57 protein-coding genes (2 of these 57 only partly in view) are annotated in these 55,122 nt (G+C 74.5%); 20 read left to right on the forward strand and 37 right to left on the reverse strand.

The features are described from left to right. The 3 genes in view from ABD160_RS02205 to ABD160_RS02215 are tightly spaced (each overlapping or abutting the next) and all read right to left on the reverse strand, a layout consistent with a single transcriptional unit that may run on beyond the window. Positions 1-1,928: the 5' portion of a hydantoinase/oxoprolinase family protein gene (locus tag ABD160_RS02205; RefSeq protein ID WP_344017860.1), read on the reverse strand. The gene continues 247 nt to the left of window position 1, outside the view; only the first 1,928 of its 2,175 coding nucleotides appear in the window; it begins with the start codon at positions 1,926-1,928; the stop codon falls past the left edge of the window. Then, positions 1,925-2,248: an acetone carboxylase subunit gamma gene (locus ABD160_RS02210; RefSeq protein ID WP_344017861.1), complete on the reverse strand. Its 324-nt coding sequence runs from the start codon at positions 2,246-2,248 to the stop codon at positions 1,925-1,927. The genes ABD160_RS02205 and ABD160_RS02210 overlap by 4 nt, the downstream gene beginning before the upstream one ends. Further along, the gene (locus ABD160_RS02215) at positions 2,245-4,065 is read right to left on the reverse strand and encodes a hydantoinase/oxoprolinase family protein (protein WP_344017862.1); all 1,821 of its coding nucleotides are present in this window, start codon (positions 4,063-4,065) and stop codon (positions 2,245-2,247) included. Before ABD160_RS02215 ends, ABD160_RS02210 begins: the two co-directional genes overlap by 4 nt. 229 nt (positions 4,066-4,294) lie before the next feature. Between ABD160_RS02215 and ABD160_RS02220 the strand changes: the two genes are divergently transcribed. After that, on the forward strand, positions 4,295-5,590 hold the full coding sequence (locus ABD160_RS02220; RefSeq protein ID WP_344017863.1) for a PucR family transcriptional regulator: 1,296 nt from the start codon (positions 4,295-4,297) through the stop codon (positions 5,588-5,590). Here the strand turns inward: ABD160_RS02220 and ABD160_RS02225 are convergent. Genes ABD160_RS02225 through ABD160_RS02245 form a run of 5 tightly spaced genes read right to left on the reverse strand, consistent with a single transcriptional unit; the run spans position 5,536 to position 10,724 of the window. After that, entirely contained in the window at positions 5,536-6,324 is a 789-nt protein-coding gene (locus tag ABD160_RS02225) for an SDR family oxidoreductase (RefSeq protein ID WP_344017864.1), read from the reverse strand. The genes ABD160_RS02220 and ABD160_RS02225 overlap by 55 nt on opposite strands. Next, on the reverse strand, positions 6,321-7,217 hold the full coding sequence (locus tag ABD160_RS02230) for an SDR family NAD(P)-dependent oxidoreductase (protein WP_344017866.1): 897 nt from the start codon (positions 7,215-7,217) through the stop codon (positions 6,321-6,323). The genes ABD160_RS02225 and ABD160_RS02230 overlap by 4 nt, the downstream gene beginning before the upstream one ends. Next, positions 7,214-7,978, reverse strand: coding sequence for a crotonase/enoyl-CoA hydratase family protein (locus ABD160_RS02235; protein WP_344017868.1), 765 nt, complete (start codon positions 7,976-7,978; stop codon positions 7,214-7,216). The genes ABD160_RS02230 and ABD160_RS02235 overlap by 4 nt, the downstream gene beginning before the upstream one ends. Beyond that, complete coding sequence (locus tag ABD160_RS02240; protein ID WP_344017869.1) at positions 7,975-9,162, reverse strand: thiolase C-terminal domain-containing protein; 1,188 nt, start codon at positions 9,160-9,162, stop codon at positions 7,975-7,977. The genes ABD160_RS02235 and ABD160_RS02240 overlap by 4 nt, the downstream gene beginning before the upstream one ends. After that, positions 9,159-10,724, reverse strand: coding sequence for a class I adenylate-forming enzyme family protein (locus tag ABD160_RS02245; RefSeq protein WP_344017870.1), 1,566 nt, complete (start codon positions 10,722-10,724; stop codon positions 9,159-9,161). The genes ABD160_RS02240 and ABD160_RS02245 overlap by 4 nt, the downstream gene beginning before the upstream one ends. 216 nt (positions 10,725-10,940) lie before the next feature. On the opposite strand from ABD160_RS02245, the gene ABD160_RS02250 reads away from it, so the two are divergent. The 8 genes from ABD160_RS02250 (at position 10,941) to ABD160_RS02285 (ending at position 18,950) form a co-directional block, all read left to right on the forward strand. Next, a complete protein-coding gene (locus ABD160_RS02250) occupies positions 10,941-11,888 on the forward strand; it encodes a helix-turn-helix transcriptional regulator (RefSeq protein ID WP_344017871.1) in 948 nt (315 codons plus the stop codon). Between the two features lie 20 nt (positions 11,889-11,908). Next, positions 11,909-12,304, forward strand: a complete 396-nt coding sequence (locus ABD160_RS02255) for a YchJ family protein (RefSeq protein WP_344017872.1) — start codon at positions 11,909-11,911, stop codon at positions 12,302-12,304. Between the two features lie 110 nt (positions 12,305-12,414). Next, positions 12,415-13,599: a CaiB/BaiF CoA transferase family protein gene (locus ABD160_RS02260; RefSeq protein ID WP_344017874.1), complete on the forward strand. Its 1,185-nt coding sequence runs from the start codon at positions 12,415-12,417 to the stop codon at positions 13,597-13,599. A 170-nt stretch (positions 13,600-13,769) separates the two neighbouring features. After that, entirely contained in the window at positions 13,770-14,654 is an 885-nt protein-coding gene (locus ABD160_RS02265) for an HTD2 family dehydratase (RefSeq protein WP_344017875.1), read from the forward strand. Positions 14,655-14,731: 77 nt separating this feature from the next. Beyond that, positions 14,732-15,892, forward strand: coding sequence for an acyl-CoA dehydrogenase family protein (locus ABD160_RS02270; protein WP_344017876.1), 1,161 nt, complete (start codon positions 14,732-14,734; stop codon positions 15,890-15,892). Further along, positions 15,889-16,713 carry an HpcH/HpaI aldolase/citrate lyase family protein gene (locus tag ABD160_RS02275; RefSeq protein WP_344017877.1) on the forward strand — a complete coding sequence of 275 codons (825 nt, stop codon included), beginning with the start codon at positions 15,889-15,891 and terminating at the stop codon, positions 16,711-16,713. The genes ABD160_RS02270 and ABD160_RS02275 overlap by 4 nt, the downstream gene beginning before the upstream one ends. A gap of 49 nt (positions 16,714-16,762) precedes the next feature. After that, positions 16,763-17,683 carry a LysR family transcriptional regulator gene (locus ABD160_RS02280; RefSeq protein ID WP_344017878.1) on the forward strand — a complete coding sequence of 307 codons (921 nt, stop codon included), beginning with the start codon at positions 16,763-16,765 and terminating at the stop codon, positions 17,681-17,683. A 37-nt stretch (positions 17,684-17,720) separates the two neighbouring features. Next, a complete protein-coding gene (locus ABD160_RS02285) occupies positions 17,721-18,950 on the forward strand; it encodes a CoA transferase (RefSeq protein ID WP_344017880.1) in 1,230 nt (409 codons plus the stop codon). 7 nt (positions 18,951-18,957) lie between these two features. Here the strand turns inward: ABD160_RS02285 and ABD160_RS02290 are convergent, their stop codons facing one another. Next, a complete protein-coding gene (locus ABD160_RS02290) occupies positions 18,958-19,416 on the reverse strand; it encodes a nitroreductase family deazaflavin-dependent oxidoreductase (RefSeq protein WP_344017881.1) in 459 nt (152 codons plus the stop codon). A 179-nt stretch (positions 19,417-19,595) separates the two neighbouring features. Between ABD160_RS02290 and ABD160_RS02295 the strand changes: the two genes are divergently transcribed. After that, positions 19,596-20,270: a TetR/AcrR family transcriptional regulator gene (locus tag ABD160_RS02295; protein ID WP_344017882.1), complete on the forward strand. Its 675-nt coding sequence runs from the start codon at positions 19,596-19,598 to the stop codon at positions 20,268-20,270. Positions 20,271-20,282: 12 nt separating this feature from the next. Here ABD160_RS02295 and ABD160_RS02300 read toward each other — a convergent pair whose 3' ends face one another. The 7 genes from ABD160_RS02300 to ABD160_RS02330 form a co-directional block, all read right to left on the reverse strand. Beyond that, on the reverse strand, positions 20,283-20,657 hold the full coding sequence (locus tag ABD160_RS02300; protein ID WP_344017883.1) for an Lsr2 family DNA-binding protein: 375 nt from the start codon (positions 20,655-20,657) through the stop codon (positions 20,283-20,285). Between the two features lie 18 nt (positions 20,658-20,675). Further along, positions 20,676-21,218 (reverse strand): hypothetical protein, encoded by a 543-nt coding sequence (locus tag ABD160_RS02305; protein ID WP_344017885.1) that lies wholly within the window; start codon positions 21,216-21,218, stop codon positions 20,676-20,678. Positions 21,219-21,478: 260 nt separating this feature from the next. Next, positions 21,479-22,459, reverse strand: a complete 981-nt coding sequence (locus ABD160_RS02310) for a PDR/VanB family oxidoreductase (RefSeq protein ID WP_486362823.1) — start codon at positions 22,457-22,459, stop codon at positions 21,479-21,481. A 2-nt stretch (positions 22,460-22,461) separates the two neighbouring features. Next, positions 22,462-23,913, reverse strand: a complete 1,452-nt coding sequence (locus ABD160_RS02315; protein ID WP_344017886.1) for a phenylacetate--CoA ligase family protein — start codon at positions 23,911-23,913, stop codon at positions 22,462-22,464. Next, complete coding sequence (locus tag ABD160_RS02320; RefSeq protein WP_344017887.1) at positions 23,910-24,725, reverse strand: SDR family NAD(P)-dependent oxidoreductase; 816 nt, start codon at positions 24,723-24,725, stop codon at positions 23,910-23,912. Before ABD160_RS02320 ends, ABD160_RS02315 begins: the two co-directional genes overlap by 4 nt. Before the next feature lie 73 nt (positions 24,726-24,798). Further along, the gene (locus ABD160_RS02325) at positions 24,799-25,563 is read right to left on the reverse strand and encodes an SDR family NAD(P)-dependent oxidoreductase (RefSeq protein ID WP_344017888.1); all 765 of its coding nucleotides are present in this window, start codon (positions 25,561-25,563) and stop codon (positions 24,799-24,801) included. A 3-nt stretch (positions 25,564-25,566) separates the two neighbouring features. Then, entirely contained in the window at positions 25,567-26,676 is a 1,110-nt protein-coding gene (locus tag ABD160_RS02330; RefSeq protein ID WP_344017889.1) for an LLM class flavin-dependent oxidoreductase, read from the reverse strand. A 301-nt stretch (positions 26,677-26,977) separates the two neighbouring features. Here ABD160_RS02330 and ABD160_RS02335 point away from each other — a divergent pair, with 301 nt between their 5' ends. The 4 genes from ABD160_RS02335 to ABD160_RS02350 are packed head-to-tail and all read left to right on the forward strand — an operon-like array spanning position 26,978 to position 30,878. Further along, positions 26,978-28,120: a thiolase family protein gene (locus tag ABD160_RS02335; protein WP_344017890.1), complete on the forward strand. Its 1,143-nt coding sequence runs from the start codon at positions 26,978-26,980 to the stop codon at positions 28,118-28,120. Further along, complete coding sequence (locus ABD160_RS02340; protein ID WP_344017892.1) at positions 28,117-29,367, forward strand: cytochrome P450; 1,251 nt, start codon at positions 28,117-28,119, stop codon at positions 29,365-29,367. Before ABD160_RS02335 ends, ABD160_RS02340 begins: the two co-directional genes overlap by 4 nt. After that, the gene (locus tag ABD160_RS02345) at positions 29,364-30,152 is read left to right on the forward strand and encodes an SDR family NAD(P)-dependent oxidoreductase (RefSeq protein ID WP_344017894.1); all 789 of its coding nucleotides are present in this window, start codon (positions 29,364-29,366) and stop codon (positions 30,150-30,152) included. Before ABD160_RS02340 ends, ABD160_RS02345 begins: the two co-directional genes overlap by 4 nt. A gap of 54 nt (positions 30,153-30,206) precedes the next feature. Next, positions 30,207-30,878 (forward strand): TetR/AcrR family transcriptional regulator, encoded by a 672-nt coding sequence (locus tag ABD160_RS02350; RefSeq protein WP_344017895.1) that lies wholly within the window; start codon positions 30,207-30,209, stop codon positions 30,876-30,878. Between the two features lie 13 nt (positions 30,879-30,891). Here ABD160_RS02350 and ABD160_RS02355 read toward each other — a convergent pair whose 3' ends face one another. Then, entirely contained in the window at positions 30,892-32,190 is a 1,299-nt protein-coding gene (locus ABD160_RS02355; RefSeq protein ID WP_344017896.1) for an aspartate aminotransferase family protein, read from the reverse strand. A 92-nt stretch (positions 32,191-32,282) separates the two neighbouring features. Between ABD160_RS02355 and ABD160_RS02360 the strand changes: the two genes are divergently transcribed. Beyond that, a complete protein-coding gene (locus ABD160_RS02360; RefSeq protein ID WP_344017897.1) occupies positions 32,283-33,203 on the forward strand; it encodes a LysR family transcriptional regulator in 921 nt (306 codons plus the stop codon). 4 nt (positions 33,204-33,207) lie between these two features. Here ABD160_RS02360 and ABD160_RS02365 read toward each other — a convergent pair whose 3' ends face one another. The 5 genes from ABD160_RS02365 to solA form a co-directional block, all read right to left on the reverse strand. Further along, positions 33,208-34,374 (reverse strand): GDSL-type esterase/lipase family protein, encoded by a 1,167-nt coding sequence (locus tag ABD160_RS02365; protein WP_344017898.1) that lies wholly within the window; start codon positions 34,372-34,374, stop codon positions 33,208-33,210. 130 nt (positions 34,375-34,504) lie between these two features. After that, a complete protein-coding gene (locus tag ABD160_RS02370; RefSeq protein WP_344017899.1) occupies positions 34,505-34,933 on the reverse strand; it encodes a PPOX class F420-dependent oxidoreductase in 429 nt (142 codons plus the stop codon). Next, positions 34,930-35,436 (reverse strand): MarR family winged helix-turn-helix transcriptional regulator, encoded by a 507-nt coding sequence (locus ABD160_RS02375; protein WP_344017900.1) that lies wholly within the window; start codon positions 35,434-35,436, stop codon positions 34,930-34,932. The genes ABD160_RS02370 and ABD160_RS02375 overlap by 4 nt, the downstream gene beginning before the upstream one ends. 57 nt (positions 35,437-35,493) lie before the next feature. Continuing rightward, the gene (locus ABD160_RS02380) at positions 35,494-36,723 is read right to left on the reverse strand and encodes an aromatic ring-hydroxylating oxygenase subunit alpha (RefSeq protein WP_344017901.1); all 1,230 of its coding nucleotides are present in this window, start codon (positions 36,721-36,723) and stop codon (positions 35,494-35,496) included. Continuing rightward, on the reverse strand, positions 36,716-37,909 hold the full coding sequence (gene solA / locus ABD160_RS02385; protein WP_344017902.1) for an N-methyl-L-tryptophan oxidase: 1,194 nt from the start codon (positions 37,907-37,909) through the stop codon (positions 36,716-36,718). Before solA ends, ABD160_RS02380 begins: the two co-directional genes overlap by 8 nt. Before the next feature lie 115 nt (positions 37,910-38,024). Here solA and ABD160_RS02390 point away from each other — a divergent pair, with 115 nt between their 5' ends. After that, positions 38,025-38,918, forward strand: a complete 894-nt coding sequence (locus ABD160_RS02390; RefSeq protein ID WP_344017903.1) for a LysR substrate-binding domain-containing protein — start codon at positions 38,025-38,027, stop codon at positions 38,916-38,918. Positions 38,919-38,996: 78 nt separating this feature from the next. Here the strand turns inward: ABD160_RS02390 and ABD160_RS02395 are convergent, their stop codons facing one another. Next, positions 38,997-39,902, reverse strand: coding sequence for an enoyl-CoA hydratase-related protein (locus tag ABD160_RS02395; RefSeq protein WP_344017904.1), 906 nt, complete (start codon positions 39,900-39,902; stop codon positions 38,997-38,999). Positions 39,903-39,958: 56 nt separating this feature from the next. Here ABD160_RS02395 and ABD160_RS02400 point away from each other — a divergent pair, with 56 nt between their 5' ends. Further along, entirely contained in the window at positions 39,959-40,573 is a 615-nt protein-coding gene (locus tag ABD160_RS02400; protein ID WP_344017905.1) for a TetR/AcrR family transcriptional regulator, read from the forward strand. 8 nt (positions 40,574-40,581) lie between these two features. Here ABD160_RS02400 and ABD160_RS02405 read toward each other — a convergent pair whose 3' ends face one another. The 3 genes from ABD160_RS02405 to ABD160_RS02415 all read right to left on the reverse strand — a co-directional run bounded on the left by ABD160_RS02405 (position 40,582) and on the right by ABD160_RS02415 (position 43,309). Next, a complete protein-coding gene (locus tag ABD160_RS02405) occupies positions 40,582-41,868 on the reverse strand; it encodes an acyl-CoA dehydrogenase family protein (RefSeq protein ID WP_344017906.1) in 1,287 nt (428 codons plus the stop codon). Between the two features lie 14 nt (positions 41,869-41,882). Continuing rightward, positions 41,883-42,947 (reverse strand): phosphotransferase family protein, encoded by a 1,065-nt coding sequence (locus tag ABD160_RS02410; protein ID WP_344017907.1) that lies wholly within the window; start codon positions 42,945-42,947, stop codon positions 41,883-41,885. Between the two features lie 119 nt (positions 42,948-43,066). After that, complete coding sequence (locus ABD160_RS02415; RefSeq protein WP_344017908.1) at positions 43,067-43,309, reverse strand: hypothetical protein; 243 nt, start codon at positions 43,307-43,309, stop codon at positions 43,067-43,069. Between the two features lie 245 nt (positions 43,310-43,554). Here ABD160_RS02415 and ABD160_RS02420 point away from each other — a divergent pair, with 245 nt between their 5' ends. Next, positions 43,555-44,559, forward strand: coding sequence for a LacI family DNA-binding transcriptional regulator (locus tag ABD160_RS02420; RefSeq protein WP_344017909.1), 1,005 nt, complete (start codon positions 43,555-43,557; stop codon positions 44,557-44,559). A 120-nt stretch (positions 44,560-44,679) separates the two neighbouring features. On the opposite strand, the gene ABD160_RS02425 is transcribed toward ABD160_RS02420, so the two are convergent. Then, on the reverse strand, positions 44,680-45,261 hold the full coding sequence (locus ABD160_RS02425) for a TetR/AcrR family transcriptional regulator (RefSeq protein WP_344017910.1): 582 nt from the start codon (positions 45,259-45,261) through the stop codon (positions 44,680-44,682). Between the two features lie 135 nt (positions 45,262-45,396). On the opposite strand from ABD160_RS02425, the gene ABD160_RS02430 reads away from it, so the two are divergent. Together ABD160_RS02430 and ABD160_RS02435 are read left to right on the forward strand one after the other, a co-directional pair. Then, positions 45,397-46,419, forward strand: a complete 1,023-nt coding sequence (locus ABD160_RS02430) for an aldo/keto reductase (RefSeq protein WP_344017911.1) — start codon at positions 45,397-45,399, stop codon at positions 46,417-46,419. Continuing rightward, positions 46,416-47,303: an LLM class flavin-dependent oxidoreductase gene (locus tag ABD160_RS02435; protein ID WP_344017912.1), complete on the forward strand. Its 888-nt coding sequence runs from the start codon at positions 46,416-46,418 to the stop codon at positions 47,301-47,303. The genes ABD160_RS02430 and ABD160_RS02435 overlap by 4 nt, the downstream gene beginning before the upstream one ends. Before the next feature lie 24 nt (positions 47,304-47,327). On the opposite strand, the gene ABD160_RS02440 is transcribed toward ABD160_RS02435, so the two are convergent. The 10 genes from ABD160_RS02440 to ABD160_RS02485 form a co-directional block, all read right to left on the reverse strand. Continuing rightward, on the reverse strand, positions 47,328-48,032 hold the full coding sequence (locus ABD160_RS02440; RefSeq protein ID WP_344017913.1) for an ABC transporter ATP-binding protein: 705 nt from the start codon (positions 48,030-48,032) through the stop codon (positions 47,328-47,330). Continuing rightward, on the reverse strand, positions 48,029-49,036 hold the full coding sequence (locus ABD160_RS02445; RefSeq protein ID WP_344017915.1) for an ABC transporter substrate-binding protein: 1,008 nt from the start codon (positions 49,034-49,036) through the stop codon (positions 48,029-48,031). Before ABD160_RS02445 ends, ABD160_RS02440 begins: the two co-directional genes overlap by 4 nt. After that, positions 49,036-50,175, reverse strand: coding sequence for an LLM class flavin-dependent oxidoreductase (locus ABD160_RS02450; protein ID WP_344017916.1), 1,140 nt, complete (start codon positions 50,173-50,175; stop codon positions 49,036-49,038). The genes ABD160_RS02445 and ABD160_RS02450 overlap by 1 nt, the downstream gene beginning before the upstream one ends. A gap of 14 nt (positions 50,176-50,189) precedes the next feature. Then, positions 50,190-51,074, reverse strand: a complete 885-nt coding sequence (locus ABD160_RS02455) for an ABC transporter substrate-binding protein (protein WP_344017917.1) — start codon at positions 51,072-51,074, stop codon at positions 50,190-50,192. A 58-nt stretch (positions 51,075-51,132) separates the two neighbouring features. Beyond that, on the reverse strand, positions 51,133-51,981 hold the full coding sequence (locus ABD160_RS02460) for an ABC transporter permease (RefSeq protein ID WP_344017918.1): 849 nt from the start codon (positions 51,979-51,981) through the stop codon (positions 51,133-51,135). A 101-nt stretch (positions 51,982-52,082) separates the two neighbouring features. Beyond that, the gene (locus ABD160_RS02465) at positions 52,083-52,397 is read right to left on the reverse strand and encodes a hypothetical protein (protein WP_344017919.1); all 315 of its coding nucleotides are present in this window, start codon (positions 52,395-52,397) and stop codon (positions 52,083-52,085) included. Beyond that, entirely contained in the window at positions 52,394-52,831 is a 438-nt protein-coding gene (locus ABD160_RS02470; protein ID WP_344017920.1) for an RrF2 family transcriptional regulator, read from the reverse strand. Before ABD160_RS02470 ends, ABD160_RS02465 begins: the two co-directional genes overlap by 4 nt. Continuing rightward, positions 52,831-53,760, reverse strand: coding sequence for an ABC transporter substrate-binding protein (locus ABD160_RS02475; protein ID WP_344017921.1), 930 nt, complete (start codon positions 53,758-53,760; stop codon positions 52,831-52,833). The genes ABD160_RS02470 and ABD160_RS02475 overlap by 1 nt, the downstream gene beginning before the upstream one ends. 262 nt (positions 53,761-54,022) lie before the next feature. Beyond that, positions 54,023-54,709 (reverse strand): response regulator, encoded by a 687-nt coding sequence (locus tag ABD160_RS02480; RefSeq protein ID WP_344017922.1) that lies wholly within the window; start codon positions 54,707-54,709, stop codon positions 54,023-54,025. Next, positions 54,694-55,122, reverse strand: partial view of a sensor histidine kinase gene (locus tag ABD160_RS02485; protein ID WP_344017923.1) — the final stretch only. Its footprint extends 762 nt past the window's final position; 429 of the gene's 1,191 nt are visible here — the last part of the coding sequence; the start codon falls outside the window, past its right edge; the stop codon is at positions 54,694-54,696. Before ABD160_RS02485 ends, ABD160_RS02480 begins: the two co-directional genes overlap by 16 nt.

Below are 55,122 nucleotides of genomic sequence, written 5' to 3' on the forward strand. Positions count from 1 at the left end.
GGTGCCGGCGCCGGGCGCGGGATCCGGGCCCGGACGCGGACCGTGTCGATCGCGACGCCGACCTCCCGGGTCAGGGCGAGATCACCGAACCGGTCGCCGTACTCGGCGAAGTAGGTCTTCAGCACGGCGACCAGGTCGTCCCGGCCGGAGATCCGCTCGACCGGGCTGGCGACGGTCACCACGTCCAGCTGGCCGAGCGCCCGGATGTCCAGCTCGACGGCGGTCACGATGTCGTCCGGGCCGTGGCCCTGGCCGGCGAAGTCGGCCAGGGCACGCTCCCGGAAGCCGTCGACGATCGCGTTGAACCCGTCGATGTCGGTGAGCAGCTGCTTGGTCAGCGGGTTGAACAGCACCATCCACACGGACTGCTCGTAGATGTGCAACCGCTCCAGCCCGGCGGCGCCGGCGGCGGAGAAGACCGAGCTGTGCGGCGGGACGACGACCTCGCGCGCGTCCAGCGCCGCCGCGTAGCCGCAGGCGTGCAGCGGTCCGCCGCCGCCGAAGGAGAGCACGGTGAACTCCCGCGGGTCGTAGCCCTTGGTGGTGATCCCCTTGAAGATCTCGGCGCCCATCGTCTCGTCGACGATCCGGCGGATCCGGTGTGCCGCCTCCGGGACCGAGATTCCCAGCGGGCCGGCGATCCGGCGTTCCACGGCCCGTTCGGCCCGCCGCAGGTCAAGGGGCAGCCGGCCGCCGTGGTAGGTGTCCGCGGCGAGGTGGCCAAGGATCAGGTTGGCGTCGGTGACGGTGGGTTCGGTGCCGCCCTGCCCGTAGCAGGCCGGGCCGGGTGTGGAGCCCGCCGACTCGGGGCCGACCGCGATACCGGAGATCGGGTCGAGCCGGGCGATCGAGCCGCCGCCCGCGCCGATCGCGGAGATGTCCATCATCGGCAGCTGCACGTGCCAACGGTCGATCACCGGATGGAAGTCGTAGAAGCGGACCGATCCGTCGACGACGATGCCGACGTCGAACGAGGTGCCGCCCATGTCGGTGGTGACGATCTTGTCGAGGCCGCGGGCCCGGGCGATGTGCCTGCTGCCGTACAGCCCGGACACCGGGCCCGCGTGCACGGTCTGGATCGGCGACGTCCCGGCCAGCCCGCCCATCCCGCCGCTGTTGTGCACCATCAGGAGCTCGCCGAGGTAGCCCCGGGCGCGCAGCTCGTCACGCAGCGCGGAGAGCCGGTCCGCGGTGAACCGGTGCAGGTAGGCGTCGATCGTGGCGGTCATCGACCGGGCGTACTCACCCGCCCGGCCGGACACCTCGTGGGACAGGATCGTCGGGAACCGGCCCAGGTAGCTGTCGGGGTACTCGTGTTCCACGATCTCGCGCACCAGCTGCTCGTGCGCCGCGTTCAGGTGGGCGTTGAGCAGGCACACCACGAACCCGCGCACGCCCTGGTCGACCAGGTCGAGGACCCGGTCGCGGATCTCGTCCGGGTCGAGCGGGATCACCACCCGCCCCGCCGAGTCGATCCGCTCGGTCAGCCCGACGATGCGTTCCGGTTCGACGAGTGGCTGCGGCCGGGTGGCACGGGGCAGGTCGCGGGTGGCCGCTGCGGGCAGCCCGTCGGCCCACTGGCGGCACCGCCCGATCGGCACGGTGGCGGTGTGCCCGCGGGTGGTGATCAGGCCCAGCCGGGGGCCGGTCCGCTCGATCAGTGCGTTCGTGCCGAGCGTGGTGGCGTAGCGGATGGCGCCGGTGCCGGCGAGCAGCTCGTCGGTGTCCCGGCCGGCCGCCGCGGCGATGTCACCGACGGCGCGCAGGAACCCGACCGACAGGTCGTGGTGCGTGGTCAGCGCCTTGGCGGTGTACACGGTGCCGTCGCGGTCGGTGGCGAGGCAGTCGGTGAAGGTGCCGCCGATGTCGACGTTGATCTCTGCCCGGTTCGAGGGGCTGTTCCCGGGAGTGCGGCGCACGGCGTTCATCGGGCCTCCAGCGTGTCGAGGTCGATCTCGATGTCCCGCACCAGCGGGTGTCCCGGCGGCAGGTACTCCGCCTCCACCTGCGCGCCGCAGCCGGGGCAGTAGTACTCGACGATCCGGCACCAGGCCGGGTCCGGTGCGACGTCGTGGCCACCGTCGAAGCGCGGTGGGTGGATCTCCCTCGGGTCCCGGTCGTGCAGCAGCAGGCCGCGCTTGTAGTCCTCGCCGGCCGGCCCGATGCGGTGGTCACACCGCTCGCAGTGCCAGCTCGCCGTGGCCAGGTCGATCACCAGGTACTCGGTGATGCGGATCCGGTCGCTCATCGGTCGCTCCCCCCGGTCGGGGCGCCGAGCAGGGCGGCGCCGTGGTCGTCGACCCGCAACGTCCAGCCGGGCGGGACGCAGAGGGTGGTGTCGGCGGAGTCGACCAGCGCGGGGCCGGTGACGACGGTGCCGGCGGCCGGCCCCTGCGGGCGCAGTACCGCGGTGTCCAGCCGTCCGTGTCCCGGCCAGTACACCGGCCGGTCGCTCGTGCTCCCGCCCGCCGTCGCCACCGGGAGGCGAGGGCCGGTCGGTGGATGGTGGGGCAACCGGTGGACGCCTTCCACCACCACCCGCCGGTGCTCGTCGTGCCCGACCCGGGTCACGGTCAGCTCGACGTCCGTCGCCGCGATCCCCTCCCCGCGCATGTCGCGCAGCACCCGCTCCCGAAGGGACGCCCCGTCGGCGCCGTCGGCGGGTGCGTCGTGCACGTGCCGGACGTCCACGGTCGAGGCGCCGTAGGCGGAGAACACCGGACCGAACGGCAGCACGAGGACCGAGCGGATGCCGGCGGCCGCGGCGATCGCGGCGCCGTGGGTGGCGCCGTTGCCGCCGAAGGCGAGCGCCGTCACCGTCGCCGGGTGCACGCCGCGGCGGTGCAGCTCGGCGGCGATCCCGGTGCCCGCGGCGCGGTGGGCGGTGTCCAGGGCGCGGGCCGCGATCTCCTCCACCGTGATCCCGAACCGGTCGGCGAGCGGGGTGAACACCCGGCGGGCCGCGGTGACGTCGAGCTCCATCCCCCCGCCGAGGAAGGTCTCCGGCCGCAGTACACCGAGCACGGCATCGGCGTCGGTCACGGTCGGCTCGGCGCCGCCGAAGCCGAAGCAGGCCGGACCGGGGCTGGCGCCGGCGCTCTGTGGGCCGACCCGTAGCTCCGTGCCGTCGGCCCAGGCGATCGAGCCGCCGCCCAGGCCGAAGGCCAGCAGGTCGGGCAGCGGGAGGTCGATCTCCACCCCGGCGACCACCCCGTGCTCGTGGTAGGGGACCTCGCCGGAGCGCAGGACCGACACGTCCAGGCTGGTCCCGCCCATGTCCAGGGTGACCAGGTCGCGGATCCGGTGGTGCCGGGCGACCGCGGCCGCCCCGAGCAGCCCGGCCGCCGGGCCGGAGTTGTAGGTCTTCGCCGCGACCGTGCGCGCCACCCGGGCGGCCCGGCCGTCGTTGTGCACCACTCGAAGCGGCCGGGCGTAACCCTGGTCGCGCAGATAGTCCTCGGCCCGGTACAGGTAGTCGGCGACGTCGGGATGGACGTAGGCGTTGAACAGCGCGGTGGCGGCCGCGCGCACCGGGTCCCTGCCCGCGGACAGCTCACCGGCCCGCAGCATCGGGACCGCGTCCAGGCAGTGCCGGGGGTGGTGCTCGGTGAACGTCGCGGCCATCGACGTCTCCCGGGCCGGGTCGGCGGAGGCGACGACGAGCCCGCGGGCGCCGTCCTGGAGCAGCCCCCGGGTCTCCGCCAGGCCGCTCGTGCCGTCCGGGACCCGGGCGACCATCCCGGTGTCGACGAACGTGCCGACCCCGGTCCCCGGTCCCCCGGCCGCGATCGTCGTGTCGTCGGTCAGCAGCCCCAGCCGGGGGCCGCTGCGCTGGATCACCGTGTTCGTCCCGACGGTCGTCGCGTAGCGGACGGCGACCGTGTCCCGCAGCATGTCCGGCACACCGGTGCCGAGACGCTCCGCCGCGGCCTCCACCGCCGCCCGGAAGCACAGCGCGAGATCGTGCGGGGTGGTGAGCGTCTTCGCGGTGTGGACTGTGCCGTCGCGCACCACGAACACGTCGGTGAAGGTCCCTCCCGTGTCGATGTCGATCGTGACCGGCATACCCGTCCCTCCGTGGTCCCGGTGCGCCGAGTCGGGCTGCACCTGCTCACCGGGCAGCCTTCTGCCGGTGGCACCGGTCCTCAATGGGCCCGGCCGACACCGTCCGGTGGCGGCGTCGCACATCGGCGGCGCGCTGCACCGGAGGCCCGCCGGGCCACCCTGCGCGCAGGACGAAGTTCCCTGCGCGCAGCGACTTGCCGGTGCCCCCCGGCGCGGCCAGGGTCCGGGCATGACCCGATCGACGACGATCGGCCGCGCGGGTGGGTCCACCCCGCAGGCCTGGCTGGCCGGATGGCTGCGCCGCGACATCGAGTCCCTGCTGGACCCGCTGGTGTCGGCGCTCACGACGGCGGTGCCGGAGATCCTGGTCGCCGCCGACGCCCCGGACCGGCACGTGCGGGACGCGGTGCGCATGCACCTCACGACGCTGACCCGCTGCTTCACACCCGAGGAACCGGATTCCGAGATCGCGATGCCGTCGCTGGTCGCCCGCTACACACGGGCGCTTGCCCGACACGACGCGGTGGCCCTGCCGGTGCTGTTGCGGTCGTTCGAGACGCTGCACGCCGCGCTGTGGCAACACCTGGTCACAGCGCTGCACACCGCGGACCCGCGGCCGTCCGCGGTCGAGCGGGCAGCCGTCATGGAGTGGGCGGCGGCCCGGCTGTTCGCCTACTTCCGGACCGCGAGCGAGCGGACCGCCTCGCTGTACGGGACCGAACTGGCGTTGCTCGAGCGCCGGGCGACGTCCCGCCGGACCGACCTGGTGACGGGGCTGCTCGGCGGGACGGTGGATCCGGCGGCGGCACAGCGCGAGCTGGGCTACGACCTGGGTGCCCGGCACGTCGGGTTCGTCGCCTGGACCGACCGCGGATCCGGGCCGGACCGGCTCGACGGCGCCGTCCGGACCGTGGTGGAGGCGCTGCGACCGCAGCGCCGGCTCCGGGTCCCCGGCGACGGCCGGTCCGTCCACGGCTGGCTGGTCTGTCACGGGGAGGGGTGGCGCGAGCTGGCGGCGCGGCGCAGCCTCCCGCCGGGCGTGCACATCGCCTGGGGTGGCCCGGCCTCCGGGTACGATGGATTCCGCACCACCCACGCCGAGGCACAGGAGGCCCGCCGGGTCGCCGACGCACTCGGCTCGGCGGGCACCGTGCTGTTCGACGACGTCGCGGTACTCGCGCTGGCCACCCGGGACGATTCCGCAGCGACCGCGTTCGTGGCGAGGACGCTCGGCAGGCTGGCGGCCGGCGGCGACGAGGCCGACCGGCTGCTGCGGACCCTGCGGGTGCACCTGGCCGAACTGGGCAGCCCGACCCGCACCGCCCGCCGGCTGCACGTGCATCCGAACACCGTGGTCAAGCGGATGGAACGGATCGAGTCACTGCTGGGGCGTCCGGTGGACCCGGCCGATCTGGCGCTGCGCACCGCCACCGAGCTGTCCACGATGGTCGCCCGGCCGGACCAGGCCGGTCAGGTGCAGCCGGAGACCCCGCCGTCGACCGGCAGCACGACGCCGGTCAGGTAGGAGCCGGCCCGCGAGGACAGGAAGACGGTCGCCCCGACGACGTCGTCCGGGCGGCCCCAGCGGCCGCGCGGGATCCCGGCCCGGACCGCGTCGTGGGCGTCCGGGTCGTCGGCCACGAAGGCGCTCATCCGGCTGGGGAAGTAGCCGGGCGCGATCGCGTTGACGGTGACGTGCTCGGCCGCCAGACGGCGGGCGAGGTGCCGGGTCAGCATGTGCACAGCTGCCTTGGTGGCGCTGTAGGGGTAGTTCTCCAGCTCGGTCACCCGCAGCCCGGCCAGCGACCCGATGTTGATCACGCGCGCCGGATGGTCGTCGGTCGCCGCGGCGCGCAGTGCGGGCAGCAGCGAGCTGGTGAGCCGGAAGACGCCGGTGAGGTTGACCCCGACGAGCTTGTCCCAGGCGTCGTCCGGGAAGTCGTCGATCGGCGCACCCCAGGTGGCGCCCGCGTTGTTGACGAGGATGTCCAGCCGCCCGCCGAGTCGCCCGTCGACGGCCGCGACGAGGGCTCGCGCGCCGTCCGGTGTACCGACGTCGGCCGGGACGCCGGTGCAGCGCGCTCCGAGCCGGTCGGCGACCGCCGCACAGGCCGCCGGCTTGCGCGAGGACACCAGCACCCGGGCACCCGCCGCGAGGAGCCCCTCGGCGATCATCAGCCCGATCCCGCTGGTCCCGCCGGTCACCAGCGCGGTGCGGCCGGTCACGTCGAACAGGCCGGCCGGAGGCACATCGGTCACAGCGCCACCGAGTAGCCGCCGTTGACCGGCATCGTCTGGCCGGTGATCCACGACGCGCCGCGCGAGGCCAGGAACACGATCATCGCCGAGGCGTCCGACGGTTCACCGATCCGGCGCACCAGGTAGCGGCTCAGCAGCTGCTTGCGCAGCGCCGGATCGGCCAGGTACGCGTCCGTCGCCGGGGTCCGGGTGGCGCCGAGCGCGACGCTGTTGGCGGTGACCGCGTACCGGCCGCCCGCCCGGGCCAGCGCCCGGGTCAGGCCGGCCGCGCCGGCCTTGGCGGCCGAGTAGGCCTCCAGGCCGCCGGTCTCGCCGACCCGTCCGGCATCCGAGATCACGGTGACGATCCGGCCGCCGGCGCCGGCCTCGACCATCTGCGCCAGCGCGTGCCGGGCGCAGTTCAGGACGCCGTGCAGGTTCACCCCCAGCGACGGTGACCAGTGCTCCGGGCCCTGCTCCCAGAACGGCAGCGCCGGCGGCGCAGCGCCCCCGCCGCCCTGGTTCCCCGCGTTGTTGACCAGCACCCCGACCGGTCCGTGTGCGTCGCGGGCCCGGGCGAACATCGCGCCGACCGCGTCGTAGTCGGTGACGTCGCACGCCACCCCGGTCGCCGTGCCACCCAGGCCGCGGATCTCGGCGGCTACCGCATCGGCCCGTGCGGCGTCCACGTCGTTGACCAGCACCGCACCCGCGCCGCGGGCGGCGAGGTCGAGGGCGACCTGCCGGCCGACCCCCTGCCCGGCACCGGTGACCAGGGCCACCCGGCCCTCGATGTCGGTCCCGGCTGCATCTGTCGCGTTCGTGCCCAGCGTGTCCGTGCCCAGCGTGTCCGTGCCCAGCGTGTCCGTGCCCAGCGTGTCCGTGCCCGTCGCGTTCGTGCCCGTCGTCTTCATCGTCCCTTCCACACCGGCTCCCGCTTCTCGGCGAAGGCCGCCAGGCCCTCGCGGTAGTCCTCGGACGCCAGCACGGTGTCCACGTACCGCTGCTGGGCCGTCCAGCTCTCCTCGTCCGTCCACTCCGGACCGTGCCGGACGATCGCCTTGCTGGCCCGGACCGCGACCGGCCCCCCGGCGGCGATCTCGGCGGCGAGCCGGAGGGCGACCTCCAGCGCCTGACCGGGCTCAGCCAACCGGTTGACCAGCCCGAGCTCGTGGTACCGCTCGGCGTCCCAGGCCGCGCCGGTCAGTGCGGCCTCCATCGCCAGCGCGTACGGGATCCGCCGGGGCAGCCGGAACAGCCCGCCGCCCATCGCCGGGAATCCGCGCCGGGCCTCGGGAAGGCCGATCCGGGCACCGCGGGCAGCGACGACCAGGTCACAGGCGAGCGCCAGCTCCAGGCCGCCACCGAGTGCGTGGCCCTCCACCGCCGCGATGATCGGCTTCTCCGGCGGGCGGGCCATCAGCCCGCCGCCGCCGCGCCGCTCGGTACGGCCTAGCTCGCCCCGGGCCGCGGCCTTCAGGTCCTGGCCGGCGCAGAACGTCCCGCCGGCCCCGGTGAGCACTGCGACCCGCAGTCCGTCGTCGGCGTCGAAGGCGTCGATCGCGGCCTCCATCGCCTCGGCCGTGGCACGGTCGAAGGCGTTGCGGCGCTCCGGCCGGTCGATCGTGAGGACGACGACCGCGTCCCGGCGTTCCACCAGCAACGGGCCGCTCACGACTGCGCCATCCGGTAGAGGGTGACGACGCCGGCGCTGCCGAGGCCGACGTTGTGCGCAAGGGCGAGCCGCGCGCCGTCGACCTGGCGGGGCCCCGCCTCGCCGCGCAGCTGCCAGCTGAGCTCGGCGCACTGGGCGAGCCCGGTGGCGCCGAGCGGATGGCCCTTCGAGATCAGCCCGCCGGACGGGTTGACCACCCAGCGTCCGCCGTAGGTGGTGGCGCCGGCGTCGACGAGAGCGCCGCCCTCTCCCTCTGCGCACAACCCGAGCGCCTCGTAGGTGAGGATCTCGTTGACCGAGAAGCAGTCGTGCAGCTCGATCACGTCGATCTCGTCGGGCCCGATCCCGGCCTGTTCGTAGACCTGGCGGGCGGCCCGCCGGGAGACCGGTGTCCCGACGATGTTGACCGCACTGTCGTAGGCGTCGGTGGTGTCGGTGGCCAGCGCCTGGGCGACGATCTCGACCGCCCGCCCGGCGGCGCCCAGCCGGTCGACCACCTCCTCGGAGACGACGACGGCGGCGGCCGCCCCGTCCGAGGTGGGCGAGCACTGCAGCTTGGTCAGCGGCGGGCAGACCGCGGTGGAGTCCAGGATCTCCTGCAGGGTGTGGACGTCCCGGAACTGTGCGTACGGGTTGTCCGCGGAGTGCCGGTGGTTCTTCTCGGCGACCTTGGCGAACTGCTCGGGCGTGGTGCCGAACCGGGCCGAGTGTTCGTTGCCGGCCGCCCGGAACATCTCCAGCACGACCGGTGCGCCCGTCGGCTCGTGCAACCCGGCGAGCGCCTCGACGAACTTGCCGACCGGATTCGCCGACTGCGGGTGGGTGGGGGTGCCGAGCGAGCCGCGCTGCATCTTCTCGAAGCCCAGCGCCAGCACGCAGTCGGCCAGCCCGCCCTGCACCAGCTGTCGGGCGTAGAGCAGGGCGGACGAGCCGGAGGCACAGTTGTTGTTGACGTTCACGACCGGGATGCCGGTCATGCCCAGCTCGTAGACCGCGCGCTGACCCGCGGTCGAGTCTGCGTGCACGAACCCGGCGCAGACCTGTTCGACGTCGCGGTACCCGATGCCCGCGTCGCGCAGGGCGGCGTCGGCGGCGCGGTGGGCGAGTTCGGGGTAGTTCGGGTCGGGACGGCCGGGCTTGCTGAACTCGGTCATTCCGACACCGAGCACGTAGGCGGTTCTCATCGCGGGTGTACTGCTCCTCGGCTCGGCTGTGCGGATTGCGGGGCGTACCGGGCGCGGACCTCGCGCCGTAGCACCTTCCCGACGGCGGACTTGGGCAGCTCGGTGTCGAACCGGACGCTGGTCACGCGCTTCACCGGCCCGAGGCGCTCGCGGGTCCAGGCGATCAGCTCGTCCTCGGTGACCTCGGCACCCGGTTCGGGAACGACCAGCGCCAGCGGCGTCTCACCCCACTTGTCGTGCGGTACACCGACGACCGAGGCGTCACGGACCGCGGGGTGCTCCGCCAGCGCGTTCTCGATCTCGGTCGGCCACACGTTGAACCCACCCGAGATGATCATGTCCTCCTTGCGGTCGGTCAGGAAGAGGAAGCCGTGCTCGTCCAGGTAGCCCATGTCCCGGGTGAGCACGGACCCGTCGGGCAGCATCCGGGCACGGGTGGCCTCGGGGTCGTCCCAGATGCCGTCGAACACCGACGGGTTGTGCGCCGCGACCTCGCCGACGGTCCCGGCCGGGACGGACCGCCCACCCTCGTCGACGATCGTGATCCGGGTGTTCGGCGTCGCCCGCCCGGCCGACCGCAGCCAGCGGCCGCCCTCGGCCAGGTGGTCGGCCGGCGACAGCACCGACACCGGCGCGACCTCGCTCTGGCCGTAGAGCTGGAGCAGGATGTCGCCGAAGACCTCGCGGGCCCGGTCGAGGGCGGTGGCGGTCATCGGGGAACCCCCGTAGACGAACTGCCGCAGGCTGCGCAGGTCGGTCCGGCCGGCCGCCGGGTGCCCGGCCGCGAGCTGGACCATCGTGGGCACGCCGAAGGTGAGGGTGCAGCGGTGCCGCTCGATCGCGGCGAGGAAGGCACCGGGTTCGAACGCGCGGAGCACCGCCACCGCACCCCCGGCGGCCAGCACACCGAACACCGGCATGATCGTTGCGTGGGCCAGCGGCCCCGCCGCGAGGTAGATGTCGTCGTTGCGGAGCGGGATCAGCGCGGCGGTGGTCTCGGTGCCGACACCGGTCCAGGCCCGGCAGGAGTGCACGATGCCCTTGGGTGTGCCGGTGGTCCCTGCCGAGAACCGGATCGTCTGCGGCGCATCGGGGTCCGGTGCGACCCCACGGTCGACCGGGGACGCCGCGGCGAGCAGGTCGTCGTAGCCGTGTGCCCCGGCCGGGGCCGGGCCGTCGAGCACGATCACGTGGCGCAGTGCACCGGCGCCGGCCAGATGCGGAGCGATCAGGTCGTGATGGGTGCGCTGCGCGATCAGCACCGTGGCGCCGATCGTGTCGAGCAGTGCGACGTTCGTCGCGGGAGTGTTGTGCGTGTAGAGCGACGCACGGACGTACCCGCCGAGGGCGACACCCAGGATCAGCTCCAGCGACTCCGGGCTGTTGTCCGTCAGGGTGGCGACCCGCTCCCCCGGTCGCACGCCCAGACCCGCCAGCGCGTTGCCGAGGCGGCAGCTCCGCTCGTACAGGCCCGTGTAGTCGAGCGTCATGTCGTCGCAGATCACGGCGGGGCGGTCGGGGTGGTCGCGTGCGCCGGTCCGGATCAGGGTCGCGAGATCCATCCGTCGTCCTCCGGGCTCCCGCCGGTCGTGGGCCGCCCGGACTCCGGCGGGCTGCGCCGGGCGTGCGTCCCACGCTAGGAACGGTCCGGGGACGCTCCAATGGAGCGAGCCGCCACCGTGCGGTGGTGGGCGGGCACAGGGCCTCGTCGGGCTCGGACGCCGCCGCCCGGACCGCTACGCTGCCCCGGACGCCGGTCACGACCGGAGGTGGACGAGATGCCGGACGATGCGGTCCGCAGCGAGCGCACGGCCGTCCGCGGCCTGCCCGTGACCCGGGCGCGGGACACCTGGCGCACGTTGACGACCGCCCTGCAGGGCGCCATGACGTGTCACTTCGGGGACCGCGCCGAGTTCGGCGGGACCCTCACCCGCACCCGGACCGACCGGTACCAGGTGCTCAGCTGGAACTCCACGCCGATCCGGTACGAGCGGACCGACCGGCACATCCGAGCGGACGGGATCGACAGCTGCCTGCTGGTCGCGCCGGCCCGCGGACGGGTCGTGCTCGGCGGGGGGCACGGTCCGGCGGTGCTCGACGACGGAACCGCCGCCCTGATCCGGATGGACCGGCCGTTCGAGGTGACCCACGGCCGGGGAGCCCAGCTGGTCGTGGTGACGATGACCGGCCGCGAGATCACCCGGCATGCCGGCCGGCTGCCGGGCGGCACCTCGCCGATCGATCTCAGGACCGGGCTGGGCACGATCCTGCGGGCCGTGCTGCAGGCGACGCTGGCGCAGGAGCGGCTCCCGGCCGACCACTTCGACGCGGTCGTGGAACGGCTCGGGGAGCTGACCGGCATCCTCGTCGCCGGTCAGGGCACGGCGGGCACCGGCACCCTCGGGGAGATCGAGATCGCGGTCCGCAGGCACGTCCGCGAACACGTCGACGATCCGGACCTCAACGCGTCGTCGGTCGCCGCGGCACTGGGCTGGTCGACCCGGCAGGTCCAGCTCGCCCTGCAGCGGGCCGGCACCACCGCACGGGAGCTGATCCGCGAGGAGCGGCTCACCCGCGCACGAGCCCGGCTCACCTGCGGGGCGCACCGCGGGATGTCGGTCACCGAGATCGCGCACCTGTCCGGGTTCCGGTCGGTGAGCACGTTCAGCACGGCGTTCCGGCAGCGGTTCGGCGCCAGCCCGCGGGCGGTGCGAGCCGGGAGCTGAGCCGGCCCGATACTGGACGGATGCCCGTGAACTGTCCCTGCGGCCGGGCCCGCCCGGAGCGGGCCTGCTGCGGCCCGGTGCTCGACGGCCGCCCCGCGGCGACCGCCGAGGACCTGATGCGCAGCCGCTACACCGCGTTCGTCCGGGGCGACACCGCGCACCTGACCGCCTCCTGGCATCCCTCGACCCGGCCGCGGGCGCTGCGCCTGGAGCCCGGCTCGGTGTGGACCGGGCTGGAGATCCTGGACCGCTCCGGCGGGGCGATGTTCGACGCCGAGGGCGTCGTCGAGTTCCGGGCGCACCGCCGGGACGGCGTGCTGCACGAGCGGAGCCGGTTCGTCCGGGAGGACGGCCGGTGGTTCTACGTGGACGGGGAGCTCGATCCCGGGTCCGGCACACCGGGCACCGGCAGGTAGCAGCCCTGCAGCCGCCATCCCCCGGGCCCGGAATCGGCAGGAATGCCGATCGGCGGCAATATCCTGCCGGTCCCTGACACGCCGTCCGGCCCGGGATAACGTCCCGGTACGTGGATCACTCCCCGACGCAGGACGGCCCCGGACTCGGCGACGCACCGGCCGGCGGCCCGCTGGACGGCATTCTGGTCGCCGACTTCTCCCGGGTGCTGGCCGGTCCGTACGCCACCATGATGCTGGCCGATCTCGGCGCGACCGTGATCAAGGTCGAGGGCCCCGGCGGCGACGACACCCGCACCTGGAAGCCCCCGGTGCTCGACGGGACGTCCACCTACTACCTGTCGATCAACCGGAACAAGCGGTCGATCGTGCTCGACCTCAAGGACCCCGCCGACCTGGCGGTGGCGCGGCGGCTGGCGCAGCGGGCCGACGTGCTGGTGGAGAACATGAAGCCGGGCGGGATGGCCCGCTTCGGCCTCGACCACGCCGCGGTCGCGGCGGACAACCCGTCGGTCGTCTACTGCTCGATCTCCGGGTTCGGCCCGCTCGGCGGCGCCCACCTGCCCGGCTACGACCTGCTGGTGCAGGCGGTGTCCGGCCTGATGAGCATCACCGGCCCGGCCGACGGGCCGCCCTACCGGGCCGGGGTCGCGGTGTTCGACGTGCTCACCGGGCTGCACGCCGCGCTGGCCGTCGCGGCGGCGCTGCGGCACCGGGAGCACACCGGCGAGGGTCAGCTGCTGGAGACGAACCTGCTCTCGGTCGCGCTGTCGACGCTGGTCAACCAGACCGAGGCCTACGTCGCCGCGGGCGCGGTGCCGCAGCGGATGGGCAACGAGCACCCGAGCGTCTTCCCCTACCAGCCGATGCCCTGCAAGGACGGCGAGCTCATCGTGATCGCCGGGAACGACGGCCAGTTCCGCAGGCTCGCCACCGTGCTCGGCGATCCGGCGATGGCGCAGGACCCGCGCTTCGCCACGATGTCGGACCGGATCGGGCATCGCGCCGAGATCGAGCAGCGGCTGCGCGCCCGGCTGGCCACCCGCACCGCGCAGGAGTGGTACACCGCGATCACCGAGGTGGGCGTGCCCTGCGGACCGATCAACTCGGTCGACGGCGGGGTGGCGCTGGCCGAGCGGCTCGGCCTGGAGCCGGTCGTCCGGGCGCCGGACGCGGCCGCGGTCCCGACCGTCCGGAACCCGGTGACGTACTCGCGGACGCCGCCGTCCTACCGGCGCTCGCCGCCGCCGATCGGTGCGGACTCGGCCGACGTGCGGGCCTGGCTCGACGGGCCCTGAGCCGGGCGCGCGGGGGCGACCGCGAGGCGGGCGGGCCGGATCCCGGCAGCGCGCATCCCCGCGCCCGGTGATGCACGCCGCGCATCGGGCAGGGTCCGGATCTGCATTTCACACATCGAGCCGGAGCGTCCAGAGTGGGATCCGGCGACCGAACCGTACGAGGGAGTGCCGTGTCCGAGACCGCGAACCTGGCCGATCTGGTGCGGGACTGGGATCCGCCGACCGTCCGGACCAGCCGGCGGGTCGATCCGTGGCCGGCCGCCGCCTTCGCCGACCTGGTCGACGCCGCTCCCCCGGAGCTCGGCGACGGCGCGCCGCTCCCCCCGCTGTGGCACTGGTTCGTGCTGCTGGAGCACCCGCGGACCGCCGATCTCGGCGAGGACGGGCATCCCGCCGACGGCCCGCTGCTGCCGCCGGTCCCGGGCCGGCGCCGGATGTTCGCCGGGGGCCGGTTCACCCAGCACGCCCCGATCCCGTTCGGCGCGGTGCTGCACGGCAGCTCGGCCGTCACCTCGGTGACCCCGAAGTCCGGGCGCAGCGGCGAGATGCTGTTCGTGTCCGTCCGCCAGGAGCTGCGGGTCGGCGACGATCCGGCCGTCGTCGCGGTCGAGGAGCAGGACATCGTCTACCGCTCGGAGCCCGACGGCGCGCAGCGACGGGTGGTCCCGCGTCCGGCGGGCGGCGAGCCGGAGCCGGCCGGGGCGTGGCGGCGGCGGCTGGGCACCGGCAGCGTGCTGCTGTCGCGGTTCAGCGCGCTGACCTACAACGGCCACCGCATCCACCACGACCACCCGTACACGACGACCGTCGAGGGCTACCCGGATCTCGTCGTGCACGGGCCGCTGATGGCCCTGCTCGCGCTGGAGCTGCCCCGGGTGCACGCACCCGCGGACACCGTCGCCGAGTTCGGCTACCGGCTCACCCGGCCCGCCTTCCTGCCCTCGACGCTGGTCGCCGCCGGTGACCGGGACGGCGACGACCCGGGTGCCGCCACGGTCGCGGTCGCGGCCGAGGGGGTCGCCCCGTCGCTGGTCGCGACCGTCCGGTTCCGCTGACGACCGCCGGCACCCGCAGACGAGCCCCGACGACCACGAGCACAGACCACCGCCGACCAGATCAGGAGGTCCGCGCCATGGGTGCGCTGGACACCGAGGAACAGGCCGTCGTCGACACGGTCCGCGACTTCATCGACCGCGAGGTGAAACCGCACGTCAACGAGCTGGAACACGCGGACGTCTATCCCGAGAAGTGGATCGAGCAGATGAAGCAGCTCGGGATCTACGGGCTGGCGGTCCCCGAGCCGTGGGGCGAGGCCCCGGTCTCGATGCCGTGCTACGCACTCGTCACCGCCGAGCTGGCCCGCGGCTGGATGAGCCTGGCCGGCGCGATGGGCGGGCACACCGTCGTCGCGAAGCTGCTGGTCGCGTTCGGCACCCGCGAGCAGCAGGACCGCTACCTGCCCCGGATGGCCACCGGCGAGCTGCGCGCCACGATGGCGCTCACCGAACCCGGCGGCGGCTCCGACCTGCAGAACATGACGACCAGGGCGCGGCGCACCGACGACGGGTACGTGATCGACGGATCGAAGACCTGGATCTCCAACGCCCGCCGGTCCGGGCTCATCGCGCTGCTGTGCAAGACCGACCCGGCGGCCGAGCCCGCGCACCGCGGGATCTCGGTGCTGCTTGTCGAGCACGGCCCGGGCCTGACCGTCTCCCGGGACCTGCCGAAGCTCGGCTACAAGGGCGTCGAGACCTGCGAGCTGGTGTTCGAGAACATGGCGGTCCCGGCCGACGCCGTGCTCGGCGGCGTCGAGGGCCGCGGTTTCGCGCAGATGATGAAGGGCCTGGAGACGGGCCGGATCCAGGTCGCCGCCCGCGCGCTCGGCGTCGCCGACGCCGCGCTGGAGGACTCGCTGCGCTACGCCCGGGACCGCGAGTCGTTCGGCAGGCCGATCTGGCAGCACCAGTCGGTCGGCAATCTGCTCGCCGACATGGCCACCACGATCACCGCCGCCCGGCAGCTGATCCTGCACGCCGCCCGGGAGTACGAGTCCGGCCGGCGCTGCGACATGGAGGCGGGCATGGCGAAGCTGTTCGCCTCCGAGACCGCGATGGAGGTCGCGCTGTCGGCCGTCCGGATCCACGGCGGGTACGGCTACTCCACCGAGTTCGACGTCGAGCGCTACTTCCGGGACGCCCCGCTGATGATCGTCGGTGAGGGCACCAACGAGATCCAGCGCAACGTGATCGCCGCCCAGCTGGTCAGGCGCGGCGGGCTGGACCGCGGATGACGGCCACGTTCGCCCTGCGCGGGCCCGCCCTGCTGTTCTGCCCGGGCAACCGCCCGGACCGGTTCGCGAAGGCGGTCGCCGCCGCCGACACGGTGATCCTGGACCTGGAGGACGCCGTCGGCCCGGACGACAAGGCCGCCGCCCGCACCGCCGTCGTCGGCGCACTCGCCGACCTGGACCCGGCCGCGGTGCTGGTGCGGATCAACGCGCCCGGCACCCCCTGGTACGACGACGACGTGCGCGCACTCTCCGGCCACCCGCAGGTCGCGCTGATGCTGCCGATGGCCGCCCGGGCCGCCGACGTCGAGGCGCTGGCCCCGCACCCGGTGGTCGCGCTGTGCGAGACCGCCCGCGGCGTCCTCGCCGCACCGGAGATCGCGGCCGCGACCGGCTGCGCCGGCCTGATGTGGGGCAGCGAGGACCTGGTCGCCGATCTCGGCGGCCGGGCCGGCCGGGCGCCCGGCGGCGGGTACCGGCCCGCCGTCGAGGAGGCCCGGACCCGGATCCTCTACGCCGCCCGCGCCGCCGGTGTCACCCCGGTCGACACCGTGCTCGTCGACATCGACGACCGGGCGACGCTGCGCTCGGACTCGGCGGCCGCCGTCGCCGCCGGGTTCGCGGCGAAGGCGTGCATCCATCCGGCGCAGGTCGCCGTCGTCCGGGAGGCGTTCCGGCCCACCGACGACGAGGTGGCCCGGGCCCGCGCGATGCTCGCCGCCGCCGAGGCGCACTCCGGCGGCGTGTTCCGGCTGGACGGCCGGATGGTCGACGCGCCGCTGCTGGCGCACGCCCGGGAGGTGCTCCGGCAGGCGGCGCCCTGACCCGCGGTGATGCGCCCGGGACATCGTTGCGGGTGACATGATGAACCGGGTGACGACCGTGGACGAGCTGGAGTGGTTCGTGGCGCTCGCCGAGACCGAGCACATGACGCAGGCCGCGCAACGGCTCTCGCTGGCCCAGCCGACGCTGTCCCGGGCGCTCGGCCGGCTGGAGCGGCGGGTCGGCGCGCCGCTGTTCGACCGGGTCAACCGCAGGCTGCGGCTCAACCCCTACGGCGAGATCATGCTGGAGCACGCCCGCCGCGGCCTCGCCGAGCTCGCCGCCGCCGAGGAGCGGATCGCCGCGCTGCGCGATCCGGGCCGCGGCACGGTGCGGCTCGCGTTCCTGCACTCGATCGCCGCCGGGCTGATGCCCGAGGTGCTGCGCGCGCACCGCGCCGAGTCCCCCGGTGTCACCTTCGAGCTCACCCAGGCCGTCGGGCACGAGATCGTCGAGCAGGTGCGCGCCGGGCGGGTCGACCTCGGGCTGACCGCCCCGCGCCCGGACGACGACGCGATCGCCTGGACCGACCTGCACCGGGAACGGCTGTGCCTGGCCGTCCCGGCCGGGCACCGGCTCGCCGGGCGCGACCGGGTGGCGCTCGGCGAGGCGGGCGACGAGCCGTTCGTGACGCTGCGCGAACCGATCGGTTTCCGCCGGCTCACCGACGAGCTGTGCGCGCGGGCCGGGTTCGCGCCGCGGATCGCGTTCGAGGGCACCGAGATCGGCACCCTGGAGGGCTTCGTCGCGGCCGGTCTGGGGGTCGCGATCGTGCCCGAGCCGCGGCCGCACCGCGCCGAGCCGGGGGTCAGCCACCTGCGGCTCACCGACGGCGCCGCGCACCGGATGATCGGCCTGGCCTGGCTGCGCGACCGGCCCCGCCCGCCGGTGGTGGCCCGGTTCGCCGAGTTCGTCGTCGCCCGGTTCCGCGACGACGGTCCGGCCGGTCCCCCGGCTACCCTCGGACCGTGATCATCCACGCACAGCGACCCGAGGGGCCCGGCCGGACGTGACCACGACCTCCCAGCAGCACACCGGCCGCCCGCTGGACGGCCTGCGGATCGTGGAGTGCGCGAGCTTCGTCGCCGGCCCGACCGGCGGGATGACCCTCGCCCAGCTCGGCGCCTCGGTGATCCGGATCGATCCGCTCGGCGGCGGGCCGGACCACGGCCGCTGGCCCGCGGCGGGGCACGGCACCGGCGACTCGTACTACTGGGCCTCGCTGAACAAGGGCAAGCGGTCGTTCGCGGTGGACCTGCGCTCGGACGAGGGCCGCGAGCTGGTCGTCGCGCTGGCGACCGGCGCCGGCGAGGACCGCGGCGTGCTCGTCGACAACGTCGTCGGCCGCCGCTGGATGGCCAACGAGGTGCTCACCGCGCGCCGCCCCGACCTCATCCACGTGCGCGTCCAGGGCTACCCGGACGGGCGGCCCGCGGTGGACTACACGGTCAACGCCGAGGTCGGCATCCCGCAGATCACCGGCAGCGAGGAGGGCGCCGCGCCGGTCAACCACGTGCTGCCCGCCTGGGACCTGGTCACCGGGCTGACGGTGTCCACCACCGTGCTCGCCGCGCTGCACCAGCGCGGCCGCACCGGGCGCGGCGTCTACTCCGAGATCGCGCTGTCCGACGTCGCGCTGGCCGGTGTCGCGAACCTCGGCTGGCTGTCCGAGGCCGCCGAGACCGGCCACGAGCGGCCCCGGCACGGCAACCACGTCTTCGGCAGCTTCGGCGTCGACTTCGCCTGTTCCGACGGGCGGCGGGTGATGGTCGTCGCGCTCACCCCCGGCCAGTGGAACGCGCTGATCACGGTGACCGGCACCGGCGCCGTGTTCGCGGCGCTGGAGACCGCGCTGGGCGCCGACCTCACCGACGAGACCGAGCGCTACCGGCTCCGCGAGACCATCGCCGCGGTGCTCCGGCCGTGGTTCGGGGCCCGCGACTCGGCGACCGTCGAGGCCGAGCTGAACCGGGCCCGCGTGCTGTGGGGGCGCTACCAGGGGATGACCCGGGTGGTCGAGCAGCACCGGGCCGGCGCGCATCCGCTGCTCACCGACATCGTGCTGCCGAGCGGGACGGCCGCGGTCACCGCCCGCTCCCCCGTCCGCTGGGACGGCGCGCACGGCGAGGCCGGGGACGCTCCCGAGCTCGGCCGGGAGACCGAGGAGATCCTGGCCGGCGAGCTCGGCCTGTCGACCGCCGAGATCGGCGCGCTGCGCGACCGCGGCGTGATCGGCTGACCGGCGCTCACCCCGCCGGGACCACCCGGAACACCGGGATCCGGTCGGCGACCGCCGCCAGCGCGGCGAGCGGTGCGTCGGGGGGCACCGGCAGGTGCGGCCGGGCCTGCGGGGCCCGGCGCAGGTAGTCGCGCAGCACCGGTGCGCGCAGGCCGGGCGCGACCTCGGCCAGCCGCACCGGCTCCCGGCGACCGTGCCGCAGGACGGCGCGACCACCGGCCGCGCGGACGTTGTGCACCCAGTTGACGTCCGGGCCGAGCATCGACACCAGGTGCCGCTCGCCGTCGACGACGGACAGCACCAGCGGCACCGCGACCGTGCGGCCGCTGAGCCGGCCCGGCACCTCCAGCGTCACCAGCCGGTCGGGGGCGACGCCGCGCCCGTAGAGCGCCGCCGTCGCGCGGTCGAGCAGCCGGGCGATCCGGCGGGGCCGGCCACCGGGGTAGAGCCATCGCTGCAGGTTCACCGGGGCCTCCTCGGGCTCCTCTACGTTGTACAGGAACCACCTGTACGTTGTACAGGGCCCTTGTGTCGGGCCCTTCTGTCGGGCCCTTCTGCCGGGCCCTTGTGCCGGGCCGCTGCACCGGGCCGCTGCACCGGGCCGCTGTAGCGTGCCGCTGTACCGGGCCGCTGTACCGTGGCCCGGTGAACCGGCCGGATGTCCCGCTGACCAGGGCACGCGTGATCGCCGCGGCGAACGACCTGGCCGACGCCGAGGGGGTGGCCGCGGTCACCGTGCGCCGGATCGCCACCGAGCTGCAGGTGACGCCGATGGCGCTGTACTGGCACGTCCGGGGCAAGGACGAGCTGCTCGACGGGATGGCCGGGTCGGCGCTGGACCGGGTCGATCCGGTCGTCGATCCGGCATTGCCGTGGCCGGACGGGATCCGCTCGCTGCTCGGTTCGATGCTGCGCTCGCTGTGCCACAGTCCGGCCGCGGCGGCCCTGCTGAGCACCAGGACGGTCACCTCGCAGCGCAGCCTGGAGATCACCGAGTCGCTGCTGGAGCTGCTGCGGCGGGGCGGGTTCGGACCCGGGCCGGCCACCCAGATCGCCCGGCACGCGGTCGCCTCGCTGGCCGCGCTGGCCGGCGGCAGCTCCGGCGTCGTCGTCCGCGAGCCGGACGGGCCGGCGGCACCGGAGCGGCGCCGGGCCCGGGAGCGTCTGGAGGCGCTCCCGGCGCAGCGCTACCCGCGGCTGGTCGAGGCGGCGGGCCCGCTCAGCGAGGGCATCGAGCGCGAAGAGTACCTCGCGCTCGGTCTGGAACTGCTGGTCGCCGGGATCGTGGCCACCGCCCCGCGGGGCGGTGGCCCGAGCTGATCCCGGCACCCGTCACTCCTCCTCGGCAGGCACCTCGTGCGCCTCCCGCCAGCGCTTCACCAGCGCCTGGCTGAACCGGTTGTTCGACGGAACCTCGATCCCGTTCTCCTCCGCCCACTGGCGCAGCTCCTGGCGCTGCTCGGCGGTCAGACCGGAGGTGGTGCGCCGGCGCGGCTCGTTGCGCCGCGACGCCATCGACGAACCGTCCGGCACCGACGCCTCGATCCGCCCGGCATCCATGTAGGGACGCAACACCGTCAGCAGCTTCTGGTACTCGCCCGCGGCCAGGTCGATCGCGATCCGCATCTGGTCGAGATGGATCTCGTGCGACTCGACGCCGTCCTCCGTACCGGTGAGATCGCAGTACCGGATCTCTCGAACACCCACGTGTCAGCCTCCGTCCGCTCAGCCCTGTGTGTCCGACGCGTCGCGCGAGCGGGCGGCCCGCTCGGCCCGCTCCTCCTTCTGCGCACGCTCGGCGGCCTTGCGCAGCGACGCCAGGGTCTGCCCGGACAGCGCCTTCGACGCCACCGAGTCACCGATCTGGCGCGGGGTCATGTGCCCGCGGCCGCTGGGCGCCAGGTACTCCTGGCCGTCCTTCCCGGTGCGGTACTCCAGCCCGGACGCGACCCGCTGGAACCGGGTCCGGCCGCCGCGACGGGCGCCCTCCCACTTCTCCACCCGGACCGCGAGCTCGCAGCAGGTGCACACCAGACGGCGCAGCAGCAGGCCGTCGTCGTCGACACCGGTGAAGTGGATGCCCGCCTGCCGGATGGTCGGGAACAGGTGCCTGCCCCGTTCCCGGCAGGCCAGCACCTCGTCGGTCACCCGGTCCACGTAGAGGTCGACGTCCTCCTCGGAGGCCCTGACCCAACCCGTGTCCTGCTGCTCACCCTGGATCGACTTCGCGGACACCGGCTCACCGGCGCCGCCTGAGATCTCGGCCAACCCCGTCTCCCTTCACCCGGATGCCTGCGGCATCCCGCGATCGTCGAACCGATCGCGGACCACCGCCGCACCACGCTCACCGTCATCGTCTGCCGAGCGGGATCGACGTTGCCACGCCGACCACCGTTCCGCCTGATCGGTGGGATTGTAGGAACACCGGTGTAACTCCGATCAAGGTGTGGTGAGCCCGGTCTCCGGAGGACGCCGTCCGGTGCCCTCCGGTGCGGCCGTCCGGGTGTACCGCAGCGCGGCACCGGGGATCAGATGTCGAGCACCAGCCGCGGTCCGCGGGACCGGGACACGCACACCATCATCATCTCGCCGGAGGCGCGCTCGGCGTCGTCCAGGACGGTGTCGCGGTGATCGGGTTCGCCCGCGAGCACACCGGTCTCGCAGGTGCCGCACACCCCCTCCCGGCACGACGAGTTGACGATCACCCCGCCGGCCTCCTCCAGCGCGTCGAGGATCGAGACCCCCGGCGGGACCCGCACGGTGACGCCGGAGGCGCGGCACTCGACGTCGAACGCCGTGTCCGCGCCGTCGCCGGCGCCGGGTGCGGCGGTGAACCGTTCGACGTGCAGGGTCCCCGAGCCGGCGCTGCGCTCGGTCATCGCGTCGATCAGCCCGGCCGGGCCGCAGCAGTAGACGAGCGCGCCGGACGGTGCGGCGGCCAGGATCGCGTCCGGGTCGAGCGGGCCGTGCTCGTCCTGCGGCTGCAGCCGGACCCGCGGGCCGTGCCGGGCCAGCTCGTCGGCGAACGCCATGGTCGAGCGCGACCGGCCGCCGTAGTGCAGGGTCCAGCCGGCGCCCGCCCGGCCGGCCGCGTCCAGCATCGGGCGGATCGGGGTGATCCCGATGCCGCCCGCGACGAACACGTAGTGCGGCGCGGGGTGCAGCCGGAAGGCGTTGCGCGGCCCGCGCACCGGGACCCGGTCGCCGGGGCGCAGCGCGTGCACCCGGCGGGATCCGCCGCCGCCGTCCGGGCGCAGCAGCACCGCGATCCACCAGCTCCGCGGGCGGTCCGGGTCGCCGCACAGCGAGTACTGCCGGACCAGGTCCGGGCCGAGCAGCAGGTCGACGTGCGCGCCCGGCTCCCAGCGCGGCAGCGGGCCGCCGTCGTCGGCCACCAGCTCGACCGCGACGACGCCGTCCGCGACCGGGACGACCTCCCTGACCACGGTGCCGATGGTCCCGGCGGTGCCGATCGGGCCGGCAGTGCCCTGCGGGGCGGCCTGGTGCACGGTCAACGGGCGTCCTCCGCGCGGGGCCGCTCGTCGACCACCCGGCGGGCCTTGAACGTCGTCTCCGGCAGGGTGCCCGGCTCCAGCAGCCGGACCGGCACGCCGATGTTGACGGCCCGGCGCAGCGCCGCCTCGGTCCGCGCGACGACGTCGGCCCGGCCCGGCCCGTCGGCGGGCAGCGCCGCCGCGGCCTCCCGGCCCAGCTCGGCGAGCACGGTGATCTCGTCCAGCGCGCCGGGCCTGCTGACCCGGATCCGGAACTCGGGGCCGAGCTCGGGGACGGTGCGCAGGCCGGTCTCGATCGCCGACGGGTAGACGTTCGCCCCGCGGATCACCAGCATGTCGTCCAGCCTGCCGAGCACGCCCTCCGGCAGCCGCGGCCAGGTCCGCCCGCAGGGGCAGGGCTCGGTGGTCAGGTAGCTCTCGTCGCCGGGCGCGAACCGGATCATCGGCTGGGACTCGCGCCAGAGGTGGGTGTAGACGATCGCGCCGCGCTCACCGGCCGGGATCGGCGTGTTGAGGTCGCCGGAGGCGACGATCTCGGTGTGCACCTCGTCGGCGATCAGGTGGGTGCCGGTGCCCGCCGGGCAGCCGACGCTCGTCTGGAACGGGTACATCTCGGAGGTGGAGCCGGCGTCGACGACGGTGGCGCCCCAGCCGCGCTCGATGATCCGGCGGGTCCCGGGCAGGGAGCCCCCGGGCTCGCCGCCGACGAGCAGCGTGCGGACGGTGCCCGCGGCGAGATCGACGCCCATCCGCTCGGCGACCGAGAGCAGGTGCACCGCGTACGACGGCGTCGCGGTGAACACCGTCGAGCCGAGCCGGGTGATGAGCTCGATGTGCTTCTCCGAGTCGGTCACGCCGAGCGGGAACACGGTCGCGCCGATCCGTTCCAGACCCTGCAGCACCCCCCAGCCGCCGAAGAACAGCCCGAACGGGAAGCCGACCTGGGCGATGTCGTCCGGCCGGATCCCGGCGCACCACTGGGCCATCGCGTGCACGTCGGCGGCGCGGTCCCAGTCGGGATTGGACACGGCGTAGAGGGTGGGCGTCCCGGAGGTGCCCGACGAGCCGTGGATCCGGGCGATCCCGCCGGGCGGGCGCTGCGGGGTGTAGCTGCCGAACGGCGGGTGCTCGGCCTGGTCGGCGACCAGCATCCGCTTGGTGATCACCGGGACCTTCGTGGTGAAGTCGGTGAGCGAGCGGACCTGGTCGGGATGGAAGCCGTGCGCGTCGTAGTGCCTGCGGTAGAACGGCAGCTCGGCGTAGACGTAGTGCAGCTGGTGCCGGATCCGCTCCAGGATCAGCTGCTCGCGCTCGGCGTGCGGGCGGGTCTCGCGGGCGGCGTCCCAGAACCGCGGGAAGCCGCGCTCGTCGGAGTCGTCGAGGTTGTCAGGAGCGCCGAGATTGTCAGCGGCGCCGAGGTCGTCCCCGGCGCCGGTCACCGTGCTCACGGGCGGCTCACCAGGCCCTGCGCCTCGGCGACGTCCCAGTACGAGTGCAGGCCGCGGACGTGCTGGCCGCCGTCGACCGGGACGAAGTGCCCGGTGATGCGTCCGGCGGCGGGCGACATCAGGAACAGCGCGACGTCGGCGATGTCCTCGGCCTCCTGGTGCCGGGGCGGCGCGACGAGCGTCCGGTCCAGGAACTCCTGGCCGATCCGGCCGACGGTGAACCCGGCGCCGAGCGGGGTGTTCACCGTGCCCGGCCCGATCGCGTTCGCCCGGATCCCGTGCCGGCCCAGCTCGCCGGCGGTGACCTGGGTGAACTGGGCGACGCCCGCCTTCGCGGCGCAGTAGTGGCCGAGGCCGTCGGTGGCGGCGACCGCGTTCAGCGAGGAGATGTTGACGACGGTCCCGCCCTCGCCGGCCTCGATCGCCTGCCGGGCGAACGCCCGGGTGCACAGGAACGTGCCCTTGAGCAGGGTGTCGACGATGAGGTCCCAGTCGTCCTCCGAGCAGTCCCGGATCAGCGCCAGCGATGCGGTGCCCGCGTTGTTGACCAGATGGTGCACGGTGCCGAACCGCTCCGCGGCCAGCGCGAACGCGGCGTCGACGTCGGCGGCGACCGCCACCGAGCCCTCGTGCCAGGCGAGCCGGTCGCCGCCGTCGAGCTCGGCGTCGGCGGCCGCGATGTTCGCCGCGGACAGTTCCAGCACCACGACGTTCGCGCCGCGCGCGAGCAGTGCCGCGGTGATCGCCTTCCCGATGCCGCTGCCGCCCCCGGTGACCAGTGCGGTCCGGCCCGCGACTCCGTCGTCGCTCATGTACCCCTCCTCGTGGTGGTCGGTGCAGGTGCCCGGCCGGGCGGGCTCGGCGGCCCCGCCCGGCCGGGAGCCGTCAGCCCGCGCTGCCCTTGGTGTTCCAGCCGCCGTCCACCGGGAGGATCTCGCCGGTGCAGAAGCTCGCGTCGTCGGACAGCAGGAACGCCGCCGCCGCCGCGATGTCGGCGGGCGTGCCCAGCCGCGGGATCAGGTGCGCCGCGGTGAAGTTCTTCCGCATGTCGTCGGTGATGCCGGCCAGGATCGGGGTGTCGATCGTGCCGGGGCAGATGCAGTTCACCCGGATCCCGCGCGGGCTGTACTCCATCGCGACCTGCTGGGTGAGGCTGACGACGCCGCCCTTGGCCGCGGAGTACGCGGCCAGGTTCTCCAGGCCCTTGAGCGCTGCCATCGACGCGATGTTCACGATCGACCCGCCGCCGCCGTCGAGCATCCGCGGGATGACCGCCTGCATGCCGAGCCAGACGCCCTTCAGGTCGGTGTCGACGACGTGGTTCCAGCCGGCCTCGGTCAGCTCGACGACGTTGTCCGGGCCGAGCGTGTTCGTCACCCCGGCGACGTTGCCGAGCACGTCCACCCCGCCGAAGCCGCCGACCGCCTCGTCGACCAGGCGCTTCCAGTCGCCGGGCCGGCGCACGTCCATCACCACGTGCGCGGCCCGCCCGCCGTCGGCGACGATCCGCCGGGCGGTCGAGTCGTCGTCCTGCAGGTCGCCGATGACGACCGCGGCGCCCTCGGCCGCCAGCCGCAGGGCGATGCCCTGCCCGATACCCTGCACGCCGCCGGTGACGACGGCGATCCGGCCCTCGAACCGCGCGACCACGGCTCAGTCCCGCCCGAGCGCGACGTTCGCGAGCCGGTTGCGGCGCGCCATGTTCTCCCGCGGGGTGAACTGCGGCATGACGTAGCGGGCGAACAGCTCCAGCGAGCGGTTCCACTTGTCGGTGGTGACCCAGTCGCGGGCGTTGATCAGGAAGGTGCCGAAGCCGCCGGTGCCCTCCTCCAGCTCGCGCAGCTGGCGGACGCAGTCCTCCGGGCTGCCGATGATCCAGGGGATCTCCTCGGCCATCCACTCGAAGGTGAGGTCGGCGTCGTCCATCCCCTCGCCCTTCTTCATCAGTGCGCCGAGGCCGAGCCCGAGCAGGTACTCGTAGGAGCGCTTGACGCCCTCGCGGATCTCGTTCATCGCCTGGTTGCGGCTGTCGGAGACGTAGACCTCGCGGCTGACCCGCCAGTTCCGGCGGGCGACCGCCGGATCGAGTCCGGCCGCCTCGGCCGCGCCGACCAGGGCCTTGCCGTGCGCGAGCAGGTCGGGGGCGCCCTCGTAGCCGCGGTTGTCGATCGGCGAGAAGTAGACCGACAGCGCCTTCCAGCCCTTGGCGCCGCAGCGGGCGTAGTTGTGCGTGCCGGTCAGGCCGGCCACCGCGAACGGCGGCACCTCCTGGTACGGGCCGACCTGCAGCTGGCGGTTCTCGTACTTCCAGTAGACGCCCTCGTAGTCGACCGGGTCGTCGGAGGTGAGCAGCAGCTCGATGATCTCCAGCGCCTCGTTGGTGCGCGGGGCGGCCTCGGACCGTTCCAGGCCGAACAGCGCCTGGTCGGTGGGCAGCCCGCCGCCGCCGAAGCCGTAGTCGAGCCGGCCGTGCGTGAGGTGGTCGAGGAAGGCGAGGCGCTCGGCGACCTGGAACGGGTCCTGGTAGGGCAGGTTCACCACCCCGGTGCCGAGCCGGATCCGGCTGGTGACCGCGGACGCCTTCGCGATCATGTACTCGGGGACCGGCACGTTCTCGAAGCCGCCGGTGTGGTGCTCGCCGATCCAGTACTCGGAGAAGCCGAGCTTCTCGGCCAGCACGATGTCGTCGATGTCGCGGTCGTAGGACAGCGTCCAGTTTTCGATCGGGGGGTGCTCGGGCATGGCGAACAGGCCGAACTGCATCGGTCGGATCCTCCTGGCTCGTGGGGTGGGAGCAGAACCACCCGCACGTCCAGACGTTGGCAAACCGCGGGTAGTTATCGCTGTCGGCGTACAGTGACCTGGTTCACCGCCGCTGTCAAGCTACGAGGACGAACACCCCGCTTCGCGATCCGCGGAGAGTCGGCCTGTGGTTGATTAACTACCACGTGTTTGTTTACATCCTGGGGCGAGACCCAGCCCAGCGACGTTCCCGGAGGCCCCGTGCCCGCCCCACCGCTCCCCCAGCCCGCACCGGCGGCCACCCGTGCCCGGTGGTGACGCCGTGACCGGCCGGGTCGCCGTGCTCGGCGTCGGCACCTCGCGCTTCGGCCGCCAGCCCGGGCACGATCTGGTCGCGCTCGCGCACGCCGCCGTCACCGAGGCGCTCGCCGACGCCGGCTCCACCCGGGCCGACCCGCCGATCGACGCCGTCTGGGCGGGCACCGTGTTCGGCCCGCCGGGGGTGACCCAGCGGGTGCTGCGCGCCTGCGGGATCACCGGCATCCCGGTGATCACCGTGGAGAACGCCTGCGCCAGCGGGACCACCGCGTTCGTCGAGGCGCACGAGGCGGTGCGGACCGGCCGGTACGGCCGGGTCCTCGCGCTCGGCCTGGAGCACATGAGCAGCGCGTTCTCCGGGGCGATCACCCCCGAGCCGACCGATCCCGAGCAGCGCAGCGGGCTCGCCCTGCCCGCGCTCTACGCGATGGGCGCCGGCCGCTACCTGCACGAGGGCCTGGTCACCGCGGAGCAGCTGGCCGCGGTGTCGGTGAAGAACCACGCGCACGCCCTGCACAACCCACGCGCCCAGTACTCCGGCCGCTACACCGTCGCCGAGGTGCTCGGATCGCGGATGATCGCCGATCCGCTCACCGTGCTGCAGTGCTGCCCCACCTCGGACGGGGCGGCCGCCGCCGTGCTCGGCCCGGCCGGCCCGGAGCCGGCGGTCACCGTCCGCGGGCTCGCGCTGCGCAGCGGTGCCCCCTGGGACGACCGGTCGCCGCACGTGTGGGGACACGACATCGTCCGGGACACCGCCGCCGACGCGCTCGGCGCGGCCGGTCTGGACTCGGTGCACGATCTCGACGTCGTCGAGGTGCACGACGCGTTCACCATCGGCGAGGTCGTCACCACCGAGGCGCTCGGCATCGCCGCACCCGGCGAGGGCGGCCGGCTGGCCGCCGAGGGTGGCACCGCGCTCGGCGGGTCGCTGCCGGTGAACCCGTCCGGCGGGCTGCTCTCCCGGGGGCACCCGCTGGGCGCGACCGGGCTGGCCCAGGTCGCCGAGATCGTGTGGCAGCTGCGCGGCCGGGCGAACGGCCGCCAGGTCGACGGCGCCCGCCTCGGCCTCGTCGAGACCATGGGCGGCGGGGTGTCCGTGCTGGACGGGAACGCCTGCGCCGTCGCCGTTCTGGAGGCACCGTGACCCCGACCGCCACCGACGTCGCCGACGCCGATCTGCTCTCCCCCGAGGCGGTCGCCGATCCGTACCCGCTGCTCGCCGCGATGCGCGAGCACGACCCGGTGCACTGGAGCGAGCGCTTCCGGTCGTGGTTCGTCACCCGCTTCGACGACGTCAGCACCGCGCTGCGCGATCCCCGGTTCTCCTCCGACCGGATCACCCCCTACCGGCGGGCGAAGCTGGAGGGCCCGGACGCCGATCCGGCGCTGCGGGCCGCGTTCGGCGTGCTGGGCGAGTGGATGGTGTTCAAGGACCCGCCCGACCACACCCGGCTGCGCAGGCTGCTCAGCCGCAGCTTCACCCCGCGCGCGGTCGGCCGGATCGCCCCGCGGATCACCGAGCTGGTCGACGAGCTGCTCGACGCGGCGCCACCCGGCCGGATCGACGTGGTCCGTGACCTCGCCTACCCGCTCACCGCGTCGGTGATCGCCGAGATGCTCGGGGTCCCGCGGGCCGACCAGGAACGCTTCAAGGAGTGGTCGGACCGGATCACCGGCCTGGTGTTCGGCGGCCTCTCCGACACCGACCGGCACCGCAGCGGCGCCGAGGGCATGGGTGAGCTCACCGGGTACCTGACCGAGCTGGTCGCCCGCCGCGAGCGCGAGCCGGCCGACGACCTGCTGTCCGGGCTGATCACCGCGCGGGACGAGCAGGACGCGCTGACCCACGACGAGGTGATCGCGACCGGCGTGCTGCTGCTGTTCGCCGGGCACGAGACCACCACCAACCTGATCGGCTGCGGGGTGCGGGCGATGCTCGCCCATCCCGGCCAGGCGGCCCGGATGGCCGCCGACCCGGCGCTGGTGAACGGGGCCGTCGAGGAGATGCTGAGGTTCGACGGCCCGGCCAAGACCGTCGTGCGGCTGATGGCCGACGACGTCGAGCTGCGCGGCCGGGTGCTGCGCCGCGGGCAGCGGGTCTTCCTCAGCCCGTCGGCGGCGAACCGGGACCCGGCGGCGTTCGACGACCCGGACACCTTCGACATCACCCGGCGGCAGGGCCGCCAGCTCGGCTTCGGGGTCGGGATGCACTACTGCCTGGGCGCCCCGCTGGCCCGGCTGGAGACGGCGATCGCGGTGCCGCGGATCCTGGAGCGGCTGCCGGGCGCGGTCCCGGCGGGCGAGCCGCACTGGGCGCCGGTGCTGCTCTCCCGCGGCATGGAACGCTTCCCACTGCTGGCCGGTGGGGCCGGCGGGGCCGGCGCCGGATGAGCGCGCCGGCCGGTGATCCGGGCGCCCGGTTCCGGCTCGACGGGCGCACCGCCGTCGTCACCGGGGCCTCGGCCGGGCTCGGGGCGCACTTCGCGGTGCTGCTGGCCCGGGCCGGAGCCGATCTCGTGCTCGGCGCCCGCCGGGTCGCCGAGCTGGAGGCGGTCGCCGACGCGGTGCGCGGTCTCGGACGGCGCTGCGTCGCCGTGCGCACCGACATCGCCCGGGTCGAGGACTGCCGGGCGCTGGTCGCGGCCGCCGTCGAGCTGGGCGGGCCCGACGTGCTGGTGAACAACGCGGGCACCGGCTACGCCGCCCGCGCCGAGGACGACGACCCGGAGCGCGCCGCCCGGCTGCTGGAGACCAACCTGCTCGGCACGCTGCGGATGTGCCAGGCGGCCGGCCGGGCGATGATCGACGCCGGGCGCGGCGGCTCCATCGTCAACATCTCCTCGGCGCTCGGGCTGAGCACCGGCACGGTGCCGCAGGCCGCGTACTCGGCGTCCAAGGCCGGCCTGCTCGGGCTGACCCGCGATCTCGCCCAGCAGTGGTCCGGACGGCACCGGATCCGGGTGAACACCCTCGCACCCGGGTACGTATCAACCGACCTGACGGCGCCGCTGCTGCACGACGAGGGCGCGCACGCCCGCGCGCTCACCCGGATCCGGATGGGCCGGATCGGCGAGCCGGACGAGCTGGACGGGCCGCTGCTGCTGCTCGCCTCCGACGCCGGCTCGTACATCACCGGGAGCACCCTGTGCGTCGACGGCGGCTGGGCCATGCACTGACCGGGCACCGGGCAGCGGCGCCACACCGGACGTGGAGGAGAACGGAGGGAACCGATGCCCCGCAAGAACCGGTGGGCCGATCTCGTCGCCGCGGCGGGTGAGGAGTTCCGCGAGCACGGCTACGACAACGCCACCCTCGAGGGCATCGGCGCGCGGGTGGGCATCCTGAAGGGCAGCGTCTACAACTACGTCGGGAGCAAGGAGGAGCTGCTGCTCGCCGTCGTCGAGGGGCCGGCCCGCGCCCTGCTCGACGAGCTGGAGCTGCTGAGCCGGGACCACACGAGCAGCGTCGCGGTGCGGCTGCGCGAGCTGATCCGGATCCAGGTCCGGGTGTTCGCCGACCACTACCCGGCCGCGTTCGTCTACCTGCAGCACGTCGGCCGGGCCCGCACACCCGCCTTCGCCTTCTTCGACGACATGGACCGGCGCTACACCGCGGCCGTCGAGACGCTGCTCGCCGAGGGCGCCCGCACCGGCGAGCTGTCACTGCCGGCCAGCCCGCGGATCGCCACCCGCGCCGTCGTCGGCATGCTCGACTGGATGCAGCACTGGTTCACCCCGCGCGGCGCCGACGCCGACCGGGAGCTGGCCGACCAGCTGTTCGCGATGGTGCTGGGCGGGCTGCTGGCCGGTGGCGGGGTGCGCGGGCTGTCCGGTGCGCTGCCGTCCACCTCGACCGGCCCGGCCGCGGCACCGGCACCGGCCCGGCGGCCGCGCGGGGGCTGACCGCCCGGCCGGGTCAGCGGGTGACGTCGGTGAGCGCGGTGTCCAGGATCTCCAGGCCGCGCCCGATCTCGGCCTCGGTCGCGGTGAGCGGCGGCGCGATCCGGAACGTGCCGCCCATCCCGGGCAGCTGCACGATGTTCATGTGCAGGCCCAGCTCGGCGCAGCGGCGGGTGACGGCGGCCCCGAGCGCGTCGGCGCTCTGCGCGCCGGTCCCCTGCGCGTCGGTCCCGTGCGGCCCGACCAGCTCCAGCCCGACCAGCAGGCCGCGGCCGCGGACGTCGCCGATCACCGGATGCCGGTCGGCCAGCTCGCGCAACCCGCCCTGCAGCTGCGCGCCCAGCTCGCGGGCCCGCTCGTCGAGCCGGTCCCGGACCAGCACGTCGAGCACGGTGTTGCCGACCGCGGCCGGCAGCGGGTCGTTGACGTGCGTGGTGAGGAACAGGAAGCCGCGGTCGTGCGCCTCCTGCTCGATCTCGGCGCTGGTCAGCACGGCGGCCAGCGGCAGTCCCGCGCCGAGCGTCTTGGACAGCGTCAGGATGTCCGGGACGACGCCGTCGCGCTCGTGCGCGTACCAGTCGCCGGTCCGGCACAGGCCGGTCTGGGCCTCGTCGAGGATCAGCAGCATCCCCCGCTCCCGGCACTTGTCGCGCAGCGCCGCCAGGTAGCCGGGCGGGAGATCGACCACGCCGCCGGAGCTGAGGATCGGCTCGACGAGGCAGGCCGCGAGGCTGCCCGACGACTGGGCGTCGATCAGGTCGAAGCCGAGATCGAGCTGGCGGCGCCAGTCCAGGTTCCCGTCGGCGTCGACGATCGAGGGCCGGAACCGGTCCGGCACCGGCAGCGCGAAGTTGCCCGGCGCGGCGGGCCCGTAGCCGGACCGGCCCGCGACGTAGGTGGCGCCCGCGGCGCCCTGGGTCATGCCGTGCCAGGACCGGGCGAACGAGACGATCTCGTGCTTCCCGGTGACCAGCTTCGCCATCCGCAGCGCCGCCTCGTTCGACTCGGCGCCGGTCGTCAGCAGCATCGCCCGGTCCAGCGGATCGGCGAGGGTCCCGGCGAGCCGCCGGGCGAGATCGAGCACCGGCCGGGACAGCATCCCGCTGTAGAGGTGGTCGAGCCGGCCGACCTGGTCGCGGATCACCTCGACGATCGCCGGGTGCGAGTGGCCGAGGATCGCGCTCATCTGCCCGGAGGTGAAGTCGAGCAGCTCGCGGCCGTCCTCGGTGAAGATCGAGGTGCCCTTCGCGCGGTCGACGACGCCGTGCGTGAAACCGCCGGCGTAACGGATGAGATGGCTGGTGGCGTCCGGCATGCGGTCGAGGCTAGGAACCACCGGCGTGCACGTCCATCACACGATTCCGACGCTGCTGTTCGGTTCCGGCGCACAGGCGGCACACTGCCGGGATGCTGAACCCCTGGCGGCTGCGGATGCTCGCGCTGCTCGACAGCCTGGGCACCGTCCGCGCGGTCGCCGAGACGCTGCACCTGAGCCCGTCGACGGTGTCCCAGCAGCTCGCCGTGCTGGAGACCGAGACCCGCAGCACGCTGCTGGAGCGGTCCGGGCGCCGGGTCCGGCTGACCCGCACCGGGATCGCGCTGGCCCGGCGCGGACGGGAGATCCTGGACCGGATGGCCGAGGCCGAGGCGGAGCTGCGCGCGCTGAACGACGAGCCGATCGGCACCGTGCGGCTCGGCGTGTTCCAGAGCGCGATCCATCCGCTCGCCGTCCCGGCCGCCGCCCGGCTCACCGGGTCGCATCCGCACCTGCACGTCGAGCTGGTCGAGGCCGAGCCGCACGAGAGCGGGCCGGCGCTGCGCACCGGCGAGCTGGACGTCGTCGTCACCACCACCGACTTCGTCGAGTTCCCGTGGAGCCCGGACCTGGAGATCGTGCCGCTCGGGGTGGACCCGGTCGTGCTGGTGCTGCCGGCCCGCCACTCGCTGGCCCGGCGCCGGGTGGTCGATCTCGCCGCCTGCGCCGGCGAGCTGTGGGCCTGCGACCGGCCGGGCTCCTACATGGACGAGCTGACCCGGCGGCTGTGCCGGGAGTCCGGCTTCGAGCCGCAGGTGGCCTGCCGGTTCGGCAACTACCTGCTGACCCTGCAGCACGTCGAGGCGGGCCGCTCGGTGGCCCTGCTGCCGGCGCTCGCGGTGACGGCGGGCCACGGCGTCGTCACCCGGGAGCTGACCACGCCGGTGCAGCGCAACGTGGCGATCGTGCGCCGCCGCGGGACCGCGCTGCGGGCGGCGGTGGACGCGGTCGTCGAGGCGCTGCTCGATCATCCCGACATCCCGGCGCTGGCCGCCCCCGGGCCGCACCGCTGAGCGGTCAGGCCGGCGATCGCACCGCGCGCAGCCGCGCGGCGAACCGCTCGCCCATCTGCAGGTGGGTGGCGGCGTCCGGGTGCAGGTCGTCGGGCAGCGGGTGCGCGACGGCGTCGTCCGGGCCGTAGAGCGACAGCCCGTCGACGTGGTGCAGGTCCGGGTCGTCGGCGCTGCGCTCGGCGACGATCCGGGCCAGCTGTTCGCGCACCACGCGCAGGGTGAGCTTCCCGGCGGCGACCTCGGCCGGGTCGCCGGTCGCGACGAACCGCAGCTCGCCGCGGGCGAGCGCGGCCGGGTCGAACGCACCCGGCCCCGGCGTGTCCTCGTGGATCGGGCAGTGCACCGGCGAGACCACGACCAGCGGGGTGTCCGGGTGCCCGTCCCGGATCGTGTCGAGGAACCCGTGCACGGCGGGGCCGAACGCGCGCAGCCGCATCAGGTCGGCGTTCACCAGGTTGATCCCGATCTTGATGCTGATCAGGTCGGCCGGGGTGTCCCGGATCGTGCGGGCGGTGAACGGGTCCAGCAGCGCGCTGCCGCCGAAGCCCAGGTTGACCAGGTCGAGACCGGCCGCGGTGGCGGCGACCGCGGGCCAGGTGCCCAGCGGGTGGTCGGCGCCGGAACCGTGGCTGATCGAGCTGCCGTGGTGCAGCCATCGCGGGCGCCGGCCCGGGGCGGGATCCAGCGCGGCGTCCGCCCGCAGCCCGGCGATCTCGACGGTCTCGTTGTGCGGCAGCCAGATCTCCACCAGCTTGCGGCCGGCGGGGAGATCGTCGAACACGATCGTCGCGGGCTCGGCGGTGCTGGTCTCCCGGGTGCCGGTGGCGGGATCGACGGTGACCGTGATGGCGGTGTCCGGGATCGACCGGGCGACCGGGCGGCCGTCGACGACCAGCTCGAACACCCCGGGCGGCCGCGCGGGCAGCCCGCGGAACCCGAACCGGGTCGTGAGCACCGTCAGCTCGACGCTGCGCGCCCCGGTCTCCGCGACCAGCCGGACGCCCGACGGCTGGGCCTCGGCCATCGCCAGCTGCGGATCGCCGCCCCGGGCCAGGGCCGCCGCCGGCAGCCGGTGCGGCCGGATCCCGACCGGGGTCCGCTCCAGCTCCAGCGCACCGTGCACCAGCTCCGCGGTGACGGGGGTGCCGACCGGTCGCGCGGTACCGCGCATGCTCCTACCTCCCACGGGACGGCGCCCCCGTCCGGGCGCGCTCGGCTCCGAGCACACACCGTGCCGCAGCGGCACGGTCAACCGGGCCGGCGGGTGCTCCGGATCACCGGCCGGAGCGGCCGCCGGGAGGTCAGCCGGACAGGTCGGTGCCCACGACCCGCCGCGGCCGCAGGGTGACGATCGAGCGGGTCTCCCCGGGCCGGTCGTTGGCCCGGAAGTCCTGCCCGTACTTCGCGCCGGCGCGGGCGCAGAAGGCGAAGTCCGGGTCCGGGGCGAACTCGACGTCGGCCCGCACCTCCAGGGTCCGCCCCGGGTTCTGCGGGTCGACGACGAACAGCGTCGCGTGCGGGTCGCGGCGCATGTTGCGGGTCTTCTGCCGGGTGTCGTTGAGCGAGATCTTGATCAGGTCGTCGTCCTCGTCGTGCAGGAACGCGACGGCGGTGAGCTGCGGGCATCCGCTCGCACCGTTGGTCGCCAGGGTGGCGAACGGGGCGGCGAGCAGATCGCGGAAGCCGTCGGGGACGGTGCGGCCGTCGTTCGCGGTGCCGGTCGTGGTCATGGTTCCTCCGGTGCGGTTCGGGCGGTGTGCGTGGGGTTCGGCTCCGGCCGGACGGCCCGGCCGACCGCGTCGGCGATCCGGGTCAGCTGCCGGACCTGGGCCGGGGTGAGCCGGTCGAAGACCAGCCCGCGGACGTGCTCGACGTGACCGGGCGCGCTGCGCTCGACGACGGCGCGGCCCTGCGCGGTCAGCACGGCGAGGGTGTAGCGGCCGTCCGACGGGTCGGGTGTGCGGGTGAGCCAGCCGCGCTGCTCGAACCGGTCGAGCACCTTGGACACCCGGGGCAGCGCACCGTTCGCGAGCACGGCGAGATCGCTGATCCGGGCCCGGTCCCCCGGGCTCATCGACAGCTGGGCGAGCAGCGCGTACTCGAAGTGCGCGAGCCCCGCGTCCCGGCGCAGCTGCGCGTCGAGCGCGGGCGGGAGCCACATGATGACCCCGAGCAGGGCCCGCCACGCCTGCATCTCCTCGGCGGAGAGCCAGCGCGGCGGTTCCTCGGTCACCACCGGCACACTACGCCCGCGATGACTTGCCGTGGCAAGTGATCGACAGGAGTGTGATCAGCAGAACGCGCGCTCGTACCAGGCCAGGAACGCCTCGACCGAGGACTCGACGACCGGGGACAGCGGCCCCGGCCGGTAGCCGCGGGAGGCGATCCCGGCATACGCCTGCTCGCACAGCGCCCAGTCCTGCTCGGAGGTGGCGCGCCAGACCGCGGTGAGGGCGTCCACGTCGACGGCACCGGCGTCGGCGCGCACCAGGAAGCACAGCTCGACGTCGGTCGTGCCGGCGTCGACCGGGGTGAGCCGGGTGGTCACCGCGTAGTCGCTGTTGGCGTGCGCCCACATGTCGGGCAGCCCGACCACGCGCAGGCTGCCGGCGTCGGCCTCGCCGAGCCGGCCGAGGAACGGCGCCACCGGGCGGCCGTCCAGCGACTCGGTGACGAACCCGTCGCGCAGCGGCAGCCGGGCGACCCGGTACCAGGCGCCGTCCGGGAAGCTGACCTCCGCCGAGGGGAGCCCGCGCCGGGCCCAGCGGGCGTGCGCCCGCGCGCGGGCGGCGTCGTAGCGCGGGTTGGTGCGGAGGTCGCCGTTCACCCCGAGATCGAAGTTCGACAGCGTGAACTCGGGATGGCTGCCCGCGCAGTGGTAGCACTCCCGGTTGTTCTCCACCAGCGTCTTCCAGTTGGCGGCGACCCGGTAGTGCAGCCGGGTCTCGATCCGGGCGTCGGCGAGCCGGTGCGGTGCGAGCTGCGGGCCCAGCGCGGCGGCGAACCCGGAGATGTCCGGCGGCTCGTCGGCCGGGCAGACGAACACCAGCCCCTCGATCTCGGCGACGGCGACCGGGGCGAGCCGGTGCCCGGCGACCCCGAAGCCCTCCCCCATCAGCCGGGCCGAGCGCAGCGAGCCGTCGGTGCGGTAGACCCACTGGTGGTACGGGCAGACGAAGGCGCGCACGCAGCCGCGGTCGGCGGTGGTGAGCCGGGACCCGCGGTGCGCGCAGACGTCGTGGTGGGCGTGCAGGGCGCCGTCGTCGCCGCGGACCACGATCACCCGGTCCCGGCCGACGTCGCGGGTGAGGTAGTCGCCGGGGCCGGCCAGCTCGCAGGTGTGCCCGGCGAACAGCCAGCCGCCGGCCCAGACCCGCTCCAGGTCGGCGTCGAACACGTCCGGGTCGGTGTAGGCGGCCTGCGGCAGCGACCAGCCGGGCCGCCGGAGCGGGACGGTGGTGACGGTGGCGGACCGAGCCGGGCCGGACCGGGCTGGGCCGGAGAGCGCTGTGTCAGACATGGAACGACCTCGGGAAGGCGGGATCGGTGAGCGCCGGGCGGTCGGGCGCGAACGCCCCGACCGGGTAGCTGGTGCGGCCGGAGAGTGCGAGCTCGGCCAGGATCCGGCCGAGCAGCGAGGCGAACTTGAACGCGTGCCCGGCGCCGACCGCGACGCTGACCCGCGGCGCGCCCGGCACCGGACCGAGGACGAGGTGCTGATCCGGCGGGATCGTGTAGAGGCAGGTCTTCGTGTACAGCTCGGGCCCCAGCATGCCGGGCACGTGCTCGACCAGGAACTCCTCCTGCCGCTTGCGGCGCAACGGGTCCGGTTCGAAGGTCCGGGAGTCGGCGGTGACCTCGGGGCCGCCCATGTGCTGGCCGAGCTTGGTGGCGACCTCGCCGTACACGCCGAAGCCGTAGTAGTTCTCGGCGCCGTGCCACATGAACACCGGGAACCGCCCGGGTGCGAAGTCGAGCAGGTTCGGGGTGGCGTAGTAGGTGACCTGCTCCTGGGTGACGGTCAGCGGGAGGGCCGGGACCAGGCCGTCGAGCACCTCGTTGGTGCGCGCGTCGGCGGCGACGACGACGTGCTCGGCCCGGTAGATCTCGTCGTCGGTGACGACCTCGACGTACCGGCCCGCGTCGTGCAGCGCCCGGACCGGGCTGTTCTCCCGGACCTGCGCGCCGTACCCGCGGGCCAGCGCGATGTGCGTGGCGTTCGCCCGGCGGGCGTCGAGGATGCCGGACCGCCGCTGGTACAGCGCCCGCTCGGTGCCGTGCAGCCGGAACTGGGGCCAGCGCGCGGTGAGCGCGTCCGCGTCGAGCAGCTCGACGTCGACGCCGTGCCGGGCGGCGACCGCGGCGTAGCCGTCGATGTCGCGTCCGGCGGTGTCGAGCCCGCGGCGGGACTGCACGTCCTCGATCACCAGCCCGCCGGTCTCGGTCACCAGGGTCTGGCCGGACAGGCTCTCGATCTGCCGCCAGGTGCGGTAGGCGTGCGGGGCGAGCGCGGCGTAGACGTCCTGGTGCTGGGCGAGCCGGATGATCCGGCTGTGGTCCTGGCTCGCGCCGTGGTCGTGGCCGAGGGTGTGCCGTTCCAGCCCGAGCACGCGGGAGTACGGCGCGGCGGCGCGGGCGAGCCAGAACAGCGCGGCGGAGCCGATGCCGCCGCACCCGACGACGACGAAGGGATGGTCGGTGTTCACTGTGGATCTCCCGGGGGTAGGTGCGCCCCCACCCTGACCCGGCCGGCGCCGCCGTGGGGCCGATCCGCGATCGGGCGTCCCGATGCTGGGATAAGGAGAACCTTATGATTCGACGATGGACGTCGAGCTGCGTCAGCTGCGGGTGTTCCTGACGGTCGCCGCGGAGCTGCACTTCAGCCGGGCCGCGGCCCGGCTGCACGTCAGCCAGCCCGCGCTGAGCCAGCAGATCCGGACCCTGGAGCGGGCCGTCGGGGCGACCCTGTTCGACCGCACCAGCCGGGCGACCGAGCTGACCCCGGCCGGGCGGGTGCTGCTCGACGCCGCACCGCGGGTGCTGTTCGAGGCCGAGCGCGCCGGGGTGCGGGTCCGGCAGGCGGCGGAGGGCGCCAGCGGGCTGCTCGTCGTCGGCTCGGTCGGGACCGCACTCGCCTCGATCGCACCGCGGATCCTGCGGACGGTCCGCGGCCGGTTCCCGGACCTGCGGATGGAGGTGTCCCAGCACGACACCGCCGCCCAGATGGTGATGCTCGCCGAGGAGCGGCTCGACGTCGGGCTGGTCCGCTCGGCGGCGCCGACGAACGCGGTGGTCGTCGAGGAGCTGGTCACCGAACCGCTGCTGGTCGTGCTGCCCGGCGACCATCCGCTGGCCCGGCACGACACGGTGGACGCCGGTGCGCTCGCCGACGAGCCGTTCGTGCTGTGGCCGCGGCCGCTGGGCGCCGAGTTCTTCGACATCATCACCGGCTACTGCCGCGACCACGGGTTCACCCCGCGGATCGTCGCCGAGGGCGCCGACATCGAGACCCAGCTCAGCCTGGTCGCGGCCGGGATCGGGGTGTCGCTGCAGCCGTCGTACTACGCCAACCTGCGGCCGCCGGGCGTCGCCTTCCGGCCGCTGTCCGGCGAGGTGCCCTCGGTCGCGCTGCAGGTGGCGTGGCGCCGGCGCAACCGCTCCCCCGCGGTCGGCCACTTCGTCGGCGCGGCCCGGGAGTGCGCGGGCACGGGATGACCCGGCCCGGGATGGCCCGGCCCGGGATGGCCCGGCCCGGGATGGCCCGGCCCGGGGTGACCCGGCCTGCGGCGCCGCTCAGGTCGTCCCGTCCGGCCGCTCCGGCCAGCCCGGGACGACGCCGAGCCGGTCGGCGACCCGGTCCGGGAACTGCGGCGGCCGTTTCTCCAGGAACGAGGAGACCCCCTCCCGGGCGTCCGCCCCGCGGCCGAGCTCGAGGATCGCGGCGGAGTCCAGCCGGTGCGCCTCCCACGGCGACGACGCCCCCAGCATCGACCACAGCAGCCTGCGGCTGAGCGCGACCGACACCGCGGAGGTGTTGTGCGCGATCTCGTCGGCGAGCGCCCGCGCGGTGCCGATCAGCTCGTCGTCCGGCACGACCCGCGAGACGAGACCGCCGGCGAGCGCCTCGGCGGCGTCGAACACCCGGCCGGTGGCGACCCACTCCATCGCCTGCGAGATGCCGACCACCCGGGGCAGGAACCAGCTCGACGCCGCCTCGGGCACCAGGCCGCGGCGGGCGAACACGAACCCGAAGCGCGCCGACGCGGCCGCGATCCGGACGTCGGCGGGCAGCATCATCGTCGCGCCGATGCCGACCGCCGGGCCGTTGACGGCCACGATCACCGGTTTCACCGACGCCGCGATCCGCAGCGAGACGACACCGCCCGCGTCCCGCGGGGCGCCGCCGACGGTGCCCAGGTCGCCGCGCTCGGCGGCCCGGGCCGCGTCGTCGGCGTCGAAGGAGCGCTCCCCGCGGCCCAGGTCGGCGCCCGCGCAGAAGCCGCGCCCGGCGCCGGTCAGGATCACCACCCGGACCGACTCGTCGGCGTCGGTGGCGTCGAACGCGGCGACCAGCTCGCGGGCCATCGTGCCGGTGAAGGCGTTGAGCCGGTCCGGGCGGTGCAGGGTGATCGTGGCCGTGCCGGAGCCGGAGCCGGTACCGGTCGGGAGGTCCAGCCGGATCTCGCTGTGGTCGCTCATCGCACCGTCCGCACGCCGCCGGACCGCGCACCCGCCCGATGGGCCATGCTGACCCGATGAGCACCGCCGAGGAGATCCACCCGGGTGCGCCCCGGCGCGGCGGCGGCCGGGAGGCGATCACGGCGGCCGCCCGGGAGAGCTTCGCCGAACGCGGGTACCACGGCACCTCGATCCGGGACATCGCCCGGCGGGCCGGGCTGTCGCTGTCCGCGCTCTACTACTGGCACCCCAGCAAGCAGCACCTGCTGGCCGCGCTGATGGAGGAGATCACCCACGACTACTTCGGGCGGTGCGACCGCGCGCTGCGCGGGATCGGCGACGATCCGGCGGAGCGGCTGAGCGCGCTGGTCCGGGTCACCGTGGAGTACCGGGTGAGCCGGCGGGTGGAGAGCAACATCGCCGCCCTGGAGTGGCGCAACCTGGAACCTGCGAACCGGGAGCGGCTGGCCGGGCTGCGCCGCGCCGCGACCCGGCTGTGGGCGGACATCATCGACGACGGCGTCGCCCGCGGGGTGTTCGGCTGCCCGCACCCGGACGACGCCCGACGGGCCGTCGTCGCCGCGTGCAACGCGATCGTGCAGTGGTACGAGCCGGGCGGCGGCATCACGCCGGCCGAGCTGGCGGAGCGCTACACCGGCATCGCGCTGCGGATCGTCGACCACCGCGGCTGAGCGGCCGCTCACGAGCCGACCGACATCGTGTCGAGCAGCTCGGCGAACTTCGCCCGGGCGGCCTCGCGCCGGGTCGGCACGTGCTCGGTGGGGACCTCGCGGGGCGGGTAGTCGCGCAGCACCCGCCGGGCGACCGTCACCTTGTGCACCTCGTCCGGGCCGTCGTAGATCCGGGCCGCCCTGGCGTGCCGGTACATCGACTCCAGCGGAAGGTCGGTGGTGTAGCCGAGCGAGCCGTGCGCCTGCACCGCCCGGTCGATCACGTTGTACAGCACGCCCGCGCCGTAGAACTTGATCATCGCGATGTCGGTCAGCGCGGCCGCCGTGCCGCCCCGGTCCATCTTCCAGGCCGCCTGCAGCGTCATCAGCCGGGCCGCGGTCATCTCGGCGGCCGAGGTGGCGATCCAGTCCTGCACCATCTGCTTCTCGGCGAGCACGGAGCCGTGCGCGTACCGGGAGACGGCCCGCTCGCAGAGCATGTCGAAGGCCCGCTGGGACTGGCCCAGCCAGCGCATGCAGTGGTGGATGCGGCCGGGCCCGAGCCGCTTCTGGGCGAGCAGGAAGCCGTCGCCCTCCGCCCCGATCAGGTTCTCGGCGGGCACCCACACGTCCCGGTAGTGGATCTCGGCGTGCCCGCCGGGGCGTCCGAAGTGCTCGTGCGGGTCGCCCATCGTCGGCACGTCCCGCAGGATCTGCACGCCCGGCGCGTCGGCGGGCACGACGAAGATCGACGCCCGGCGGCGCGGCGGCGCGTCCGGATCGGTGACGGCCATCAGGACGAGGATGTCGGCGACCGACCCGTTCGAGGTGAACCACTTGTGGCCGTTCACCCGGTAGCCGTCGCCGTCCCGCTCGGCCCGGGTGGTGAGCAGCGTCGGATCGGCCCCGGCGCCGGGCTCGGTCATCGAGAACGCGCTGCGCAGCGTGCCGTCGAGCAGCGGCTCCAGCCAGCGCCGCTTCTGCTCGGCGTTCGCGCCGACGGCGAGCAGCTCGGCGTTGCCCGAGTCGGGGGCGTTGTTGCCGAACACGGCGGGCGCGTACACGCAGCGGCCGAGGATCTCGTGCATCAGGCCGAGCCGGACCTGCGCGAAGCCGCCGCCGCCCAGCTCGGGCGGCAGGTGCGCGGCCCAGAGCCCGCGGGCCCGCACCTCCGCCTTGAGCGGCGCCGTCAGCCGGTCCAGCTCGGCGGGTTCCAGGTCGAGCGTCTCCAGCGGGATGATCTCGTCGCGGACGAACCCGCGCATCCACTCCAGCTTCTCCTCGAACTCCGGTTCGGTCGAGAAATCCCAGGCCATCGCCGTTCCCCTCGTCAGATTCCCGCGTCCCGCAGGGCGGACCGGGCGGACCGGCCCAGCTGCGTCACGTGCTCGGCGCGCGCCCGCGCCTCGATCAGGTGGCCGTCGTCGGCCATGTGGCCCGCCAGGTAGCGGGCCTGCACGCCGGCGCTGATGCAGGCCGCCCGCCAGCGGGCGAACGCCGTCCAGTACGGCAGGTCCGCGACGTCGCGGCCGGACCGGTCGGCGTAGCGGCGGACGAGCTCGGCGCGCCGCGGGAAGCCGGGCGCGGTGCTCGGGCCGGACGTGGTGGGCACCAGGTCCTCGCCCGGGTCCGGCCAGCCCGAGATCAGCCAGGCGAGATCGGCCATCGGGTCCCCGGTGGTGGCCAGCTCCCAGTCCAGCACGGCGCGCAGCGTGCCGTCCGGGCCGAACACCGCGTTGCCCGGCCGGTAGTCGCCGTGCACGATCCCGGCGCGCTGCGGCGGGACGTGTGCGAGCAGCAGGTCGTGCACCTCGTCGAGGAGCGCGAGATCGGCGGCGAGCCGGGGCAGCCGGTCCGCCGAGGCGTGCAGCTGGGCGTGCCAGCGCCGCAGCTGGCGCTGCAGGTAGCCGGTGCGGCGGACCAGGTCGCCGAGCCCGGTCCGGGCCGGGTCGAGCGCGTGCAGCTCGACCAGCACGTCGACGGTCTGCTCGCCGGCCCGGGCGCAGGCGGCGGGGCCGAGCGCGATCCCGGCGGCGGCGTCGGCGGGCACCGTGCCCTCGACGAACTCCATGACGTAGAACTCCGCACCGGTGACGCCCGGATCGGCGCAGAAGGCGACCGGCCGCGGGACCGGCACCGGGGTCGGTTCCAGCGCGGTCAGGAACCGCCACTCGCGCGCCATGTCGTGCGCGGTGGACAGCACCCCGCCGGTGGGCGGGCGGCGCAGCGCGTACCCGGTGCCCGCGGCGTCGGTGACCCGGAAGGTCAGGTTGGAGCGGCCGCCGGCGACCAGCTCGAACCGGACCGGACCGACCAGCGCGTCGACGGTGCCGGTGAGCCAGCGGGCGACCCGCTCCGGATCGAGCCCGGCCACCCGGTCGGGTTCGCTGCCCATCACCCGTCCTCACGTCAGCGCTGAACGATCGTTAAGGCAGCATGGCACCCGGGCGGTGGACGGGGAAAGGGTGCGCCGACCCGGGAGCCGGTGTCACCGGCCCGGACCGGCTGCCGGGCTCATGACCAGTCCGGCCCGCCGTCGAGGTCGGGCCGGTCGCCGCGGTCGACCGCGAGCTTGTCCAGGTCCCCCACGTGCTCCGGGCACACGTCGATGTCCGCGTGGTGCTGCCAGCCGTGTTCGCTGCAGCGGGCGCGGAGCACCGGATCGAAGCCGCCGGTGGCGACCGTGACGTCGCGGGTGACCGGTGGCGTCCAGCAACCCTGGACGTCGCAGTACACCCACCCCTGGGTGACGATCATCCGATTCCACTCCTCCCGATCGGGTCCGGTCCCGGATCCGCCGGGCCGGCGGATCGTGGCCGGTGCCGCCGGTGGACGGCTGCGGCCGGGCCGGGACGCACATCGGGCAGCGGGAAGGGGGCGACGGTGCCCGGCGAACCCCCGGAGCCGAGGTGCGGGTTGGTGATTAATCGATTAATCTGAGGCTAGGAGGTCGGCGAGGGGCCCGTCAACCCGATCCGACAAAGACACAAGAAAATTGATACATGGGCGAGGAGGAGGACCGGGAGATGGCGCGCAGAGCCGTCCAGCTGAGCGACGTCGCGCAGCGGGCCGGGGTGTCGGTGGCCGCCGCGTCGTACGCGCTGTCCGGGCGCGGCCGGGTCTCGGCGGAGACCAGGGCGCGGGTGCTGCGGGTCGCCGAGGAGCTCGGCTACCGGGTCAACGCGACCGCGCGCAACCTGCGGCGGCGCCGGCACGGCGTGCTCGGCGTGCACCTGCCGCACCGGGCGACCAGCCACGAGTTCTACATGGAGTTCGTGTTCGGGGCGGTCGAGTCGTGCGACGAGGCCGGGATGTCGGTGCTGCTGCTCGGCGAGCACGGCGCCCGCGACGTCGGCCTGGACGCCGCCGTCGTGCTCGACGTGACCGCGGACGACGCCGTCGCGCGCGACCTGCTGACCGGCGGGGCGCCCGTCGTCGCGGCCGAGGAGGTCCCGGACGGGCTCCCCCGGCCCGCCGTGACGGTCGCCGTGGACCACGCCCGGCACGCGACCGCGGTGCTGGACGCACTGGCCGCGCGCGGGCACCGCCGGATCGCGCTGCTCGCCCCCGGTTCGGACGCCGGCTGGGCCCGCGCCCTGCAGCGCGCCTACCGCGACTGGTCCGCCCGGCTCGACCGGGAGCCGATCGTCACCGAGGTGCCGTTCACCGAGCACGAACGGGTGCAGGACCTGCTCGGCCCGCTGATGACCGCGCAGCCGGACGTGCTGCTGGTCGGCACGGACAGCACCGCCGGCTCGGTCGCGACCTGGCTGCGCGAGCACGGCCACCACGACACGGCCGTCGCCGCCTACATCCGCTCCTCGGTCACCGACGCGCTGGGCGCCGAGGTGCTCGCGCTCGACCTGCGGCCACGCGAGTTCGGCCGGGAGTGCGCCCGGCGCGCGCTCGGGCTGATCGGCCAGGAGCCGCCCGCCGAGCCGGTGACCGTCGAGTTCACCGGGCCGCGCCTGACCGGGACCGCCGCCCGCCCGGCCGACGGCCGCTGACCGGCGCCGCGCGCCGCACCGAGCCACATCGGGCGCCGGTCCGGCCGAGCGCGGGAGGTGCCCGGCCCGGCCGTGGGCTCGCCGCCGCCGGGCAGCGGCGGGGGCGCTCGATCGGCGCCGTCACCGCCCCCCGCGCAGCCCGGCCAGGAGCAGGGTGACCAGCGCACGCGGGTCGTAGCGGGGATCGCTCCCGGCGCCGATGCACAGGTTGCCGATGCCCCGCAGGAACGCGTAGGAGGCGACCGGGACGGCCACCCCGTCGGCCCGCGCCGCCGCGACGAGCAGCCGATCGCACACCGGTAGGAGCGCATCGAGGAACCAGGCGTGCAGCGCCTCGAACTCCTCGGCGTGCAGGGCCTCGGCCAGGCCGTGCTTGGTGACCAGCAGGTCGACGAAGCCGTCGATCCAGCGCGCGAGCGCGTCGTGCGGGTCGTGCGGGCCGGCCAGGAGTTCCTCGCCGGAGCGCGCACAGGCCTCGACCTGGTGCCGGTAGACGGCCTCGACCAGGTCCGCGCGGGTCGGGAAGCGCCGGTAGACGGTGCCGACCCCCACCCCGGCGCGCGCGGCGATGTCGCGGACCGGGGCCTCGACGCCGTGCTCGACGAACGCGGCCGCCGCGGCGGCGACCACCGACTCGGCGTTGCGCCGGGCGTCGGCCCGCTTCGGTACGACCTCTCCGGACACCTCGGACCTCCCTGTCATCGGGCACTCCCGTCGACCACCTTGCACAAACGGAACCGTGTTCCGTATGTTTGTGGAACGTTGTTCCGCCTACGACGGTACCGATCGTCGTCGCGGGACCGGATCGCCGCCCCGGCGGCACGGAGAGGACGAACCATGCAGTACCGCACGCTCGGAGCCACCGGCATGCCGGTCAGCGCGCTGGCGCTGGGCACGATGAACTTCGGACGGATCGGCCGGACCACCCGCGACGACGTCGACGCCATCGTGGGCGCAGCGCTGGACGCCGGGGTGAACCTGATCGACACCGCCGACGTCTACTCCGGCGGGGAGGCGGAGGAGATGCTGGGTGCGGCGCTCGCCGGGCGTCGTGACGACGTCGTGCTCAGCACCAAGGCCGGCCTCCCGATGGACCCGAGCGGGTCACGGCAGGGCGCGTCGCGGCGCTGGCTGGTCCGCGCCCTGGAGGACAGCCTGCGCCGGCTCGGGGTCGACCACGTCGACGTCCTCACGGTGCACCGCTGGGACCCGGCCACCAGCGACGAGGAGACGCTGTCGGCGCTGACCGACCTGCAGCGCGCCGGCAAGATCCGCTACTTCGGCTCGTCGACGTTCCCCGCGCACCGCATCGTGTCCGCGCAGTGGGCCGCCCGCGAGCACCGGCTCAGCCGCTACACCGTCGAGCAGGCCGGTTACTCCGTCCTGCAGCGCGGCGTCGAGCGCGACGTCCTGCCGGTCACCGAGCAGCACGGGATGGGTGTCACGGTCTGGAGCCCGCTCGCATCGGGCTGGCTGTCCGGGATGGTGCGCGAGGGCCGGGAGATCACCACCCACCGCTCGCAGTTCATGGCGGCCCGCTTCGATCTCTCCCTGCCGCACAACCGGGCCCGGATGGATGCCGTCGAGCGGCTCGTCCCGATCGCCGACGCCGCGGGCCTGACCATGATCCAGCTCGCGCTCGGCTTCGTCACCGCCCATCCCGCGGTGAGCTCCGCCCTCCTCGGCCCGCGCACCGTCGATCACCTGACCGGCCAGCTCGCCGCGGCCGACACGGTGCTGCCCACCGACGTGCTCGACGCGATCGACGAGGTGGTCGCGCCCGGAGTGGATCTCGCCGCGCACGAGAAGAACGACTCGCCGCCCGCCCTGCTCGACCCGTCGCTGCGGCGCCGGCGATGACCCCCGCCGTTCCCCGGCTCTCGGTCGGGATCATGACCCCACCGGTGCACGTCGACCATGCCGACATCGCGCGGGTGTGGGCCGACGCCGACGAGGTTCCCGAGATCGGGCACGCATGGCTCTACGACCACCTCATGCCCATCGGCGGGCCACCCGACGGGCCCGCCCTGGAGGGCTGGACGCTGCTCGCCGCGCTCGCCGCCCGGACCCGTCGGCTGCGGATCGGTGTCCTGGTCACCAGCAACCGGCTCCGGCCGCCTGCGATGCTCGCCAAGATCGCCACCACGGTGGACCTGATCTCCGGCGGGCGTCTGGATCTGGGCATCGGTGCGGGTTCGCGGGTCGGGCACCCGCTGGCCCGCCGCGAGTACGACGCCCACGGGCTGCCGTTCCACGACGCGGCCACCGCGGTCGAGGCGCTCGACGAGGCGTGCACCGTGCTGCGCAGGCTCTGGACCGAGACCGAACCGTTCGACTTCCACGGCCGGCACGTCCGGCTGACCGGCGCGTTCGGCAACCCGAAGCCGGTGCAGCGTCCGGGACCGCCGCTGCTGATCGGTGGCAGCTCGACCGCCACCCTGCGGGTGGTGGCCCGCCACGCCGACCTGTGGAACGTCCCGGCCGATCTGGACACCGCCGTCGCCCGTGGCCGGGTGCTGGACCGGATCTGTGCGCAGATCGGCCGCGACCCGGCCACGATCACCCGCTCGACGATGGTGGCGATCGACCCGGGCGACGCCCGGCGGACCCGGGACCGGCTCGCCCGCGCGCACGACGCCGGCTTCGCCCACCTCGTCCTGGGTCTGCCGACGCCCTACCCGCAGGGCATCGCGCGCTGGATCGGCGACGAGATCGTCGCCCCGCTCCGGGCCGCCGGACGCTGACGCCGGCCGGTGGTCACCGCCGGTTCAGCTGTGCTGCAACCGCACCCCGAGCAGGCCGAGCAGGTCGTCCCGGGCGGCCCGCAGTTCCGGGTCGTCGAGCCGGCGCGGCCGGTCCCGGGTCACCCGCAGGTCGGCGGCGAGCACGCCGCCGTCGAGCACCAGCACCCGGTCGGCCAGGGTCAGCGCCTCCTCCACGTCGTGCGTGATCATCAGCACCGCGGGCCGGTGCCGCTGCCACAGCCGGTCCACCAGCTGGTGCATGCTCACCCGGGTGAGCGCGTCCAGCGCCCCGAACGGCTCGTCGAGCAGCAGCAGCTCCGGGCGGCGGGCGAGCGCCCTGGCCAGCGACACCCGCTGGGCCTGGCCGCCGGACAGGGTCAGCGGCCAGGCGTCCTCCTTCTCCGACAGCTCGACCTCGGCCAGCGCGGCGCGGGCGACCCCGCGCAGGTCGGCGTCGGGCAGGTTGAAGGTGACGTTGCGCCACACCCGCAGCCACGGGAACAGCCGGGGCTCCTGGAAGGCGACGGCCAGCGAGTCCGGCCGGGCCAGTTCGTCGGCGGTGTAGCCGTCGTCCAGCCCGGCGAGGATCCGGAGCAGGGTGGACTTGCCGGTCCCGCTGCGACCGAGCAGCGCGACGAACTCGCCCTGCCCGATCGTCAGGTCGACGCCGTCGAGCACCGGCTGCGCGCCGAAGGAGCGGCGCAGCCCCCTGATCCGGACCGCACTCACGAACTGCCCCCGAGCACGTCGACGACGGCGGCGGAGACGTCGGCCGGCGGCTCGGCGAGGCCGGTCTCGGCGTAGAACTCGGCGATCGAGGTGAACTCGGCGAGCAGCGCCTGGTCGGCGGGCGCGATGGTGGCCGGCGGCACCGCGCGGATGACCTCGGCGACCTCCGGCGGCGCCCCGCCCTCGGCGGCCAGGTCGGCGATCCGGCTGTTGTCCGAGCTGGCCGCGTCGGACTCGCGGGCGAGCGCGTCGTAGGCGGCGCGCAGCAGCTCGGGATTGGCGTCGGCGAACGCCCGGGTGGTGACGTGCACGATCCGGTTCACCGAGCCGATGTCCCGGCCGCTGGCGACGACCTGGGCGCCGGGCACCGTCTGCGCGGTGGCGTAGAACTGGTCCCAGACCGCCCAGGCGTCGACGTGGCCCTGCGCGAAGGCGGTCGCGGCCTCGGTCGGCGGCAGGTACTGGATGTCCACCGTGGACGGATCGATGCCGTGCTCGCGCAGGGCGAGCAGCAGCAGGTACTCGCCGGTGCCGCCGCGGTTCACCGCGACCGTCCGGCCGACCAGGTCCTCGACGGTGGCGACCCCGTCCCGGCCGACGATCCCCTGGCCGAGACCGGAGTCCTGCTCGACCGCGAAGACCACCAGGTCGGACTGCTCGCCCAGGGCCGACAGGAACGAGGTGGAGCTCCCGGTGCCGATGTCGATGCTGCCCCCGCGCAGCGCCTCGGCGGTCGGGGCGAACGCCGGGAAGGCGGGTGCCCACTCGACCTCGCCGCCCGCCGCGCCGACCGTCTCCTCCATCGAGCCGGCGAGCCGGGTGAGGGTCAGGTAGTTCGGGTCCTGCAGCGGGCCGACCCGGACCGTCGAGGTGCCCTCGCCGCCGGCGGCGGCGTCCTGCGGGGCGGGCGAGCACCCGGCGGCGAGGAGCAGCGCCAGCGCCGCCCCCAGCACCCCCGGCAGCGTCCGCGCCCGCCGGGGGCCCGTCACGATCGTGCTGGTCATCAGACACTCACCTTCCAGCCCGCGTCGCGGGCCGATGTCCATGCCGAGGTCGCACCGGAGGCCGCGGAACCGGCCACCGGGAGGTGCGGGAGCACCAGCTCCCCGAATCTGTATGCCTCCTCCAGCAAGGGCATGCCGGAGACGATGAAGACGTCGATGCCGGCGTCCCGGTAGTCCTGGATCCGGGCCAGCACCTGCTCGACGCTGCCGACCACCGCGGTCCCCGGGCCGTGCCGGACCAGCCCGATGCCCGACCAGAGGTTCGGCGCGATCTCCAGTTCCCGCAGGTCGGCGGGCTTGCGGCCACCGTGCAGCGCCGACATCCGCTGCTGGCCGACCGAGTCGATGCCGGAGACGTAGTTCTGGGCGCCCTGGATGGCGGCGTCGTCCATGTGGTCGTAGAGGTCCTGGGCGGCGGCCCACGCCTGGGCCTCGGTCTCCCGGACGATCACGTAGAACCGGATCCCGAACCGGATCCGGTCGGCCCGGCCGTGCTCGGCGGCGAGCCGGCGGACGTCGCGGACCTTCTGCTCCGCCTGCTCCGGGGTCTCCCCCCACGACAGGTAGGTGTCCACGTGCTTGGCGGCGACCCGGTGCGCCGCCTCGGAGGAGCCGCCGAACCACAGCGGCGGCCGCGGCCGCTGGTGCGGCGGGAGCGGCAGACCGGCGTCGACGACGTCGAGGTAGCGGCCCTTGAAGCTGACCCGCTCGCCCTCCAGCAGCCGGGTGAGCACGGTCAGGTACTCGTCGGTGTAGGCGTAGCGCTCGTCGTGCGGCAGGTGCACGCCGTTCTGCGCCATCAGGGTGGCGTCGCCGTTGACGATGTTGACGCGCAGCCGCCCCTGCGAGAACTGGTCGAAGGTAGTGATCATCTTCGCCAGCAGGGTGGGGCTGATCAGCGGCGGGTGGGCGGCGATCAGGTGCTGGAAGCGGTCGGTGAACGGGATCAGCGCGGAGCCCTGGACCCAGGCGTCGTGCGTCCCGGTCGCGAGCAGCGCGCCGGTGTAGCCGAGGTGGTCGACCGCGCGGGCGAGCTGCTGGAAGTACGGGTAGCTCAGGGCCCGGGCACCGTCGGCGCGCCACGGATAACGGCCGTCCGGACCGGTCAGGTACCAGAGGACTTCGATGTCGTCGCTCATGTCGGGGGTTCCTCTCAGCGGTGGGACGGCTGCGGCCGGGCGAACAGGCGGTCGTCGACGGTGCGGGTGACGTCGATCGGCCCGTCGATCAGCCGGAAGTCGGTGAACAGGGACGCGTGCCTGCGCTGCTCCTCGACGAAGCCGGCGTCCGGCGGGTGCACCCCCCAGGGACGCGCGGCGAGCGCGGGCAGCCACTGCGCGGCGGTGGAGCCGGCGAAGCCGTCGAGCAGCGCGGCGGCCTCCTCCGGATCGTCGGCGACGGCCCGGTCGGAGGTGATCAGCACGTCGAGCAGGGCGCGCAGGCCGTCCGGCTGCTCGTCGAAGACGCTGCGGGCGGCCCAGTAGACCGACCGGTTGGAGAACTCGGTGCCCGGCCGGGCGAGCACCCGGACCCCGACCTGCCCGGCGATCCGGGAGTACAGCGGATCGGTCATCACGATCGCGTCCAGCAGTCCCTCGACGAACGCGTCGGCGGCGGTGGCCGGGATGATCTCGGTGGCGAGCACGTCGTGCCAGGCCATCCCGGCGGCGGCGAGCTCGGAGACCAGGAACTGGGTGTGCCAGGAGATCGGCATCAACCCGACACCGCGCCCGGCGAGATCGCGGATCGACCGGTACGGCGAATCGGCGCGCACGCACAACCCGCCGTGCTCGGGGCGCGGCCCCGAGATCCCGAAGACGGCGACGTCGAGATCGTCGGCGGCGGCCAGCAGCGGCGGCGTCGCGCCGGTCCCGGCCGCGTTCAGGGCGCCGACCCGGAACAGCGGGATGGTCTGGGATCCGGCTCCGTACTCGAAGAACTCGACGTCGTGGCCGCGCAGTGCGTCGACGAGTGCGGGCCGGCGGAGCAGGATGGACAGCGAGAGGTTCTGCGGGTGGGTGCCGACGACGATCGTCATGGAGTGCTCCTTCGTCCGCCGGTCCGGCGGCTCGCGGTTCCCTGGGGTCCGGTGGTTCTCAACCGAGGTAGGCCTGACGCCAGGCGAGCAGCCGCCGCTCCAGCAACCGGACCGCGAAGTCGGTGGCCAGGCCGAGCAGCGCGTAGAGGCAGACGCAGACCAGCATCACGTCGGTCCGGACGAACTGGCGGGCCTGCGCCATCAGGAACCCGATCCCGGCGTCGGTGCCGACGGTCTCGGCGACGATCACCGCGATCCAGCCCAGTGCGAGCGCGGACCGCAGTCCGATCAGGATGGTCGGCAGCGCGGCCGGCAGCAGCACCGTGGTGGCGATCCGCCGCCCGGCGAGCCCGGAGATCCGGGCGACCTCGACCAGCTTGACGTCGACGTTGCGGATGCCGCCGTAGGTGTTGACGTACATCGGGACGGCCACGCCGAACGCCACCAGGATGATCTTCGGCTCCTCGCCGATGCCGAACCACAGCAGCAGCAGCGGCACCAGCGCGGTGAAGGGCACCGTCCGCAGCATCTGCATCGGCCGGTCGACGACGTCCTCGCCCAGCTTGGAGAACCCGGCCACGGCGCCGAGGCCGACGCCGAGCGCGATCCCGAGCGCGGCACCGACCAGCACCCGTCCGGCGGAGACCGCGACGGCGCCGGGCAATGACCCGTCGACGATCGACTCCCAGGCGGCGACGAGCACCCGGTCCGGGCCGGGCAGGGTGCGCGGATCGAGCAGGCCGGTGACCGCGGCCAGGTACCAGAGCAGCACGATCCCGGCCGTGGACGCCCAGCCGCGCAGCGCGCGCAGCCGGGTCCGGGCGGGCCGGGCGCCGGCCGGCGGGACCGGTGCGGGCGGGGCCGCGCCGGTGGTACCGGTGGTGGTGCGGGACGGCGTCGCGGACATGACGGGGTACCTCGATGGCAGACCGGGGTGCGATGGCACGCACGGGGGACCGCCCGGCGGTGGCCGGACGGAGTGGGGGCTCGGACGGGTTCCGGAGCGGGTCAGGCCCGCGACGGGATGCGCGGGGCCGGACCGGCCCCGCCGCGCCGGGGACATCGCGCGCCCGGCAGCGCAGGTCGGCACAGCGCGCCCGGCAGCGCAGGTCGACACAGCGCGCCCGACAGCGCAGGTCGACACAGCGCGCCCGACAGCGCAGGTCGACACAGCGCGCCCGACAGCACGGGCCGACACAGCGCGCCCGACAGCACGGGCCGACACAGCGCGCCCGACAGCACGGGCCGACACAGCGCGCCCGACAGCACGGGCCGACACAGCGCGCCCGACAGCACGGGCCGACACAGCGGGGTGCTGGTCATGGCTGCCCCCGCTCGGGTGCCGTGGTGGGCAGCGGCATGCCGTCGGTGGCGACGTCGGCCATGGTGGTCCCGTCGACGACCTCGTCGAGCACCTTGGCCAGCCGGCGCCAGGTCTCGACCAGCCTGCCCCCGCCGGGGGCGGTCACCAGCTCGTCCGGCACGGTCCCGGCGACGGTCGTGAGCGGGCCGTCGATGGCACGCAGCACCTGGCCGAGGGTGACCTCGTGGGCCGGCCGGGCCAGCCAGTACCCGCCGCCCGCACCCCGCCGGGACCGCACGATCCCGGCCCGGCGCAGGTCGCCGAGGATGTTGACCAGGAACTTCAGCGGGATGTCCTGGTTGCGGGCGATCACCGGGCACTTCAGCGCATCGGTGGTGCGGGCGAGCTCGACGACGGCGCGCACGGCGTAGTCGCTGCGGGCGGACACGTGCATCAGGCCGTTCCCGCCGGCGCGTGCCCGGCCGCACGCAGCGAGGCGGCGGTGGGGGCGACCGCCTCGGCGACGGTGATCGCCCGGTCGATGATCCCGTGTCGCAGGTAGCGGTCGGCGGCGTCCTGCTGCTCGGCGACGATCTCCGCGGTGACCGGCAGGACCTGCCAGCTCCGGTTGCGCAGCGTCGTGTCCCACGTCGTGGCGTCGGCGTCGCCGATACCGGCCGCGGCGAGCAGCGCGGCGGCGGCCGCCGGGTCGGCGGCGATGGCCCGGTCGGACTCGCGCAGCGCGGACAGCACGATGTCGACCGCGGCGGGCTCGCTCTCGACGAACCCGGTGGCGGCGTACCAGATCGACCGGTTGGAGGTGAGCGCGCCGGACTCCAGGACGTCGACCAGGTCCGCGCCGAGCGCCGACCGGACGGACTCCAGGTAGGGGTCGTTGCCGAGCCAGGCGTCGACCTCGCCGGCGAGGAACCGGTCCATCCCCTCGTCGACGAGCCCGTCGACGACGTCGAGGCCGCGGTAGGACAGGCCGACCTCGTCGAGTGCCCTGGCGAGCACGTCGGTGTGGAAGGAGCCGTCCATCAGGGCGACCGACCGGCCGGCGAGATCCGCGACGCCGGTGATCCCCGAGCCGCGCCGGGTGACGAGCACGCCGTGCCGGGGGCGCGGCGCCGACGCGGCCAGGTAGACCACCGGCAGCCGCTCGGCCTGCGCCAGGATCGGCGGGACCGAGCCGGAGCCGCCCAGGTCGATCGTGTCGTCACCGATCAGGTCGATGGTGCAGCGGCCGTCCTCGAACTCGACCCACTCGACGTCCCGGCCGATCGCGGCGAGCTGCCCGGGCAGGGTGTCGCGCAGCTTCAGCACGAGCAGGGACAGGTTGTAGGGGTGCACCCCGATCCGCACGGTCCGCCCGGAACCCATCACCCATCACCTCCCGCTGTTCGTCGGGACGGAAGCTACCTATTACCACCGACTTGGTCAACAAAGTGATGTACACGCGCTGACCAGCCACTTCACCGACGGCGAGGCTGTCCGGACGCCCATCCCGACGGTTGGTCGGCGGGGCGGGCGGCCGTCCGTACAACCGGCCCCCGATCCCGTCCGCGGGCTGGGACGGGGCACCTCGCGCACGCCGCCGCGGCACTCCTGTGAGCCGCACGACATCCGGCCACCGGCCGGCGCCTCACCCCTGCGGCGGCGACGGGACGACGAGCCCGCTCTCGTAGGCGTAGATGACCACCTGCGCGCGGTCGTGCGCCCCGATCTTGGTCATGATCCGGTTGACGTGCGTCTTCACCGTCAGCGGCGAGATCACCAGCTCCGCGGCCAGCTCCCGGTTGGACCGGCCCCGGGCGACCAGCTCCAACACCTCCCGCTCGCGCGCGGTGAGCGTCTCCAGCGGCGGGCCGGTGTGCCCGCCGGGTTCCTGGTCCGCGGCCCGGCTGACGGTCAGGTACTTCTCGATCAGCGCCCGGGTCGCCGCCGGTGAGAGCAGCGCCTCGCCGTCGTGGATCGCGCGGACCGCGCGCGGGATGTCCTCCGGCTCGGCGCCCTTGCCGATGAACCCGCTGGCGCCCGCCCGCAGCGCGGCGACCACGTAGCCGTCCTCCTCGAACGTGGTGAGCACCAGCACCCGGATGTCGGCGAACCGGTCGTCGGCGCACAGCGCGGCGGTCGTCCGGATGCCGTCGAGGCGGGGCATCCGGATGTCCATCAGCACCACGTCCGGCCTGGTCGCGGCGATCACCTCCAGCGCCTCGACGCCGTCGCCGGCCTCACCGACCACGGTCACCTCCGGGTCGGCGTCGAGCAGGCCGCGGATCGCGGACCGGATCAGCGGCTGGTCGTCGACGATCACGACGTCCGGCATCGGTTCCCCTCCCCCACCGCGGCCGGGACGGGCAGGTGCACGTCCAGCCGGAAGATCCCGTTGCGCTCCTCGGCGCTGACCCGGCCGCGGACCGACGCCGCCCGCTCCCGGATCCCGTTCAGACCGTACCCACCGGCCCCGGACCGGCCCGCCGGACCGGCGTCGGACACCGGATTGGTGACCAGCAGCCGCAGCGTGTCCCGGCCGGCCGCGACCAGCACGTGCGCCCGGGACTCGCTGCCGTGCTTGAGCACGTTGGTCAGCGCCTCCTGCAGCACCCGGTAGGCGACGACGTCGGTGGCCGGCGAGAGCGTCGGCGGGATCTCGCCGGTCCGCCGGACCGTCACCTCCAGCCCGGACACCGACAGCGACTCGACGAGCTCGGGCAGCTGGTGCAGGCCCGGGCGGGAGAC

This window comes from Pseudonocardia kongjuensis (assembly GCF_039526905.1).
GTDB classification, from domain to species: domain Bacteria; phylum Actinomycetota; class Actinomycetes; order Mycobacteriales; family Pseudonocardiaceae; genus Pseudonocardia; species Pseudonocardia kongjuensis.

What these genes read in the sequence shown, in the direction of transcription:
- ABD160_RS02210 (WP_344017861.1), bottom strand. Translation starts at nt 2,248, where the DNA reads ATGAGCGACCGGATCCGCATCACCGAGTACCTGGTGATCGACCTGGCC.
- ABD160_RS02215 (WP_344017862.1), bottom strand. Translation starts at nt 4,065, where the DNA reads ATGCCGGTCACGATCGACATCGACACGGGAGGGACCTTCACCGACGTG.
- ABD160_RS02220 (WP_344017863.1), top strand. Translation starts at nt 4,295, where the DNA reads ATGACCCGATCGACGACGATCGGCCGCGCGGGTGGGTCCACCCCGCAG.
- ABD160_RS02230 (WP_344017866.1), bottom strand. Translation starts at nt 7,217, where the DNA reads ATGAAGACGACGGGCACGAACGCGACGGGCACGGACACGCTGGGCACG.
- ABD160_RS02240 (WP_344017869.1), bottom strand. Translation starts at nt 9,162, where the DNA reads ATGAGAACCGCCTACGTGCTCGGTGTCGGAATGACCGAGTTCAGCAAG.
- ABD160_RS02245 (WP_344017870.1), bottom strand. Translation starts at nt 10,724, where the DNA reads ATGGATCTCGCGACCCTGATCCGGACCGGCGCACGCGACCACCCCGAC.
- ABD160_RS02250 (WP_344017871.1), top strand. Translation starts at nt 10,941, where the DNA reads ATGCCGGACGATGCGGTCCGCAGCGAGCGCACGGCCGTCCGCGGCCTG.
- ABD160_RS02255 (WP_344017872.1), top strand. Translation starts at nt 11,909, where the DNA reads ATGCCCGTGAACTGTCCCTGCGGCCGGGCCCGCCCGGAGCGGGCCTGC.
- ABD160_RS02270 (WP_344017876.1), top strand. Translation starts at nt 14,732, where the DNA reads ATGGGTGCGCTGGACACCGAGGAACAGGCCGTCGTCGACACGGTCCGC.
- ABD160_RS02275 (WP_344017877.1), top strand. Translation starts at nt 15,889, where the DNA reads ATGACGGCCACGTTCGCCCTGCGCGGGCCCGCCCTGCTGTTCTGCCCG.
- ABD160_RS02320 (WP_344017887.1), bottom strand. Translation starts at nt 24,725, where the DNA reads ATGAGCGACGACGGAGTCGCGGGCCGGACCGCACTGGTCACCGGGGGC.
- ABD160_RS02330 (WP_344017889.1), bottom strand. Translation starts at nt 26,676, where the DNA reads ATGCAGTTCGGCCTGTTCGCCATGCCCGAGCACCCCCCGATCGAAAAC.
- ABD160_RS02345 (WP_344017894.1), top strand. Translation starts at nt 29,364, where the DNA reads ATGAGCGCGCCGGCCGGTGATCCGGGCGCCCGGTTCCGGCTCGACGGG.
- ABD160_RS02350 (WP_344017895.1), top strand. Translation starts at nt 30,207, where the DNA reads ATGCCCCGCAAGAACCGGTGGGCCGATCTCGTCGCCGCGGCGGGTGAG.
- ABD160_RS02355 (WP_344017896.1), bottom strand. Translation starts at nt 32,190, where the DNA reads ATGCCGGACGCCACCAGCCATCTCATCCGTTACGCCGGCGGTTTCACG.
- ABD160_RS02360 (WP_344017897.1), top strand. Translation starts at nt 32,283, where the DNA reads ATGCTGAACCCCTGGCGGCTGCGGATGCTCGCGCTGCTCGACAGCCTG.
- ABD160_RS02365 (WP_344017898.1), bottom strand. Translation starts at nt 34,374, where the DNA reads ATGCGCGGTACCGCGCGACCGGTCGGCACCCCCGTCACCGCGGAGCTG.
- ABD160_RS02370 (WP_344017899.1), bottom strand. Translation starts at nt 34,933, where the DNA reads ATGACCACGACCGGCACCGCGAACGACGGCCGCACCGTCCCCGACGGC.
- ABD160_RS02380 (WP_344017901.1), bottom strand. Translation starts at nt 36,723, where the DNA reads ATGTCTGACACAGCGCTCTCCGGCCCAGCCCGGTCCGGCCCGGCTCGG.
- ABD160_RS02390 (WP_344017903.1), top strand. Translation starts at nt 38,025, where the DNA reads ATGGACGTCGAGCTGCGTCAGCTGCGGGTGTTCCTGACGGTCGCCGCG.
- ABD160_RS02395 (WP_344017904.1), bottom strand. Translation starts at nt 39,902, where the DNA reads ATGAGCGACCACAGCGAGATCCGGCTGGACCTCCCGACCGGTACCGGC.
- ABD160_RS02400 (WP_344017905.1), top strand. Translation starts at nt 39,959, where the DNA reads ATGAGCACCGCCGAGGAGATCCACCCGGGTGCGCCCCGGCGCGGCGGC.
- ABD160_RS02405 (WP_344017906.1), bottom strand. Translation starts at nt 41,868, where the DNA reads ATGGCCTGGGATTTCTCGACCGAACCGGAGTTCGAGGAGAAGCTGGAG.
- ABD160_RS02410 (WP_344017907.1), bottom strand. Translation starts at nt 42,947, where the DNA reads ATGGGCAGCGAACCCGACCGGGTGGCCGGGCTCGATCCGGAGCGGGTC.
- ABD160_RS02415 (WP_344017908.1), bottom strand. Translation starts at nt 43,309, where the DNA reads ATGATCGTCACCCAGGGGTGGGTGTACTGCGACGTCCAGGGTTGCTGG.
- ABD160_RS02420 (WP_344017909.1), top strand. Translation starts at nt 43,555, where the DNA reads ATGGGCGAGGAGGAGGACCGGGAGATGGCGCGCAGAGCCGTCCAGCTG.
- ABD160_RS02425 (WP_344017910.1), bottom strand. Translation starts at nt 45,261, where the DNA reads ATGACAGGGAGGTCCGAGGTGTCCGGAGAGGTCGTACCGAAGCGGGCC.
- ABD160_RS02430 (WP_344017911.1), top strand. Translation starts at nt 45,397, where the DNA reads ATGCAGTACCGCACGCTCGGAGCCACCGGCATGCCGGTCAGCGCGCTG.
- ABD160_RS02435 (WP_344017912.1), top strand. Translation starts at nt 46,416, where the DNA reads ATGACCCCCGCCGTTCCCCGGCTCTCGGTCGGGATCATGACCCCACCG.
- ABD160_RS02445 (WP_344017915.1), bottom strand. Translation starts at nt 49,036, where the DNA reads ATGACCAGCACGATCGTGACGGGCCCCCGGCGGGCGCGGACGCTGCCG.
- ABD160_RS02450 (WP_344017916.1), bottom strand. Translation starts at nt 50,175, where the DNA reads ATGAGCGACGACATCGAAGTCCTCTGGTACCTGACCGGTCCGGACGGC.
- ABD160_RS02455 (WP_344017917.1), bottom strand. Translation starts at nt 51,074, where the DNA reads ATGACGATCGTCGTCGGCACCCACCCGCAGAACCTCTCGCTGTCCATC.
- ABD160_RS02460 (WP_344017918.1), bottom strand. Translation starts at nt 51,981, where the DNA reads ATGTCCGCGACGCCGTCCCGCACCACCACCGGTACCACCGGCGCGGCC.
- ABD160_RS02465 (WP_344017919.1), bottom strand. Translation starts at nt 52,397, where the DNA reads ATGACCAGCACCCCGCTGTGTCGGCCCGTGCTGTCGGGCGCGCTGTGT.
- ABD160_RS02470 (WP_344017920.1), bottom strand. Translation starts at nt 52,831, where the DNA reads ATGCACGTGTCCGCCCGCAGCGACTACGCCGTGCGCGCCGTCGTCGAG.
- ABD160_RS02475 (WP_344017921.1), bottom strand. Translation starts at nt 53,760, where the DNA reads ATGGGTTCCGGGCGGACCGTGCGGATCGGGGTGCACCCCTACAACCTG.
- ABD160_RS02480 (WP_344017922.1), bottom strand. Translation starts at nt 54,709, where the DNA reads ATGCCGGACGTCGTGATCGTCGACGACCAGCCGCTGATCCGGTCCGCG.